Source organism: Mesorhizobium sp. M0522, from assembly GCF_040321085.1.
Lineage (GTDB): Bacteria > Pseudomonadota > Alphaproteobacteria > Rhizobiales > Rhizobiaceae > Mesorhizobium.
Genome location: NZ_JAMYQW010000019.1, coordinates 1 through 56436 on the forward strand (window position 1 = coordinate 1; position 56436 = coordinate 56436).

Consider the following 56436-nt stretch of genomic DNA (forward strand, 5'->3'; position numbering starts at 1 on the left):
CGAAGCCGATGTCCGAAATACGGGTGCCAACGGTAATGGACCTCGACCTCCTGCCCAACATGGGCAGAATGACCCCGAGATGGCGCTCAACCGCAAGAACGCCCTCTTTGCAGGCTCCGACGGTGGCGCCCAGCACTGGGCCGTCATCGCGTCACTGATCGAAACCTGCAAACTCAGCGGTGTCGAGCCGCTCGGCTATCTTGCTGATGTCCTCACCAGGATCGTCAACGGCCATCCCAACAGCCAGATCGATGATCTGCTGCCATGGGCCTACATCCGGGTTCCTGAGCTCGAGGCCGTGGCCTGAGAACAGCGCTTACAGACAAACTCTGACCGGCGTCATTCGATGCAGACGCGCGGAACCGGCCCGATTTTGCGGCGTAGAGCCAGAGGCGGCGAGGCGGCCGCCCAGGTCCCAGGCCGGTTGGCTCCAAATCGCGCTAGGTCGTGTAGATCAGGTTTGTACACACCACTTAGCTATACGCGGGGGGCGATAATGCCATCGAAGAACAAATGGCGCAGGTATTGGGTATCGTTCCGTCGGAGCACCCAATCTCGCCCGCAACGCGGTTCGCAGCCATCTCGACCGATTGGTGGACTCCTGACTGCGGGATCTAAGGAGCTTTTCCTAGCCTATAGCTAAATGGAAAGACGCCCATCCCCTCGATTGAGCCAACCCAGACCCAACCTACTGGACTCCAGAGCGAAAAGAGCGCGTGCGGCTCGTGCGACTTGTGGGGAAAAGGAAATGGCGCCTCGGCATGACTGACTCCGACTGCCTGAGCGCCGGCTTTCAGTGCGCGCAAGGGGAGCGTTCCGGTGGCCAATGCTGCTGTTGGAACGGAGCAGGTGGGTTGTTCTAGCAACACGGTTGAGTGTCCGGGTGCCAACAATGAACAAATGCGCAGGAACACTCGATCCGCGCCTTCTGCAGGCCTGCCTACAACCTGTGCAAGTGCACAGGTAGCGAAGGTGCGCGCATTCAAGCACGTTTGAGCGTCGGCGCAATTTCCATGCCGACCACCAACGGAGATATCTGCGATGACCAGCAACATGCGGCTAATGAAAGCGAGCGAGATTCCCGCCTTCGTCGACAAGGTGATCGAGGCTGGCTGCGATATCTGTGCGATCGGTCACTTAGGCTATTCACTGGGCGATGTTGACGGGAAGGTACCCTGGCGCAAGGTAAAAAGAATCGTGGAAGAGTTTGGCGATCGTGATCACCTGCTACCGGAGATCGTTGCCTATCTTCGCTCGATAGGTCGGTACATAGAACTCACGTCGTCGACAAACGACGGCCGGAGACCGCACAAAACAGGCACTCGAAATTGGAACGCATAAAGGACGGGTCGGATACGATTGTCGAATCCGGCTCCTTCACCGACATGACGAGCTCGACTTCCGGACGGGTATTGACGCCAATGAGCTGTGGATTCCCAACAGGGCAATAACCTGGTCTTCTCGTACTGGGCACCACGGACAAGGGTCGGTCAGCCCCCCAGTGGCATTGCGATGTGCTGTCGTTTCTGACTCTGGCACCATAGTTCAACCCGATAACCGCAGTTTACTGAGAGAATCCACAACTTCGTAGCTGCGGCAGGAGAGAACCAAGCAACAGCTAGAAAACCGCCGCCGAGTTCCATAATATATCTTATGCAACTTGAAGTTGTAACAGCTAAGTTACAATGTCCTGATCTGGCAAAATAGGAATGTCGCTCCTGCTTGTGCCTTGCCACTCTCTCGCCTCGAGAGCGGGGAGATTGTATCTTGGGACTGAAATCGCATTGAGGTCTTGTCGGGGGTTATAGAGCGGCGGATGACGCGCGTTGCCGCCGCAAGCGTGGCTCGCGCGAGCAAGCGTAGGTCATCTCGTCAAAATCGAAGTGGAGGTCGATACGCTGACCCAGTTGGAGGAGGCACTTGGCTTCGCCCCCGAGGCTGTCCTGCTCGACAACATGCTCGATGAGTTGCGCCACGCGGTGGCGATGGTTGCCGGGCGGGCGATCACCGAAGCATCGGGCCCGATTACGCTCGATATGGCTGCGCAGATTGCTGCGACGGGCGTCGATCTGATCTCCATCGGCTGGCTGACCCATAGCGCGCCGATCCTGGATATCGCACTTGATTATCGGGACTCATAATCGACTGATGGACGGCACCGGGCGGATAAGTTTTCCGGTCACCGTCAAGCGGCCAGCAGAGAAGCCGTAAAGGCCAGAAACCAGGGAACAGGATGGAAATGGACGCAACGATTTCGACGAAGACGATGCCGCCGGGTCAAGCACATGACTTGGCGCGAAATTCGCAAGAAAGGCTTTCGTGGCCAGATCGGCGTCGTCTCTGAATGGGCGCGGCGCAGACGCCTTGCTGAAAGGACCGATCAAAGCGCCCTTGCCCGCACGCCTTCGGCACGAAGCATCGCCAGGCTCATGACGCTGGCGCGTAACGACCTGTCCAAATCGGACGCTGTACTGATCGCGGCAATCGACCTCGTCACGCGCGAACGCTGATCGACGACTTTCAGCAGATGATCCGATCAAAAGTGGTCGCAAAACTGGACACTTGGCTGGACGGCGCGAAGGCAAGCCTCGTCGGCTCCTTTGCAAACGGGGTCGAAAAGGACATCGCCGCAGTCCGCAACGCCATTATCTCTCCGTGGTCGAATGGCCAGACCGAAGGCCAGATCACCAAGCTCAAACTCATCAAGCGGCAAATGTACGGCCGCCAAGATTGATCTGCTCCAGGCGCGCCTCGTCGGTGCAACTTAGGCTGTGGCCGCAGCGAGAGTGAAGCCGAACGAGGACCCCGTTTAAGGGGTGATTTTCGTCCAAACGGTTCGAATGGGCGGTCGTCCGCCAGCAACTTCTCCTTGCTAAGTAATCCGGCATCCTCGAAGGCCTCGCGCCAGTTCGAGGCGCATTCATATCCCCCTCCGCAGCAGCACGCGCAAGCATCGTCACAAGCCCCGAGCCGCTTCGCGTTCGGCGCTGTACAATTTCCGACAATGTCGGATACGCAACGTAGCAGAGTCAGATCTACCAGACTGCGTATAAATGGTTTTCTCATTTGGCACGGTACATGCACGATCATCCGCAAACATTGACCGACCAAAGAAGACGTCGCATGATCACCTCACCAAAACATACCGCCGCCGCGGAACAAATCACTTCGCCCCGAACCTTGCTTATCGTCCATCCCGTCACCACAACCGGAGCCATCCGCTTCGTCTTCGACGGCGGCACCGCGCAGGACTCTGCTGGCAAGGAGGGACTGGCCAATTTGATGACCGGCCTGTTCGACGAGGGCGCCGGCGATCTCGACAGCGATGCCTTCCAGGTGACGGTTGACCATGCCGGGGCCGAGATGAGCTTCGACGCGCAGCGCGACGGCATTTATGGCTAGATGCGCATGCTGTCCGAACGGAAGGACGCCGCCTTCGATCTGCTCAGGCTCGCGGCTAACAGCCCCCGCTTCGACCAGGAGCCGGTCGACCGTATCCGCGCCAACATTCTCGCCAGCATCATCGCCAATGAGCGCGACCCCCACGCGATCGCCGAGCTTGCATGGCGGCGCAGAATCTACGGCACGCATCCTTATTCGAGGCCGGCCGAGGGGCACCAAGGAGAGACTCGCCGGCATAACGCCGGCCGATCTAGGCACCCTCCACAAGGCCGCTTTCGCCCGTGACGGGCTGCACGTCGCGGTCGTCGGCGACATTGATGCCAAAGGCCTGAGTGAAAGGCTCCACGAGGTGGTCGGCGATTTGCCTCAGAAGCAGGCGATCGCCCCGGTGGCCGATGTCGCCCCGAGCTCGGCCGGCGTAATTGGTCGCCTACGACCCGCCGCAGACTTCGCTGCAGCTGGTTTTTCCCGGCATCGGACGCAGCGACCCGGAATTCTAAGCCGCACAGCTGATAAGCAAAATACTCAGAGGCTTGCCATTTACCTCGCGTCTGTTCCAGGAAGTGCGCGAAAAGCGCGGCCTTGCTTACGGTATCCATTCCAGCCTGAAAGACCACCAGCATTCCAATGCGCTTGTCGTGACCACGGCGACGCGCGCCGACAGGGCGGCCGAGACGCTCGGGCTGATACGCCACGTGATCAGGGAGTTGGCGGAAACAGGGCCGACAGAGGCCGAGCTAAAAGCGAGCAAGAAATATCTGATCGGCACCTATGCTACCAACAATCTGGATTCCTCCAGTTCGATTGCAGCCACGCTTGTCGGGTCTTGGCATCGGCTACACCAGTGCCGCGCCGCCCTCATCGATCGACCAAGTCGAGGCAGCGGCGAAGAAGCTGCTTTCGGCCGAACCCGCCATTATGGTGGTCGGCCCGCACGTGGACGCCAAAGGATGGGCCCGGGCTCCAATTTCGCCATTCTTCTCCCCTTGTGAGGCTTTTACTGGGAGAGATCGAGCCCAAAGGGAGATTCCGATGTCTGAAGCGAGTCAGGAAAAGTTGGACGCATTCTTGGGGAAAATGGTCGGCGATCTCGGTGCGATCGCTACGGGCGCGGGAGTCTTGCTGGGCGACAGACTCGGCCTGTTCAAGGCATTGCGCGAAGGCGGCAAGATGACGGCCGCCGAACTTTCGACACGCACCGGTACCCAGGAGCGCCTTGTAAGGGAATGGCTTTCCGGGCAGGCGGCGGCGGGCTACGTCGACTACGATGAAGCCAACGACCAGTTCTATCTCAACGCCGAGCAGGAGCTGGTGTTCGCCGATGAAAATAGCCCGGCCTTCATGGCTGGCGCATTCGAGTTCCTATCCGCGCTGTGGCTCGATGAAGAAAAGGTGAGGCAAGCGTTCCAGTCCGGCAAGGGGGTTGCATGGCACGATCATAGCGCGTGTCTGTTTCGCGGCACGGAGCGGTTCTTCCGTCCAGGCTATAATGCCAATCTGATCGACTCCTGGCTGCCGGCCCTGGAGGGCGTAGTCGAGAAGCTCGAACGCGGCGTGGAGGTCGCGGATGTCGGATGCGGTCATGGCGCATCGACGGTGCTCATGGCACGTGCTTTCCCCAATTCGCGCTTCGTCGGCTTCGATTATCACGCCCCTTCGATCGAGCGCGCCCGCAAGGCCGCCGAGGAAGCCGGCGTCGGCGCCAACACGCGCTTCGAGGTCGCGGCCGCCAAGACCTATCCCGGCACCTATGACCTCGTCGCTTTTTTCGATTGCCTTCACGACATGGGCGACCCGGCGGGCGCCGCCACCCATGTCCACGGGTCGCTCAAGCCGGATGGCACGTGGATGATCGTCGAGCCGTTCGCGCATAATCATCTAGCGGCGAACCTCAATCCCGTCGGACGCGTTTACTATGCCGCTTCCACGTTCGTGTGCACGCCCGCATCCCTGTCGCAGGAAGTCGGGCTCGGGCTTGGCGCCCAGGCCGGCGAGGCGAGGCTACGCAAGGTGGTGACCGGCGGCGGCTTCAAGCGATTCCGTCGCGCCACGGAGACGCCGTTCAACATGGTGCTGGAGGCCCGTCCCTAGCGCGGCCGTCGCTAGAAATTGCAGCTCATCGCTTTATGGTGAAGATCTCGTCAAAATCCGAACTCACAGTTACCGACAAATTTTCAGAGGCGTCACTCCCCCTGACATCAGATTGGAGTTGTTAGAAGCCAACAGTAGTTGAAGGCACACGCAGCCAAGCTCGTCGCCTAGACTAGTTCGGTGCTCTCAGAGAAGCCAACCGTACTCCGCTCAAACGCGCAGTCTCTCCACCTGAACTTGGGCGACTTCGGCGGCGTCGGCGACAAACGCGAAAAGCGCCAGGAGCGGCACTGCGACCAATGGCGCTTTCATAAACCTCGAAGGCGCTTTCAATCCTGGCGATGCGTTCCGTCAGTGTCATCTGAATAGACTGATGCTAATCACAGCTTCACGCAGCCTTGCGACGCAACGCCGTTTGGTGTCCCAACCATTGGTGAATTTCGGCGGCGATGCGCTCGGTATGTGCGGTGACTTCGGGAATTCCCATCAATTCGCCGACGCTGCCGCGCGCCAACGGTCCGCTGACGAAGATATTGTCGGTCGGGCGCCCGGATGCACCGACTGCACGGCCTTGGCTGTCGGTCTCCAAGCCGAGACCAATCGAGTCAAGCCGGACCAAGCCCAACTGTCCGAGCGCGGCAATCGCCGTGTTGGTCCTGAAGAGATCGGCATGTGCCGGACCTGTCGTCACGATCACTCTATCGAAAGCCTCGACAACGAAGCTGCGTTCGCCACGCAGCCGCTGGGCAATGCGAATGCGCCCGTCGACCACCTCGGCGTCGGCAATCGATGCCGCGCGATAGGCAAGCTTGCCCTCGGCGACGCGTCGATCGAGCACGTCCGCAACTTGCGGCGCGAGGCGGAAGCGATGCACGTCCCAGAGCGCACGAAGATTGCGCGCCACACGTCGCTGCTCGGCCAGCGGCAAGGCCTGCCAGATGGTTTGTCCCTGACGTCGGACGGCATCGAGCACCGGATGCCAGTCTTCGCCCCGACGCTTGGCATCACGGATCGTTACCCGAATGCGCCTGAATAGTGCCGTTGCGCTGCGTGAAGGAAGGGTCGTGAAATCACCAATTGGATCGGCCAGCATCGCGGCTTGGCTGCGCGAGCGATAGCCGTGGCGTGACAGCGCGACGATGTGGCCACGATGCCCCTTGCGGTCGAGCGTTGCAATCACGTCCGCCGACGTCAGTCCGGTGCCAACGACCAGGACACGGTCGTCGCGGCCGATCGCTTCCAGCCTCTCGAGATCATAGGGATTGGCCACCAGCCCGGCTGTGCCAGCCACGGACTTCAGGGGCATCGGCAAGGCCGGCGGCGGATGCGTCGTCGCAATCACCACGGCGTCGGCAGCGAGCGTCCCGCCATCAGCGAGGATCAGACGGTAGCCCTCGCCGGTGCGCTCGACCGATGCGACGGCGGACCTGACATGGCGGATCGTTTTGCTGAGCAGAAAGGGCTGGAGATGGGATTCGACATAGCCGCCGAAAACACGGCGCTGCGGGTAGATCGCGCCGTTGGCGGCAATAGCCTCGACATCCCCCACAATAGCGCTGCTCTGCTGCAGCCAGTCGGCGAAGTGGCTATCCTGGCCGGAGATCAGCGTCATCCTCGAGGCCGGCACATTGATGCGGTGTGAAGGATCGGTCGTCGAATAGGCCAGACCATAGCCGAGCCTTTCGCGCGGCTCGACGACCACGATATCGGATGCACTGGCCGGCAGCAGCCGCGCCAGATGAAACGCAGTCGCCGCACCTGAAAAGCCGCCGCCGACAATCGCTATGATCGGTTCGCTGGCGCTCAAGACTGGCTCGCGCGCAGCGACGACGGGCGATGGTCGCCGGCCACCGTTTCGCCGAAGGGGCCCATGTTAACCGCCGTCGGCCGCGTCGAGATTTCGTGATCGAGCGGCAACAGCGGCAGCACCAGTTCGCCGAAGCGATAGGCTTCCTCCAGATGCGGATAGCCGGACAGGATGAAGGTATCGATGCCGATGCGCCGGTATTCGTCGATGCGCTCCGCCACCGTCGCCGCATCGCCGACCAGAGCGGTGCCGGCGCCGCCGCGCACCAGGCCGACACCGGCCCACAGATTCGGACTGATTTCGAGTTTGTCGCGACGGCCGCCATGCAGCCGGCTCATGCGCGACTGGCCGACGGAATCCATGCGCGCGAAAACCTTCTGCGCCTCGGCGATCGTCTTGTCGTCCAGGCGGCTGATCAGGCGGTCGGCATCGGCCCAGGCTTCGTCATTGGTTTCGCGAACGATAACATGCAGCCTGATGCCGAAACTCACCTGGCGTCCGGCCTTCTCGGCAAGGCCGCGCACATGGTCGACCTTGGCGGCGACGTCAGCCGGCGGTTCGCCCCAGGTGAGGTATTTGTCGATCTGCTCGGCGGCGACCGCATTGGCCGCCTCCGACGAGCCACCGAAATACAGCGGCGGATGCGGGGTCTGCACAGGCGGGAACAGCAGCCTTCCGTCCTCGATGCGGAAGTGCTTGCCTTCGAAGGCAATGGTCTCGCCGCTGAGCACGGCCTTGTAGATATCGAGAAACTCCCGCGTCACCTCATAGCGCTCGTCATGGCTGAGGAAGATGCCGTCGCCCTTGTTCTCGACCGGGTCACCGCCGGTGACCACGTTGATAAGCAGGCGCCCGCCGGAAATGCGGTCGAGCGTCGAGGTCATCCGCGCGGCAAGCGTCGGCGATTGCAGGCCCGGCCGCACCGCAACGAGGAAGCGGAGCCGCTGCGTCAACGGCGCCAGCGCCGACGCCACGACCCAGCTGTCCTCGCAGCTTCGGCCGGTCGGCAGCAGCGCGCCGTAATAGCCGATGGCGTCGGCGGCCTTGGCGACCTGGGTCAGATAGGGCAGGTCGACCGCCCTGCCCCCCTCGGAGGTGCCGAGATAGCGGCTGTCGCCATGGGTCGGGAGAAACCACAGGACCTTGATCCTGTCGGGGATGGCAGTGCTCATGAACAGTCCTTTGTGACTTTACGGCGTTCTCGCTCAGCTCCAGGCGTGGAGCGGCGGATTGACGTCGTTCAGGTAATAGTTGCCGAGGATCGCGTATTTCCAGCGCACCGGATCGTGCAGCGTGTGGGTTCGGGCGTTGCGCCAGTGCCGGTCGAGATTGTGCTCGGCCAGTGTGGATCGCGTGCCGGCGAGTTCGAACAGTTTGTTGGTGGCGTTGATGGCGATCTCGGTGGTGAGGATCTTGGATTCGGCAACCGCGATCTGCGCTTCCGCGACGGTCTTATCGTTCGGATCGGCCACGGCGCGGTCGACCGCCAGCCCTGCCTTGTCCAGAACGGCCTGCGCCGCATTGGCCCGCAGGCGAAGGTCACCGACGGCCTGGATAGTGTAGGGATCCTGCCAGGCATGATCGACGCCGCTGTCGATCCACGCGCGCGACTTGGTGCGCACGAAGCTGACGGTTTCGTCGATCGCCGCGTTGGCGATGCCGAGATCGACAGCAGCCTGGATGATCTGGAAGATGGCGCCGTCGGCCGTCGCCCGGTCATAGCCCTTGTAGCCGGGGACGAGATGCGTCTTCGGCACTTTCACATTGTCGAGCAGGACTGTGCCGGACAGCGTCGTCTTCTGGCCGAAGCTCGACCAGTCGTCGATGACCGTCAGTCCGGGCGCGCCGCGATCGGCGATGGCATACCAGGCCCGGCCCTCGTCATCGAGCGCCACGATCGGCACCAGATGGGCGAGCAGCGCGCCGCTTGAATAGAATTTCTGGCCATTGACCACGACGTGGTCGCCAGCGTCGACGAATTTGGTCTCAAAATCGGCCGCCCGCTTGGAGCCGAATTCCGAGAACGCGTTGCCGAACCGCGTGCCGGACAGAACTTCGGCGAAGAGCAACTGCTTCTGGGCCTCGTCAGAGACGGTGCGGATGGCGGCGACGACGCCGAGATGGTTCTGCGGAATCTGGCCGAGCGACGGATCGGCCGCCGAGATGATGGTGATCACCTTCGACAGCGTCACATAGGAGAGTTCCGGTCCGCCATAGGCCTTCGGCACGTTGATCGACCACAGGCCGCTCTGCGAAAACGCATCGAGCTCTTCCTTCGGCCAGATGCGCTCGCGGTCCCGCCTGGAGGCGTCCTTGGCGAAGTCTGCGGCCAGTTTTTCCGCCACAGCGATCGCCTCGGCATCGGTCTTGATGACATGCGCTCTGGCCGACGGACGCTCGACCGGAGGGACGGCGCTGCGAGTATCGGACGGCTGCTTCGATTGGATGGTCATGCTGCGGTCTCCTGGGGAAAATGTTGCGATGGAAGCGGCGTGCCGCCGAGATAGTAGGTCTTGATGTCGTCGCGCTGGCGCAGGTCGGCGGCCGACCCTTCCAGCACGCTCTTTCCGTTTTCGAGCACGGTGGCGCGGTCGGCATATTTCAGCGCCACTGCCGAATTCTGCTCGGCGACAAGGATCGAAAGATCTTCGTCCCGATTGAGCCGCTTCAAGGCGTTGAAGATCTCCTCGACAATCAGCGGCGCCAGCCCCATCGAAGGCTCGTCCAACACGAAGAGTTTCGGCCGCGACATCAGACCGCGGCCGATCGCCGTCATCTGCTGCTCGCCGCCGGAGGTGAGGCCGGACCGGGTTCGCCGCTTCTCGGTGAGCCTGGGGAAAAGCGCATAGACGCGGTCGAGGTTGGCCTTGACGCCGGTGCGGGAGGACGAACGCCCGAGCGCGCCGGTCAGAAGGTTCTCCTCGACCGTCAGCGAGCGGAAGCAGTGTCGGCCCTCGAGGACCTGGACCAGACCCTTGCGGACGAGGTGAGAGGGGCTTGCCCTGGAGACATCCTCGCCGTCGAAAGTGATCCGGCCAGCGGTAACAGTGCCGCGCTCGGCCGGGAGGAGATTGGATACGGCGCGTAGCAGCGTCGTCTTGCCGGCACCGTTGGAGCCGAGCAGTGCGACGATCTCGCCTTTGCCGACCGACAGGTCGACGCCGTGCAGGGCGGCAATGGCGCCGTTATAGACGGCTTCGACGCGACTGACCGACAGGATCGGGCTTTCCGGGCTGGACATTGTTGACTCCGCTGGGAGGATGGATGGCGCGGCCGGCCAGATTGTCGGCCGCGCCATGCCGAACTCAGTTGCTGACCACCGCTTCGGCATCCTCGGCCGTGCGGATCTTGATGCCCTTTTCCTTGGCATAGGCCTCGGACGACTTCTCGATGATCGGGCGCAGCAGCTTCCAGTCGGGCGCGATCCAGTCGGAGACGACGTTCCACTTCTTGCCGTCCCACTGCTGGAAGGTCACGTAGCCGTCACCTTCGTGATTGTCCCAGGAGACGTTGATCGAGTGGAACAGGTCCTTGGCGCCCAGCGCCTCGACGCGTGCCGGATCGAGCTTGAGATGCTCGAAGCCCCAGCGGACTTCGTCGCCGGTGAGCGTGCGGTTGCCGAACTTGGTCTGCGCGATGCGTACCGCCTCGACATTGAGGATGCCGTTGACGATGCCGAGATTGTGGTAGACCGAGCCGATACGGCTCTTTTCCTCGAGATTGCCTTTGCCGGCTCCGTAGACCGTTTTGACGATCTCCTGGACCACCGGATACTGCTCGCCTGACGCCTGGGTGGTGATGGCCGTATAGCCCTTGGCGGCATCGCCCGCGGGGATCACATCCTCTTCCGAATTCGACCAGACATTGCCGACGATGTGATCGGCCGGGAAGCCGGTCTTCTGCGCGGTCTTGAGCGCAACCGGGTTCATCACGCCCCAGCCGCGCAGCACCACATAGTCCGGATGCTCGCGACGGATCGTCAGCCACTGCGCCTGCTGCTCGTTGCCTGGATGCGGAACCTCGATCTGCGACAGCTCGAAGCCGTATTTCTGCGACAGCAGCTCATAGATCGGAATCGTCTCCTTGCCATAGGGCGAGCCGTGATAGAGCACGACGATCTTCTTGCCCTTGAGCTTGTCGAGGCCACCTTCCTTGGAGGCGATATAGTTCACGATGCCCGAGGTCTCGCTGTAGGGATTGAGCAGCAGCGGGAAGACGTAAGGGAACACGCGTCCGTCCGTGGTGTCGGTGCGGCCGTGGTTGATGGTGATCAGCGGCACCTTGTCATCGGTGATGCGGTCGATCATGGCATAGGCGATGCCGACCGAAAGCGGGTTCCAGGCGGCGATGCCGGGATTGCTCTTCAATCGTTCATAGACCTCGACGCCCTTCTCGACCTCATACTGCGTCTCGCCCTCGCTCCAGGTCAGCTTGACGCCGTTGACGCCGCCGTCGCGGATGTTGATCAGGTTGAGATAGTCGATGAAGCCGCCGAAGAAGCCGGTGCCGCCGGCGGCATAAGGGCCGACGCGGTAGCTCTGCAGGGGAAAATACTGCTCGTCGGCGTGGACCGCCGTCGCGCCGAGGACGAAGGCCGTGGCGATCGCCGCTTTCTTGAGGTGACTGAAGAAGGTCATGGATTGCGTCTCCTGAGGTTTGTGGTCCGTGAGAGGATGTCGAGCGGCGCTCAGCTGGACCTTGAGCCGATCCGTCGTTTCAGGCGGTCGAAGAGGGCCGACAGCCCGTTCGGTTCCGCGATGAGGAAGATGATGATGAGCGCGCCGAGCACGATGCGCTGGCTCATGTCGAGAACACCCGAATCGAACAGTCCGCCAAACAGGAAGGCGCCAAGCCGCGACAGGATGAGCGGAAAGATGACGATGAACGCCGCTCCCAGAAAGGCGCCGCGTATCGAGGCCAGCCCGCCGATGATGATGATGAACAGGATCTGGAACGAGCGGTCGAGATTGAAGCCGGCCGGCTCGACCGTGCGCAGATAGGTGAAGGCCCACAGCACCCCGGCGACGCCGATGATGAAGGACGAGATGGCGAACGCGAGCAGCTTGGTCTTCAGCACAGGGACGCCGATCACCCGCGCGGCGGTCTCGTTGTCGCGCACGGCGATGAAATTGCGGCCGGTCGCGCTGTTGACCAGGCGCCAGACGAGCGCCGTGAGCACGATGACCGTGGTCACCGAGAGCAGGTAGCGGCCCGTCGCCCTGTCGAGCGAGAAGCCCGCAACGGCAAGGTGCGGCGCCGAGATCACCCCGGAAGGGTTGTCGTTGGAGAACCAGCCGAACTTGGTCAGCGCCCACTGCACGAAGAACTGGGCGGCGAGCGTCGAGACGGCGAGATAGAAGCCGCGCAGGCGCAGGCTCGGCAATCCGAACACGACGCCGATGCCGGCGGCCGAAATCCCGGCCAGGATCATGGTTGCAGCCAGCGGCAGTCCTTCGACCCGAAGGTTGAAATTGTAGGCGGCGAAAGCGCCGACCGCCATGAAGGCGGAGGAGCCCAGCGAAAGCTGGCCGCAATAGCCGGTCAAAAGGTTGAGGCCGACCGCCGCCAGGCTGAGCGCCAGGAACGGCAGCAGGATCGCCTCGACGAGATAGCTCGACGCATAGGCGGGGATCAGGCCATAGGCCACGGCAATCAGGGCGGCCGGCAGAGCTAACTTCTGCCAGTCGATGGGACGCCTTGCGGCATCGAGCGCTTGCACGGCCATCGGTCAGACCCTTTCGACAGTCTTCTGGCCAAACAGGCCGGAGGGGCGCACCAGCAGGACGACCAGCGCCAGCGCATAGGCGAACCAGCCTTCGATGCCGCCACCGACAAAGGGTCCGAGGTAGACCTCGGCGAGCTTCTCGCTGGCGCCGATGATGAGGCCGCCGACGATGGCGCCGAGGATGGAATCGAAGCCGCCAAGCACCAGTACCGGCAGCGCCTTCAGCACGATCAGCGACAGCGAGAACTGGACGCCGAGGCGCGCGCCCCACAAAAGTCCCGCGACCAGTGCCACGAACCCCGCGGCCGTCCACACCGTCCCCCAGATCCGGGGCAGCCGCAGCCCGACGGCGAGTGCCGCGAACTGGTCGTCTGCGACGGCGCGAAACGCCAGGCCGATGCGGGTCCAATAGAAGAATGCGCTCAAGCCGGCGACCATCGCCGCGGCAATGCCTGCAGCAAGAAGATCGAACGACGATATCAGGATACCGCCGACCTCGAACGGCGTGTCGTCGATGCCGAGGTCGAGCCCGTGCACCTGCGTGCCCCACACCAACTGGGCAGCGCCTTCAATGATGTAAGACAGGCCAAGCGTGGCCATGAACAGCGTCATCGGCGAGCGATTGACCAGCGGCCTCAGCACAGTTCGCTCGATGGTGAAGCCCAGCGCAACCATGACCGCGAGGGTAATGAGCAGCGAAAGCGCAAACGGGATGCCGCGTTCGACAAGGCTGACAAAGGTGAGTGCGGCGAACAGCACCATCGACCCTTGCGCGAAGTTCAGCACGCCCGACGTCTTGTAGATCAGCACGAAACCGATGGCGACGAGCGAATACATGACACCTGAGAGCAAGCCACCGACCAGCACCTCGATGACGAAGAGGAAATCATAGTAGCTCATCAGATGCCCTCGCCATCTTCGCCTTCGGCGGTGCCGATATAGGCCCGGATCACCGCCGGATTGGCCCTGACCTCGGCCGGTGTCCCGTCGGCGATCTTGCGGCCGTAGTCGAGCACGGCGACGCGGTCGGAGAGTCCCATGACCACGCCGATGTCGTGTTCGATGAGGATGATGGTGACGTCGTGCCGGTCGCGCGCTGCGCGCACGAAACCGGCCATCTCGGCCTTCTCGGTCGCCGTCATGCCGGCCATCGGCTCGTCGAGCAGCAGGATCTTCGGCTCGGCGACGAGGGCGCGCGCCAGTTCGACCCGCTTCTGCAGGCCGTAGGGCAGCGTTGCGACCAGGCGATCGGCGACGGCCTCGAGATGCAGGAAGGCGATTGTCTGGTCGACCTTTTCAGCGATCGCGGCATCTTCGCGCCGGGCGCGCGGCAGACCGGCAATATGTTCGACGAAGCTGGCGCGCCGGGTGTGGACGCGGCCCGACGCGATGTTGTCGCGCACTGAAAGCCCACCGAACAGTGCCAAGTTCTGGAAGGTGCGCGCGACGCCGAGCCGTGCCAGACGGCTTGCCGACACCCGGGAAAAGGACTGGCCATCGATCGCGATCTTGCCCTGATCGGCGTGATAGAGGCCGCTGATGATATTGATCAGCGAGGATTTGCCGGCGCCATTGGGACCGATCACAGCGCGAATCTCGCGGCTTTTGACCTCGAGGTCGACATCCCGCAGTGCCGTGACGCCACCAAAGGAAATGCTGATCCCGCCCAGCGCCAGGATCGCATCAGCCTTTGCCGACAGGCGCGCCGGGCGCGTGTCCTCGACGGGACCAGCACCAGCAAGAATGCCGGAAATTTCGGGCGCGCGCTCGTATGCGGCGGCTCCCAGCGAAGCACCAATCATGAAACGTCCCTGATTTTGAAGGCGTGCGGGCGGCGGCCTAGAGGCCGCGCGTGTCCTATTCCGCGGCGACGAGCTCCCTGTCGCGCGCCGCTTCCAGTTCGCGCACCAGAGGGATGACGCGCTTGCCGAAGAACTCCACCTCTTCCTGGAAATGCAGGAAGCCGAGCAGTATCAGATCCGCGCCGGCATCCTTCAGCTTGAGGATGCGTTCGGCAATCTGTTCCGGCGTGCCGATGAGATTGCTGCGGAAGCCGTCATTGTATTGGACAAGATCCTCGAACGAGGATTTCGCCCAGTTACCCTCGCCTTCCGGCGACGCCTTGCCGGCATTCTTGACCTGATCGGCGAAACCCTGCACCGCCTCCGGATTGGCCTTGGCGATGATCTCGTCGAGCACGGTGCGCGCTTCTGCCTCGGTTTCGCGAGCGATGGCAAAGGCGTTGACGCCGATCTTGACCTTGTGGCCATTGGCCTTCGCCTTGGTCTTGATGTCGTCAACCTGCTTCTTGATCTCTTCCGGCGTGTTGCCGTTGGTGAAATACCAGTCGGAAACCCGCGCAGCCATGTCGCGCGCCGCGCGTGATGAGCCGCCCTGGAAGATCTCCGGCTGCGGATCGATCGGCTTCGGCTTCATCGAGTAGTTGGTAAAGCGATAGAAGTCGCCCTTCAGAGTGAAATTGTCCTCGGTCCAGATGCCGCGCAGCGCACGGATGAATTCCTCCGAACGGCGATAGCGCTCGTCATGGTCGAGCCACAGCTCGCCGATGGCGGTGAACTCACCGCGGAACCAGCCGCTCACGACATTGACGGCGACACGGCCATTGGTCAGGTGGTTGATGGTGGCTATCTGCTTGGCCGCCAGCGCTGGATTCCATGGGCCGGGCAGGATCGCCGCGATGACTTTCAGCGTTGTGGTCGCCGCAAGCAAGGCATGGCTGAACGATACCGATTCGTGCTGGTTGTCGGCGCCATAGCCGGCCGTGAAGCGTATTTGGCTCAGCGCGTAGTCGAAGCCGTTGGCCTCGGCGATCTGGGCGAGCTTGCGGTTATAGTCGATGTCCCAGCCGGTCCGCTGCTCGATGTTGGAGATGACCAGGCCGCCCGAGACGTTCGGGACCCAGTAGGCGAATTTCACGTTGTCGGAATTCGAGGTCATTTCGTTCGTTTCCCCTTTTGATTGGCTTCAACCGACGCGCGTGGCGACGGCAGTGTTTGCATCACTGGAATTAAGCAAGGAAATCGCTTCGGTAGCGGCCCGTGAGATGCGCTCGATAATCGCCGCGCCGACGATCTTGGCATCGACGAAATCGTCGGGCGCGCCGTAGACGCCGGTCGGGACCGTGACGGCCCCGAAAAAACCGAACAATGGCCGGAGCTGATGTTCGAGAACCAGGCCATGGTATGGACTTCCGCCGGTTGCCGCGAGAAGCACGGTCTTGCCCGTCAGTGCACGATGATCGACGAGGTCGAACAGGTGCTTGAGAGCGCCGGTGTAGGACGCCCGATAGACCGGCGTTCCGACCACGAGCAGGTCGGCCTTCTCGACACGCTGGATGATCGCTTCGCCAGACGCGCCGAGCGCACGACGAGACAGCCCGGCGAAAAGCGAAGGCGCCGCCTCGGTGATTTCGATCAGGCCGGTGTCTGCCGGGACGCGCAAGGCGACTGCCTTGACCAGCGCGTTGACCACCGCGGTAGTGCGCGATGGTGTGCTTACGCCGCCGGATATTCCGAGAACCGATAGCCTTCCCAACTCGTCAATCTCCCGGACCCCGCATGCGCATCGGGTCATTTCCAAACCGGGGCAGACGATATTCGACAAAATCTATAGAGATAAGGAATTATCTTCCGATTTTCCCGGACCGGTGAGAAAATCGGCGTGCTGACGCGTCATTAGCATTAGCTATAACATCCGATTGACGGCAAACCGCGAGGGCAGACCGGCCAGGCTTGATCGTGGCGATCGGCGCTCCGTTGCCCGGTGCGGCCCGCGCCGCAGATTGTCACCACCGGCACGTCGCGCTTTTGGTCGTTGATCGGCGTCGCCGCCGTGATAGCTGCCGTTGAATCGGGCCCCGAACTGCCGCTCGGCGCCGAAACGCCCGCTCACATCGAGATGCCCGCCGCCCTGGGGGCTCGACCGTGTCAGATCGACCTCGGCCCGCGCGCTGGGGATGATATTGGTCGTACCCCCCGAGACTGCTGTTCGGCGCGATGCCATAAAGGAGCGCCACCGGTCCTTTGAGAACCTCGATCGCTCGATATAATCGGTGAACAAGCGATAGGTCGGCGCGACCCCGAACACACCATCGAACGCGACCTCGCCAAAATTTCCTTCATTGATCGGAAAGCCGCGAATGTAGAAGGAATCCAATATCCCGCCGGTTGAATGGGTGCTCCGTACCAAGGATCATTGATCATCACGTCGTCCACCCTGCGTGCGCCCTGATCCTCGATCGTTTGCGCCGTGTAGCTGCCTAGGTTGAACGGCGTATCCATGATGTCGCGATTGCCGAGCAGGCCCAGGCGCCCGCCTCGCGCGACTTGTCCGCCCGGATACGCTTCCGGCAGATTGTCGATCGTTGCGGTCAGGGGCAGGCCGCCCAGCCCCACCACCACGATGCGCTCGAGCACCGTGCCATGGAATGTTCGTTTCATTGTTGACAGGTTAGTCATGCAAGACCTCCTGACCATCCTCACCCAGCTCTCGTCAGGCAAGGCAAAACGTTCTTGGTCCTTGGCGTGAGGGGACTTGGATGAGGAAATCTGTTGGGCTGTTCGCTGCGCTGGCCGTGATGGGTCAGGACGCCGCTGCGCAGGAGTCGACGGCTGATCGTCTGATGAAACTAGACCGGGAAGACGGTTATGCCGGACTTTTCTGAAACGCCGGTGGCTGGCGCCCGAGGTCAGAACATATCGGTTTTCGCTCGCCTTCCCTCTCGGCTCACTCACTTGTGCGGCATACAATAGACGCCCTCGGATTCCATGAGTACCGCGCCGCCCTTCAACTCGCTCATTGCGCCGACCCAGGCTTCCGAATAAGTGCGGCTGGCATCCACGGCCGTCAGCCAAAGAACGCGATTGTCAGCCAGTTCGACTTTAACTTCCTGCTGCAAAGGGCTTGCCTGCACGGTCTGTTGATAGTGCCGTTTGATCCTGACATTGCTGGCCGGGAACTCAGCTTCGTTGCTGCCATAGTTCAGCACAAACCTAGTATGGTCCTCGGCCACTGTGCAACTGCCGTCACGCTCACACACGATTTTGGCGGCGGTCTTGCAGTCCCATTTCAGTGAAGCGGGCCACATCGGATTGTCCGCGCTCGATCGCGGCTTCTCGCTCTGGCTAGCCACCGCCAAGCCTGCCCATGGGCCCATTATCGCAGTCGACAGGAGCAGCGCCTTCAACACTTATTACCCTTCCCTGATCCAGTACCGTATTGCTGTCTCGAAGCTATCGCTGGCGTCGGGGTGAATGAACCGGACAGACACGCCTTGTGATCCTCATGGCGACTCATCCTGCGTGATCGCCTGGCTTATGGCATGTTGAGATTGAACCAGCTTTTCTGGCGCATGCCGTTCGCGTCGTCATATTCGATGAACCAGGGCTTTCCGCGCACCGGCCGAGAGATGGTGTAGTAGGTGGGGCCATTACCAAGGGAATGCCCTCTATCGTTGCCCGTGATCTGGATTTTTGCCGTCACCAACCTACCGTTGATTTCGATCTGGGCCTGTCGAGATCCGTTGTCATGGTCTTGGCCGAGACGACTATTCGTGAAAGTGACGGGCAGCGTGAGCCTGCCGGAGCTGATACGACAGATGTTCCGTTCTTGCATCATTCCTGGCCGATCGGAGTCGTAGCTGCCAGCTGCTTGCCAGCCAGCTGGACAATCCTCATACTTCTCGAATCTCGCGGCGCTGGAGTTGGCTTGTGGACAGGTCGGCCAGTTAAAACCCGGCGCTTTCATCGCCGCAATCAACTTGTAGGTTGGCGGGTGGCAAGAAGGAGTGCCCTGCCAGTCACCGGACAGGCAGAGGAGGACCTGACAGCCCCATTCCGATGCCTGTGATTGGGATGGAAGAGCCGCGGCGCCCGCGACGGCGGCGGCACCCACCAAGAGATATTTCAGTACGATCATAGCCTTTTCCTCGCTGCGGTTTCTGATACTTTACTATGGATCATCCGCGCGAAAAAGGACAGATCGAGAAGGCAGGTTGTGCGACTACATCGATTTATGAAACGAGACGACGCGGGCCTGGTCAACAACCCGTTGCGCGCCAACATTGCTCTGGCGCTCGAGCGGGAGAGAGCCAGACGTGGCCTATCCCACATGCACATGGCCGAGCTGTTTCGGACCGCCGAGGGCGAAAAACTGGCGTATCGAACCTACATCCAGACCGTGCGACAGAAAAACAATGTCACCCTGACCACGTTGCAAATCATGGCAAGCGGCTTGCATGTGTCAGTTGCAGACCTGCTCGCGGGCGGAAAAAAACTTACCCAATGGGCGCATCAGTTGGACGAAAATGCGATCCGCAAGCGTCTGGCGCACATCATCGACATTGAGCGAAAACGACGCACTTTGCTCCGCTATGAGATGGCCGAGCTCATCGGCGTGGCGGAGGCGACATTCATGAAATTGGAACGCGCAAGCGGCAATATCAGCGTCGACACGATTGCCGCGATCGCCAAGGCGTTGAAACTTGATCCAGCGACCTTCCTCTTTTCCGATAAGGTCCCGCCGTCAGCTGATCCACCTGTTTCTGACGCACCCGGAGGCGTAGGTTCTCATTTCAGAGTGCCGTGAACTTCCAGCGTCATCATCCGTCTAAGCTGCGCTAGACAGAATGCCTGGCAGGTTTTCGCCGTAATAGCGCATACCGGTGCAATTCAGGTGAAAATGGAGCAGAGCTGACAATTAGGCGCGCCACGTGTGTACCTTTTTTCGCCCGCGCCTGAGGAACGACTGCCATGACGTGGCGGCAGTCGAATGCACCGGAATCCTGATCTCTACGGTTGTGCCGGCACCGGGAGCGCTGTTGATGATGAGCCTTCCTTTCAGCGTCGAGACCATCTGGGAACATGCGGTCAGTCCAAGGCCAGTATGATTTCCAGCTCGCGTTGAAAAGAAAGGTGTAGTTGCCTTCACAACGATTGCAGGCGACATGCCTGCGCCGTTGTCCGCCACATCTAGTACGAGGTAATTGCGCAGGAGGAAGGGACGTCGCTTGACTGTCGCGGAGATGAGAATTGGGGCGTCTCTGGTGCCGGATAGAGCGGCAAGAGCGTTTTCTATCAGCTCATTAACGACCAACCGTAACGGCGTCGCCGGAACAGGTTGCAGACGTGCTTTAGGATCGACCAAAACTTGCACCAAACTGCTGCGATCGTGCGCGAGATCCTCGAGGAGTGGGCCGAGCGCCACGGTGCTGGAATCCTGTGGCGCATAGGCGATCTGAAGGACACTGTTGGTGATCGATTCCAGTTCAGTAGCAGCACTGCGCGCAGCCTCAAGCATTTCGCCGCTCGGTTGCTTGTCTGGTTGTGCGTGCTCAAGGAACAGCCTCAAGGCTGTAACCCGCGATCGGGTCATATGCGCAAAGAGCGAAGCGAACGAGCGCATATGCTGGTCACGGCGATTGGCCAAAGCATAGCGCTGATGGATAACGAGATAAAAGGTGGCACCCAGGCCAAGTGCGATGGCAAAGGTGAACCAGTTGCGCGAGGCCGCAATGTCGATGCTGGCGGTCTGCTGCAAGGTGGCACTGTGATCAACGGTAGAGCTGGAAATCTCGTAAATTGACTGTTCCAGCTTGGCCATGTCGGCAATGGCTTGGGTGTAGTTTGTACGCGCTGACACAAGAGGGGCAATTTTCTGTTCGAGGGTTAGGCCAATTCGGCCCAGGAGTTCGGCATCGTGGTCGGGAAAAAAGCGGTTCAGATAGGGCAGGTTTTCCAACTGCGCGACGTTGACGTTCACCAACGCCATTTGTCGATCGATGTCCGCATCAAGCTTGCCCGTCTCGTCGGCAATGCGAAGATAGCCATAGACTCGTATAAGGCGCTCGCGAATCTGTGCCGCGCGCCACTGAATCTCGAAAGTCTGATTGAGGATGGCATCCGTCTCCTGACGGTAGCGGTTCGATTGCATGAATGTCCACGCACTCAGCCCAAGCGCTGCAGCCATACCGAGATACGGCAGAACAGTGAGCAAACGGCCGTTTAAGAACTTCATTGCGTGGCGCGCAGGATGACTGGGAAAAACACCCAGATCGAGTTTCTTGCGGGAACATATGAAGCAGGCAATTGGTCGAAGGGCCAAACAATGAAGATGGGGCCTTTCTCTACCATGCTGATCGGGCGGAAATCCTGGCCCGGCGGGCAATGCGAGCCGGCCTTGTCACTCTCGTTGCAACGACGTTCGATCGCCAGGATCGGATTATAAGACCGGATTTCGTCCATATGAATGTCGGAAACGAAGTTGTCATAGGCGACAACTTTGACCTCCTGCACGGCGGTGACTCCGGCCTTGGCAAGCACATTTGCAAGCAGCGGCCCACGATATTCGATTTTCTCGTTGTCGCTCGTCCAAGGCGTACGCGTGTCATAGGTCTGTTGTGGAAAGTCTGCCCGCAGCTGCTTTACTGAAAAAACGGCGACAGTCTTGCCGCTGGCGTCTTGAACCGACACTTCGTTGGGATCGAGCGGAATTTCCTCGGCGGCGCTGGCGAGCGGAAGGGCCACGGCAAATATAACGGCGAGAGCATTACGCAACATCTTCCACATCCTCGTATTCGCGGGGTCCATCGTTCTTGGCGAAGAGCACGCAAGGTCCTCGGGAGCCCCGCGGATCGTAGGCAAATCCCTTTTCTGCCAGTGCAAGCGTGATGTTTCGGATGCCGTCAAGGCCATAGAGATGGTCGTGCAGCTCAAGAAAGATGCGCTCGACCCCGGGCAGCTCGGCATCCTGCAGAAGTTCTTTCTCAGCACCTTCAATGTCCATGACGAGGGCGTTTATTCGATGATCGGTGATGAAACGATCGACGTCGGCCGAGACGATCGAAAGTTCGCGCTCGTAGGGTCCTTGGTCTTTGTCCGTGGAAGACATCCAAAGGTCGCGGCGAACGTAGAAGGTGAAGGACCGCGGCGGGCCGGCTGTGAGGATACCCTGGGAATATGTGACATTGTCGAGATCGTTCGCCGCTATCACGCGTTTCGCTAGCTCCGCCGTTGCGGGATTTGCTTCAAAAGCCCATACCTGAACGCCGGGGATTTTCGCGATCAGTGCGGTGATGATGCCGATACCCGACCCTAGCTCCAGTACGCGATCGCGCGCCTTGACCGCCCTGAAGATCCACTTCGCCTCCTTAGCCTCATAGCTCTGGCTTTGAAGCGCTCGCCAGATAACCGGCGAAACATCCTGTGGTGCGACAGGAACCTTGATTCCATGGACGATCATGGGCGCCATTGGCTCACAGCCCCCGCGGGAGCCGATGGCCTTGCCGCATGAGCTTGGCGCGAGCCTGCTTGTAGTATTTCTCGGCCGAGCCGGGCTCAATGGCAAGGCGATCGGCCATGAGAGAAAAGATCTCCGTGCGTTTCACGCCGGGTGCACGGTGCGCCATCATGTCGATGGCCTCCTGCTCGCGCGGTGTAAGGGCTGAAAATCGGTAATCGGGTTTGGTCATGACAACCCGCGAAAGGCGCAAGGAGAACCCCTTGGTGGAAATATCGTCCAGCACGTCGCTGAACACGCCGGGCGCAAGACCGGTCTTGCCGAGATAAGCGGCAGCGCCAATTTGCCGAAAGCCATCTGCCTCGCAACGGTTATCGGAACCGGTGATGACAATATGAATTGCACTGGGTGAAGCCTCGATGATCTTGTCAACGACTGCGACGCGATCCCCCTGTGAGGTGGGATCAAAGCCAGGCAAGCCAGGATCGATGACGACCAGATCAAAATAATTGTTTTGAAGCTCGGCAGTGGCGATCGTCAGCGTCTCAGCACCCAGGACGACGCATTTTTCGAAGCTCGCTTGCACTTCGTTCATCAGTGCCAGACGCATTAGTGTCTGGTCTTCGACCACCAGGGCACGAAACATCGGAAGCCAGTTCCTCTACGCAGGCGCCCCCCGCCCCTATCTCGCAGAATTCGTCGCTTCAAAAAAGGGATGGTGTCGCCCCTTTTTCCTCATTTCGAGAGGTACCAGTATGTAACCGAAGAACGCCAGGGCGATGACGATGCCTCTTCAACAGGTCTGCAGCGATGGAAAGATGGCAGCGGCTGAAGGCGTCGCGAAACTGATTGCGGAACATCGTCAAAGCGTCGCCACGCTTGAACTTATCGGCAAGCGATGGATGGGGGCCGAAGGGCCGGACGCGATCGTGCTGGGTGAGAGACTGGACGCGGCCATGGCGGAGGAGGCCGCTGTGCGAAGGCGTGCTGCCACTGCTCCAGTAGCCACTATCGCGGAAATGAAAATGAAGGCTGCTTACTTCCAACGGCTGACGGCTCATGGCTGGTGCGAGATTGATGTCGACGATTGGCGCGCGTTGCTCGGTTCCTTCACGAAACTGCAGCCCTAAGAAAAGATCGTCGAAATCCATGAGACCACGGTATTCCAGGCCGCATAGAGTCCTGCCGGCACCAATATGATCGCGATGAATGCAGCGGCTCCACCAATAGCACCGTCACCGCGTCCTTCGACGGGATAATAATATCTGTGCGCTTCATCGTCATGCTTCATTGTTGTCTCTTCGATACTTGGCTCAGCAGCAGTTGCACAGGATGCTCAAACGTCGTGCCCCACAAACCTGCACGTCTCATCTTAGCGTTGATTTCCGCGACGAGGTAGTTCTCATTGACGGCTTTGCCCTTTGCTGTCGTTGCGGCAAACGCGTATCCGGTCGCTATCAGGGCGGTGCCGACGTCGATTGTTTCGCCATTGAGCTGCGCACCGCATACGACAAAAACCGCCTTGTCGAAGGCGTAGCCGATTGGCTGGCATGTAACCGCCGCGCTATCGAACAGCGCAGCAAGGTGCGCCAGCGAGGTATTTCCGCAATCGATTTTGTTCCCATTTGGCTCTTCGGCTGATGTACCTCGAAGGCATGACTGGACGCCATAGAGGCGGAAAAGGTGATCTCCGTCACGCCAGGTATCTCCGGTCAGCAGTTGAGCCGATTTCGACACCGCGAAGGGCGTTGGCACGGCAGACTCGGATGCATCCTGGGCCTGTGCCGATGCCCACAAACCAAATGCGGCCAGTATTGCGAAGCTCGCGCGCTTCATTCCTGGAACTGTCCACCGAGGTCGGCGGAATGCTCGAGATCGGGGCGCAGCGACTTGCCGTCCTTGTTACGTCCGATCGCCGCCATGTCGAAAAAAACCATTTCGTCATCGTCGTAGGCGACGTTGTACGGGTCGTTTGCGTTGCCCGCACCCACGAGCGAGAAGCACGACACAGCGTCGGGTTCACCCTTCCTGCTTTGCAGCACAAGTGTTTTGCAAAGCACGACAGACGCACGATCGTTGTAGATTACCTCTTCATAGTCCTGCGCGGCCTTCGTGCAGTCCCATTGCTGCGTCTTGTACGCAATCTTCGGTTTGGGGCAGGCCGCAAGGCCGCGCAGCCGGTACGTCACGCCGTTGATGACGCGCTCGGTCGCCGACGGCACCTTGACCGGCGAGATGAGGGTCGCCGCATCGCGCTGAAAGAGCGCGCCTTTTGCATCGTAGCGTTCATAGACGAACACCTTCTCGCCCGGCTTCGCAAACTGGAGCAGGTAGTGCTCCGAGGGTTGCGCGAAGGCGCTCGGGGCGTCGGCGCCGGCAGCATAAGCCACGGTGCCCTGGAGCAGCAAGACCGCACAAAGGGCAGTCTGTTTCATCGAAATCCGTCCTTGCGATTACATACAGTGTTGACACTTTACTAGGGCTGCGTGTAGCCATAGTAAAGTGTTAAATTTTGGCGACACTATGAACGCTCGATTCGCTCTCCTGCTCACCCTGTGTGGCGCCACGATGCCGTTCAATGCGCACGGCCAGGACCTGGCATCAGACCGCGTAGCAATCGCCTTTGCAACACCGGCGCAAGCCCTTTCCGCGGTCGGGGCGCAAAGGCCGGGGGAGTGCAAGACCGTAAATCGTGCCGAGGTCTCCCAACTTGTGCGTTCAATCGCGCAAGAGGAAGGGTTCGACGCCGATCTGGCTGAGGCAATTGCATGGGCCGAAAGCGATCTCGGCGCCAGCCAGGGTCCCTCGAAGGCCGGAGCCCTGGGGATCATGCAGCTGATGCCGGGCACGGCGGCCGATCTCGGCGTAAGCGACCGTTGCGATACCGAGGCAAATGTCCGGGCTGGCCTCCGCTATCTGAAGTCACTCTATGACGAGTTCCAAGATCCGCTGCTGATGCTGGCGGCTTACAACGCCGGGCCCAACAGCGTCTACAAGGCGCAGGGCATTCCGGTGAATCCGGAGACGGCGGAATACATCGCGAAAATACTGAACCGCTGGAAGTTCGGCGTTGTCGTGAAGAAGTCCGCCCTGACCAAATCCGAAATGCTCGCGGCCGCTCCGCCAGCAAGCGAGGACGCTTGGCAGGATGGTCATGTCATGGATTTCGGCAACTGAAAGGAGCCAAGGGTGGAATACAGAAAAGCGGGCAAATTTGCCCTGAAACTGGCCTTGGCCTCAGCGGTCGGAATAGCTCTCGCGCCAGCCACTGCGTACGCCCAGTCGGCGGCGCCAGTCGAAAATGTGCTGGAGTGGTTCGTCGGAGTTCTGCAGGGCAACATAGCGCGCTCATTCGCCATCATTGCCGTCTGTTTTCTCGGCTTCCTCGCCATGACGGGCCGGCTGGCGTGGATGATGGCTTTCTCCATCATCATCGGCATCGCTTTGATCTTCGGCGCCGCCCAGCTTGTGGATGCGGTTCGCGCGACCGCCGGAGGCAGCTGAGGCATGGACGACGAGGAGGTCTATGTCGAGCCGGTCAGCCTGCCACTGACACGTCCCCCAATGAAATGGGGCGTGCGCTATGAGGTTTTTGCGCTGAACGGCATTCTGGCGGTGATCGGTTTTATCGCCACGAGCAGCTTCATGCTCGGCCTTGGCTTGTTTGGCGTGGTGCATCTGGTTAGCGCATATCTGTGCCAGCGCGACCCCTACATGTTTCATATTTTCGAGCGGTGCGTCTCCAAACGCGGAGCGGTGGCGAACCTTACTTTTTGGGGCGCCAGGAGCTATTCGCCATGAGCCTCGATGCCGACCTGAAATTTGGCCGTGAGCGCCGCCGTGAAAAGCCCGCGGCGATGCACATCCCCTACCTTCGCCATGTCGATGACAATTTAGTTGTGACGAAGAGCGGCTTTCTTGTCGGCGTCATCCAACTCAGTGGCCTGCCGTTCCAGACGATGGACCAGGTCGAGTTGAATAGCCGCATGTTCAACCGCAACACCACATTCCGCAACTTGTCGACCTCTCGATTTGCCGTCTACAGCACGATCATCCGCCGCCACGTGACGCCGGAGATCGAAGGCGACTTTGACAATCCTTTCGTGGCCGAGCTCGACGCCCGCTACATGGATGAGCTTGGGTCGAAAAACCTATTCGTCAACGAGGCGTATCTGACGGTCATACGCCGCCCGATGGTCGGCCGCGTCGGCTGGGTGGACAAGGCGCTCAATGCGTTCCGCATCAGCACCGCAGGCGAAGAAACCCGCGAAGAGGCGATGGCCGAACTGCATGACGTTCTCGACGGCGTCATCAAGGATTTTGCCGCTTACGGGGCGCGTCTTCTCGGCGTCGTGAAGCGCCGCGACAGCTTCTTTTCCGAGCCGGCGGAATTTCTGGCGAAGATCCTGGCCGGCGGCCTCGACGTGGAAATGCCTTTGCCGCGCATGAGCCTTGGTGATGTGCTGGCGACGCGGCAGCTGTTCTTCGGCAAGTCCGCGCTGGAACTTCGCGGGCCGGACGCCGGCAAACTCGGCGCCATGGTGTCGATCAAGGAATACCCACCGTTCACCGCTCCGGGCTCATTGGACGGTCTCTTGCGCCTGCCACATGAGTTTGTCCTGACGCAGAGTTTCGCGATCGAAGACCGTGTAACCGCAATGCGCAGGATCAACACCATCGCCAACCAGGTTGAGGGTTCCGACGAGGCGGGCACGACGGTCGAGGACTCCGTCCACGACGGCGCCGACAAGCTGGCCGGCGGCGAAGTCGTCTTCGGACAACACCACATGAGCGTCATGGCATTGGCGCCGGACATGACTGGCCTCAACCGTGCGCTATCTGACATCACGGCCGAGCTTTCGCGCATGTCGATCGTGCCGGTACGCGAGACGCTGAACACCGAACTCGCGTTCTGGGCGCAGTTGCCGGGAAATTTCAGCTACATCGCGCGACGTGCGTTGATCTCGTCGCTTAACTTCGCCGGCCTTTTCTCCGGACACAATTTCCCGTCCGGCCAACGTGAGGGGCTGCATTGGAAACGGCCCATTGCTTTGCTCGAAACGACCAGCCAGACGGCCTACTATTTCAATTTCCACGTTCACGATGTCGGGCACTTCACGGTGTTTGGCCCGACCGGCTCGGGCAAGACCGTGGTGCTGTCGTTCCTGATGGCGCAGGCCATGCGCATCATGCCGCGGCCACGATGCGTTTATTTCGACTACATGTGCGGCGCTGAAATTTTCGTTCGAGCGCTCGGCGGTCGCTACGAGGTGATGGAACCTTCCCAGCCGACCGGGTTTGCGCCATTGCAGCTTGAGGACACCCCAGAAAACCGTTCTTTCCTGGAAGACTTGCTGATCTATATTCTGACGCCGGAAGGCGGCGCGCTGGACGTGGCGGAGATGCGCGTCATCAACGCCGCCGTCGACATGATCTACAAGATCCCGCGCGAACAGCGGACCTTCGACCTTCTGCCGGAAGTGCTGCGCGGCTCGCTCATGCCCGGCATGAACGATCTGGCCGCGCGAATACAGCCCTGGCTCGACCCGAAGGACAAGGGCTGGCTTTTCAACAATCGCGTCGATCTGGTCGATTTCTCGAAACCCGTCGTCGGGTTCGACATGACCAAGATCCTTGGTGACCGAAAGCTGCGCTCTGCGGCGTTGCTCTACATCTTCCATCGTCTTGAGGACGTCATCGACGGCTCGCCGATCATGCTCTTCCTCGATGAAGGTTGGAAGCTGCTGGACGATGAGGTTTTCGCCGCTTTCATCAACGAGACGCTGAAGACCATTCGTCGCCGCAACGCCGTGGTCGGCTTCGGCACGCAGACGGCGGAAGACGTCGTCAATTCCTCAATCTCGTCGTCGCTGATCGAGCAAACGAAGACCAACATTTTCTTCCCCAACCCGAAGGCGAACAAGGACTCCTACATCGAGCGCTTCTCGTTGACGGCCAAGGAATTCGAGTTCGTGCGCCGAACCGCCAAGGAAACACGCACCTTCCTCGTCAAGCACGACAGCGACTCGATCATCGCCAAACTCGATTTGTCGGCGATGCCCGATCTCATCAAGGTCCTGTCCTCGAACGAAGCCAACAGCAAGGAATGCGCACGGCTCCGGGAGACCTTCGGCGACGAGCCGGAGATGTGGCTGCCATACTTCTGCGGATGGGAGAACGAGCATGACGAAGCGGCTTAGCAGCGCTTGTCTGGCCGTGGCTCTCGCGACGGCGGAAAGCATGAGCGTGGCTATCGCTCAGATCGCGGTGATCGACGGGCCGAACCTCGACAAGCGGCAAGAGGACGAGCAGCACAGCAAGAAGTCGGATGAGGCCAAGAAGGACGAAACCGACAGGAAGAAAAGCGTCGTCTGCACCTATTCGAACAAATACCGCTCACAGATGTTTCGCCGATCGCCGGCTGAAGCGTTGCAGCGCGACGCGGGCAACGTGAAGATGATCCGCTATTATGCGCAAAAGTACGGCGTGCCCGAAGGCCTGGCGCTGTCCGTCGCCTATCAGGAATCACGCTTTGACACATGCGCGGGGAGCCACACCGGCGTCAAAGGCGTCATGCAGCTGACCAAGGGCACCGGTAAATCCATGGGACTGGACCGCGACGTGAACGAGGAGAATGTCGAAGGCGGTGTCAAATATCTCGGAATGGGCGTGAAGCAATGCGGGGCGACGAATTACAGCTGTCTCGCTTCCTTCTACAACGGATCGAACGCAGGCGAGCAAAACCAATGGGCCGGCGGGGTCGGCCGCTGGAACAGCTACTTCAACGAACATGTTTCGAGCGGCAGGGCTCCGGCCGCCGCGCCGCCGCCATTCTCGATCGTAACGGCCGATGGCGCAGGCGGCATGGCTCAGGACGCGGCCATGGGCATGGTCAGGAAGGCGGCTGGCGGCCTCGATGCAAGCTCATCGCAGATCGGCGCCAACGGCGCGGCAATCGATGCGCTGTCGGGCAATGTTGGCCAGGTGACCGAATACAAGGACGCCTGGGAGCTGAACTCGTCGGCTCGTGGAATCAACGCCGATGTCACCAACCAGTACCTTGCCCAGGCGGGGGATTTCACGGCGTTGCTGGCCCAACTTCTATCATTGCAGAACGTTCAGGCATCGCAGGCGTCGAAGCTGGTGCAACAGCCAAAGAGCGGCTCTCCAAACCCGTTCTCTTGCAATCCCGCGGAACTGGAATGGTTGAAGATCGATCGCGGCCGGTGGCTACCATGCGCGGTTGAGAATGCAGGGACAAGCTCAGCCGACAGCCGCTCGATGATCATCACCACTGACCCTGCTGGCGCTGCCAGCGTCATCGATTCTCTGCAGCAATAGGAGGCTGACATGACGAAATTCGCGATTGCGGCCAGTCTAGCGCTTTGGGCAAGCACGGCCCATGCACAGATTGCCGTCATTGATGGCGCCAATCTCGATGTAGCCCGCAAGAATGCGGACAACACCAACTCCATCATGGACTCCAACAAGGATATCCTGAAAAAGAGCGAGGAGATCCTGCAGGCTCTCAGCGGCAGCCGTGACGGTTCGCTCGGGATCGGACAGATGGGCCTCGGCGGCAACATGTCGATCGCCCAGGCGCCGTCCTTCGGATCGATCCTGAACGGCGGGGCTCTTTCGTTTGGTGGCCTGTCGCCCGACATTCAGAAAATCGCCGGCGCGATCATCAACGGGCTGCAGCTAGTCAAGCAACTCCAGCAGATTGCCGGCAAGGAGACGAGCGCCGTCAACACCGCCTACGGCGGCAGCGTCAATGTGGCTTCGCTGCTAAGCGCATTGACCTCGCAGGCTTCGCAGGGCGTTACCCAGCGCCAACAGTCTCTGCAGTCAGCGAGCGGGCAGATCGGGCAGTCGCAGGACGTCAAGGGTTCGGTGGACCAGAACACACGAATGCAGCTGGAAAACGCGCGCGCCGTCAACGAACTGATCGGCGTCCAGAACGGCGCGGTCGCTGCCCTTAATGAGAAGCTGAAGGGAGATCTTCTTCGCCAGAGCCAGGTGCAGAAGATGATGACACCGCGCACCGTCAATCCGTTCGCGGAATTCGGCAAGAGCGGAGGCTGAGCGCTTGTCGCGGCGAGTCCTGCGCATATGCGTTGTGATTGGGCTCGGCGCAGGGCTTTTTGGATGCGCAAATCGCGAACTGAAAGCGCCGTGCGGGGCTTTGTCGTATACCCACGCCGACGAATGCGGCGCGCTGAAGCCGGTCAATTCAACGCCGTTCGCCAGCATCATTGACGAGGATCCATGAACGGTCTCGCCGCAAGCATCCTCGGTGGCATTGACAACATCGGCGAGGACTTCGTTCGCACCGTCTATATGCAGTTGGGCAATGCGATGGGCAACGTCTTCACCCTCATGCTGACCCTCTATATCGCGTGGTGGGGCTATTCGATCCTGAGCGGGCGAGAGTCGATTTCGCCAATCGAAGCGGCCTATCGCCTGGGCCGCGCCGTCATCATCTATCTGCTGCTGACCGGATGGGGCACGTTTTCCGCGACGATATACCAGCTTGTTCAAAGCATTCCAGATGAGGTCGGTAAGGTAATCGTCGGCGCCGTGTCGCGGGCCACCGGCAATCAGCTTAGCGACCAGGCAGCAATTCCAGCGCTGATCGACAACCTCTACCAAGGGGCGCAGGACGTAGCCAATCAGGTCTACAGCGGATCCTTCTATGACATTTTTGGCGCGCTCTTGTCGCTGCTCGTCCTGCTGTCTGCCATCATCTTCGCAGCACTCGCCATTGCGGCGATCATCGCCGCCAAGGTGATGTTGTTCATTACGCTGGCCTTGGCGCCGATATGGATCATTCTTTGGCTTTACCGCTGGTCCTCGCGCATGAGCGAAGGCTTCCTTTCGCTGACCACCTTTCTGATGATCCAGCAAATCCTGATTTACGGCTTTCTCGGCTTCTACTTCTCGCTCGTCAACGCGGCGCTGAACACCGCCACGTCCGGCGGAGCGACCATGGACAGCAAAATGTCGCTGGTGCTGCCCTTGGTGCTGGTGACGATCATCGGGATCTACGTTCTCATGCAGATACCGTCGATTGCTTCGATCCTGAATGGCGGCGGATATCTCAGCACCGTGGGCGCATACAACCCGTATAGAAACTTCGGCAGAAACGCTGTGCGCTATTCCGGCGCGCGATGGGCCGCCGGCCGCGCCGCTCGGGGGGCCCGGCAGCTCGCGGCAAACAGTTTTCGATCTTCGCGAGCAGCTAGGGCGGATGCCGCAACCCGGTCCGCCATCCAGCAAGGTGCGCGCGATAACTCCAGGCCTCTGGCCTAGAACACAAGAACGATCACCGATCGCGGCCTGGATCAGGATGTGTCGCGCAAACGAGGCAATGGTAAATTGTCAAATCCAGTAGAAGCAGCTGCTGACCGCAGCAGCGAACTCGTCGACAAGCGCTATTACAGGGCGGGCGCGACTTGGGAAGACGACACGCACAGGTCAATGCGTCGATCGCGTACATTGGCCTGGATCGTCAGCGGCATTTCGGGACTGGTTGCGGTGCTGTCGCTGCTGGCGCTCGTGCTGATCCTGCCACTCCGGCAGTTCGAACCGTACGTTGTAGAGGTCGACAAATCGACGGGCTACCTCGAGATCATGCGCGCGCTGAAGCCTGGAGATTTATCGCAGAACGAAGCCGTCACGGCGGCCAATCTGGTGCGCTACATCAGGGCCCGCGAAACCTACGACTCCCGTGAACTGAAACAGAATTACGACCTGGCACAGCTCTATTCCACCGATGCCGCGTCCAAGGATTTGACGTGGCTTTATACGCCTGCAAACCCGCAATCGCTGGACAAGATTTTTGGCCGCAATGTCACTGTCTCGGTCGAGATCAAATCGGTTTCCCTGCTCAATCGCAACACAGCCTCGGTGCGCTTTGCCACGACGACGCGGCGGGACAATTCGTCGACCGCCGACAATTGGGTGGCGGTGATAAAGTTCCGCTACACCTCAACGCCGCTCAAGAACGAATGGCGTTTCGACAACCCGCTTGGATTTCAGGTCACGGATTATCGCCGCGACCAGGAATCGGCACCGGCCGCTGGGAGCCTGCAATGAGATGGCGCGTAAGCCTCGCCCTGTCGGCCGCCCTTCTGCTCGGCACAATGCACGGCGCGGCCGCACGCGACGGCCGCATCCGATATGTCACCTTCAACAACGACGACGTGACGTCGGTGCGCGCCGCTCTTGGGATTTCCACGATGGTCGAGCTCAGTCCGACCGAAGTCATCGAAACCGTGTCGGCTGGCGACACGAAAGGCTGGTCGATCATCCCCAAACGCGGATCGCGATTTCTGTTCGTTAAGCCGCTGGAGCGCGATGCCTGGACCAACGTCAACGTGGTCACCAACCGGCGCGTCTATTCCCTGCTGCTGCAGGCGACTGACAATAGCCGTGACCGGGCATCCTTCCAGGTCCGGTTCAAATACCCGGACGAGGATATCAACGCGCGCCTGCTCTCACAGGCCAAGGAGAGCGCCGCCGATCCGGATTTGAAGGATCTGAACTATGCCGATCTCAACTACGACTATGCCTACAAGGGTGACGACAGCTTGAAGCCGCGCACCGTATTCGACGACGGCACGAAGGTGTTTCTGGAGTTCAAGGGTGACATTCCGGCGATTTTCGTTGTCGACGACAAGCGTCAGGAGTCGCTGGTCAACGTTCGCACGCAAGGCAAATACACCGTCATCGACAAGGTCGCACGGCAATTCAGCTTGCGAGCCGATGGCAAGACGCTCTGCCTCTACAACCGGGCGCGACCCAACGCAATCGGTCCGGTCGAGCAGGTCTACGGTCCAACGAAACTGACGGGCGGTTCCACCCTGTTCGGATCCAGCGGAGGACGGTAATGACCCAGATCGACTATAACCAGCTGGATGGCAGCCCGACGGTCGCGCGCCGCGGTGCGGGCGTGGGTACCAGGATCGCCCTGGTCGGCCTCGGCGTGGTGCTCATAGGCGCGCTGATATGGCTGAACTGGCCTCGAGAGCCGGTATCGCGCGATGTTCGCAGCGATGGCGAGGAAAACTTCAACCCGCCCGAGTTCCGCCCGCCGGCGTTGAACGAACCGCCGCAACCTGCCGACGGCACGATCGACCAGATCGTAGTGCCGCCACCGGCCGCCGACCAGAACGGCACGCAACAAGCCGATAATGTCGATCAGACCGTGCAGGAGGGCGCGGATCTTGATGCGCAGCGGCGCGCGCTGGAGGCGCAAATGGCGGCCGATGAAGCTCGCCGCAAGGCCGAGGCGGAAGAAGCCCGCCGCAAGGCCGCGGCAGAGGATGAGGCTCGCCGTAAGGCAGAGGCCGCCGAGCATGAAAAAGCGGTGTGGGAACGCCTGCGGTCGAACCAGATGGTGACGAATGATCAAACCGGCTCGACGGATGCCGGCGCCCAGGCGGCACAGGTCGAAATCGCGCCCGACGGTCAGATCGTCCCGGTCCCCGGCGCCGACAGTGATCCCAACAAGGCATTCCTGGCGCAGTCTGAGGCAAGTTCTTCCGGCATCGTCAAAGCCAGGGCGTTCCGACGTACCGACGCGTTGATCCCCGAAGGAACGATCATTCGCGGCTATTTGGAAACCGCGATCAACACCGATCTTCCCGGCGCCGTGCGCGCTGTCGTGCGTGAGGATGTCTTCTCGCTCGACGGCAGGCGGATCCTCATTCCGAAGGGCTCGCGCCTGACCGGGGAATACCGCTCCGGGCTGGCGCGCGGTCAAAAGCGTGTTTTCATCGTCTGGAGCCGGGTCATTCGCTCGGACGGCATTTCCGTCGATATCAAGTCGCCTGGGGCAGACGCGCTCGGCCGCGGCGGCATGGGCGGCCGTGTCGATACGCACTGGGTTGAACGCTACGGCAACGCCATCATGCTTTCCGTCGTTGGCGGTGTCTCTGAATATCTGTCCTCGCTTGGAGATAGCAGCCAGAATGGACAACAGCGCCAGGTGTCGACGGTCGATCCCGTGACCGGCGAGACCACGACCGTAACTTATGGCGGCAATGGCTCGCAGCGCGACGCGCGTAGCATCGCCTTCGACAAATCATCGACCGCCCTGCAGCAACTCGCGCAAGAGGCGTTTCGTGATACGCAGAACATTGGCCCGACGGTCTACGTCGACCAGGGCACATCGATCGTCGTGCTGGTGCGGCGAGATCTCGATTTCTCAGATTTGTACGCCGATCCCGTTCAGGAAGAAGTTGCACGCCTGAAGGCAGGCGGGCGGCCGAAGACGGCGATCGATCCGACGCCTCTCTACGGCACGCCGAAGGATCATTTCTATCCCGGCTATGGGAGCCCGGTGAAATGAACGCCGTGCATCCCCTCCCCGACCCTTGGGCGAGAGCCCCGGTCCTGCGCGCTCATCTGGAACCGATATGGCCCTATTTGAACGAAGATGCGGTTTCCGAGATTGCAATCAACAGGCCGGGTGAATTGTTCATCGAACGCCTCGGTGCAAAGGAAATGGAGCATGTCGTCAAGCGCGAGGTCACGCCCGCCTGGATTAGGCATATCTCGACCGGCGTCGCCTCGGCGACCAATCAGGTCATCAACGAAGAAAAGCCGGTCCTGTCGGCCGCTCTACCCTCAGGCGAGCGCATCCAATGCATCCTGCCGCCGGCGGCTCCCGAAGGCGGGGCGATTTCGATCCGCAAGCAGGTCATCATGGATATGAGCCTTGCTGCCTACAACGATCTCGGCGCCTTCGAGAACACGGCGATGGGCAGCGGCCTGTCGCTGTCAACCGAAGAAAAGCGACTTGTGGAGATGTTGCACGACACGTCGCCGATGGACTTCCTGCAATATGCAGTGCGCAACCGCGTCTCCATCGTCGTTTCTGGCGGCACGTCGACCGGCAAGACGACGTTCTTGAATGCGCTCTTGAAGGAGATCCCGCCTCATGAACGGATCATCACGATCGAAGATACCCGCGAACTGCGGCTGCCGGCTCCCAACAACGTCACCCTGATAGCTTCGAAGGGCGACCAGGGCCTTGCCAAGGTCTCCGCGCAACAGCTGCTCGAGGCCTCGCTTCGCATGCGACCCGACCGTCTGTTGTTGGGCGAATTGCGCGGCGCCGAAACCTTCGCGTTCCTCCAGGCGATCAACACCGGCCACCCGGGTTCGCTCACCACCGTTCATGCCAATTCCGCCCGATCCGCCTACGAGCGGCTGGCGCTGATGGTCATGCAGGGCAGCTCGGGCCTCTCACGGAGCGAAATCCTCGACTACCTGCGCGAGGTCATTCCGGTGGTCGTCCAGATGGTCCGCACCGAAGGCGGACGGCGCGGCATCAGCGAGATCAAGTTCACCAAGGCGGAGACGATCTAGCGGGGTCTATCCATGCAGAAAATCGCAACAGCAATTTTCATGGTGCTCATGGCGATGGCCCTGGGCGCCCTGGCCTTCACGGTCGCCTATGCCGCGACAGATTGGTTCAGGACTGGCTCCCACGTCCTGTTCGACCAGTTGAACGCCAATCCCTTGCCGGTCGTTCGTCTGGCCTGGGCGGATACGATAGCGAGGAATTTTGGCCGGGTACAATACGCCGTTGCCGCGGGAGCATTAGGGTTTCTCTTGCCACTGGTCAGCTTGTTTCTCATGCGTCCGAGAAAGCGCAATGATTCTCGCTTCATGACGATGAGCGACGTATCGAAAACCGGCCTGACGAAAGTTGGCGGCGTCTTCATCGGTCGAGCCGGCGGCAGGCTTGCCGAAATTCTGTCGCCCGGCCGCGATCAGCGCTCCGGCAAGATCCGCTTGACGCAGCGCAAGCTGATCGGAGGCAAGAAATTGTGGATTGATGGCGATGACGTCGGCGGCTTCGTCATAGGGCCGCCGCGCTCCGGTAAAGGCACGTCTCTCATCATCCCGAACGCCTTGACCTGGCCGCATTCGCTCGTGGCTCTCGACCTGCGGGGCGAGACCTATGCGGCGACTGCTGGTTACCGTTCGACGATGAGCCGCGTGGTGCGTTTCGCGCCGGCTGATCCGGACGGCAATACCGCATCCTACAATCCGATGGACTTCATCTCGCTGGATTCGGCGCAGCGCGACATCGACCTTCGCAATATCGCTGCGGCGCTGTTTCCGCGCCCCCCGTCCAACGCAGACCCCTATTGGGTTAACGACGCCCGCCTCCTTTTCACCGGCATCGCGTCCTTCGTCATGGAATCGCCTGCGATTCCGAATGAGAAGAAGACCTTCGCCACAATCCTCGAGATCCTGAACGGCGTCGAGCAGCCGCTCCTGGAATTCATCGGCTCACTGCGCGAGGAACGCCGCCGCGAATGCTCGCATTTCACGCTGCAAACCTTGCTGCCGTATTTTGAGATGTCAGAGCGGCAGTTTTCCGGCATCTATGCTGGCGTACGCACCGGCATGGCGCCCTTTCTCAACGAGTGCCTGATGCGAGCTACGTCGCGCAGCACGTTCGATATTCGCAAGCTCAAGGGCGACCGGATTTCTCTCTATCTCGACGTGCGACGCGAGCAGATTACGTCGCTTGGACCTCTGTTCAACGTCCTGATTACGCAGATGATGAACTTCATGTCGGAAAGTCTGCCTCAGCCGGGCGAGCATCCGGTGCTTGTGCTGCTCGACGAGTTCCAGAACCTCGGCAAGCTCGAGAACGTGACCGAAATGGCGAGCGTGCTTGGCGGTAACGGCGTTTCGATGTGGTTTTTCGTGCAGTCGCTGAAGGCCGTAGACGAGATCTATCGCCAGGAGGGGCGCAAGACGCTCATCAACGCTGCTCGCGTGCAGATCTTTTTCGGTGCGCAGGACGCTGACGATCTGCGCTATGTTTCCGAGCAGCTCGGCGAAACGTCGGACGTGCAAAAGGACGTGACGCGCACCAAGGCAACGTTGTTCGACACCTATTACACGCGCTCGGTCCACCGCAAGGAAGTGCGGCGGCCCCTCATGCGGCCGGACGAAATCCGTACGCTCGACAAGAACAAGGTCATCATATTGCCGCGTGGGGAACTGCCAATCCTCGGCACGCGCAATTTCTATTTCGCCGACGGCCAGCTCGCTAAACGTGCGTTCATGCCCCTGCCCGCCTCTATCGACGCCTCGCGCACGAAAAGCCCTGCGTTGGACTCTTCTGCGGCGGTTCGATCTCCTGCGCTCCCGACGATTGTGCCGACAGCACCTGCGTACCGCTCAGGCCTCTTGCAGACGCGCCTGCGGCGCGGCGCGACATTCGCCGCAAAAGCCGGCCGTATGGCTCCGCCGCGGGGCCGGCGCGCAATCGTGAAAGAACGGCTGAAAGCAACCGACGCTGGAGGTGTGCCCGCAAATGCGCCCATAGATTTTTCCGCGTTGGCGGCTAAAGCGGTCACGACAAGGATAGCACCCGATAAAGAAGCGGCGGTGGCGGCGATCCTGAACAATGTGCGCTCTCTCCGGGCCCACGCATCCGACAAAGAAGCTTTCGACCGAAATTTGAGCGTCGTCGAAGACACCTTGCCCGATGTAGTCGACGGGTAGGAACTGCTGCGCCCTGCTCGTGTCAGATAGAAGAGCGGCAACGTCATGCCTCAGGCCTTCCGTATCAGCCGCCAGTTGCCGGGCGGTGCCGCTTGAGCACTCCAGTCAATCGCAGCGTAGAATCTTTGCTTCGCGCGCGACCGCGACGAAAGCCCTGCGGGCGGCGGGTGGATGAAGCTCACCTCGTATAACCTTCAGACAGGCGTCCATAGCTGCCCTGTGCTTCTCCGTCTGACGACCAGCAAGATCCCGCAGCAGGATGGAGGCCGCATCATTAACATCGAACACGGTGCGTTCTGTATAGCGGCCAATCTGAATCACAACTGGCCTCTCAAATCTTACCAAGCCGGTCATCTACCCTCACCCTTGAAGCTCTATCAACAACAGCCTGCGATCACCGGCGGAAGAAAAATCGCGTCGGTTGATCCCGCTTGCGGGTTGCCCCGGTCGGCCGCTCAATCGAAAGTTTAGTAAGAGGTGGGTTTCCACCCATGTTCAATTCGAGCAGACGTTGGTCCAATTCCTTGTCCGCCGCTGTGAGGCGATGGTTAAGGCGCAGATAGTCCATCCAGGTCGGCGTGCGGAAGGTTTCTGTCCAAAGCGAGGAATCCTGAAGATCGCGCTGGAGGTTCCAGTGCCTGGCGCCGACACGGCTTTGCACTCGCCGTCGTTCCTGCATCTGATCGAGGAAAGCTTCGACGTTTGCCTCCGGTATTGAGTACTCGATCTTGATGACGATCGGGCCGCTTCTCGGCTTCAGGTCGAGAGCGAGTTGCGGTGTCTCGAAGCCAAAAGGATCCTGATCGGAGTCTTGCCATTGACGGATCGGCAACAGGAACCCGGTGGCCGCGACCATCAGTAGCGCAGCAGCTGAAATCTCCAGGGCTGAGGCAAGTGAATAGTTCTCAGCCACCGTACCCCACAGCCAACTGCCGGCCGCGATACCACCCGACGAAAGGGCATAATAGATCGAGAGCGTGCGACCAACGACCCACCTTGGGCTTGCCAATTGAACGCTTACGTCGAGCCCCGTCCAGGTGACAACCCATCCCGCGCCGCCGAGCGCCAGCGCAATAGCCGCCACTGCCACTGAAGACGTGAGAGCAAGAGATAAACAACACGCCGCGCAAGCAATGCATGCCAGTATTGTCAGTCGCTCCTGGGAGAGCGACCGTCTCAAAACATTGTTGCAGATGCCGACGCACAAGGCGCCGGTCCCGAAGCCAGCCATCAGGATGCCATAAACGATCGGTCCTCCGCCTAATTGATCGCGGGCAACGACAGGCAGGAGCGCGAGTATGGAGATGCTGGTCAGGCCAAAAAGCGCGCCACGCGCGATTGCCGCCTTGATCTCCGCCGATAGCGCCGTGAAGCGCGCTCCGTCATGAATGGCCGTGGTCAATGGCTCGCGCGGGAGGGGGGACGAGCGAACATCCCATTTGCGGCGCCCTATGGTCCACAGCAGCGCTAGATAGGTCAGCGTCGCAACAGCGAAAGCTGTCAAAGGTCCAAAGGAGGCAACGACAATGCCACCAAGCGCCGGACCGACGCTTCGAACAGCGTTATATCCAACCGAGATGAGCGTAACCGCGGCTGGAACTTCGCGTTTTCGTAAGATGTCGCCGACCGACGCGTGCCAAGCGGGATCGGTGAAAGCGGCGCCCGCTCCGGCCAAACAGCTGAATGCAAGAACCATCCATGGATTGAAAATTCCCAAGCCTGCAAGAACCGTCAGCATCGCCGAGGACAGCGCTATCACGGACCAGCCAGCGAACATCAGGTTGCGGCGGCTGAAATTATCAGCCAGGGCTCCGGCGATGATCGACAGGATGAATGTAGGCAACGTCGTCGAAGCCTGCACCAAGGCGACCATCACGTCGGAAGTCGAAATGGTCGCCATCAGCCAACTGATGGCGACAGTTTGAATTAGCCAGCCAAAGCTGGACACCTGCGTAGCAAGCCAGATCGATCGGAAAGTTGCATTCTCGAGCGGCGCAAATGTCGCCGACGAAGCTGGAGTCGCATCTGCGGGCGCCACCCTGCTCATTGGGTTGAGCCCTCCCCTCGGTCTATCGGTCGCGTTTAGAGGTGCCCTCCCGGCGCAGGTGCCCGTGGAGGAATAGCAGCATGAGCGCATTTGCTAGGGATAGCGCAAGACAATTCTACACCGCCGGCGCTCTGGCCGAAGCGATTACTTGGTCTGGAAGAAAAGGCGGATGCAGCCTGACCGCAAATCGGGCATCGCACCGAGTTAGGAATTGCCGCCTTCGGGAAGGAGACCTTCATTCCGCGCGGGAAACGATGCCCATGGAAAGCCTGGGACGACGGCGCCGATTTCTATCAGAGAGCTGGCCCGCAGCGGATTCAACGAAGCCGGGCCACACCTACCTAGCCGCCTTGATGCACGGCGATAAGCTTTTGACGGCCTGAAGCGACGTTGTGGTCGCCGTTGCGGTGCTTTTCCACGCGCCTCGTCAGGCGCCGGGATTGCTCCGTCGTGATGGCAGGCGGGGGTTTGCAGGTTGCGGTCGACGGGTTCGTTTCGGGGCGTCTGCCCCCATCGTTATGTCGCGAGTTGGGGGATGCGATCGAGGACGATGCGCAGGATGCGCTGGTCGGGGCACGATGTCGGCAGGTGCAGACGGATTTGCGATTTCATCTCGACCACCCGCGCAGCGATTTTGATGAGGCGCAATCGCAGCGTGTCGAATTGGGCGACGGCAAAGCTCGAGCGCCTCGGCATCGCGGCCCGCAAGCCCCACATCAACCAGTAAGCACCGGCATGCAGGAATAGCCGGAACTGGTTGGCCGTCGCTCTGGTGCAGGATGTGCGGTCGGCGGCAAGATGCGTCTTCCACGACTTGATGTGGTTCTCGGCCGCGCCGCGCCGGCAGTAGACATCCTCGTAGAGCGCCTTGGCCTTCCCACCGGCAAGGTTGGTGACGACGAAGCGGATATCGCCACCTTGGGCGCCGACCTCGACCCGCGCGATGATGCGCTCGACGCGGCTCCAACTAGCGGCGCCGTCAACGAACTCCTTGAACCTGCGGACCTTGCCTGTCTTGGCCGACGCTTCGAAGCGCGCCGTCGTGCTGGCCTCCAGATCCGCGACATGCTTGCGCAGGGTCGTGGTGGGCGCGAGGCCAAAGATGAAGTCGACACCGTTGGCGCGGCACCAGTCGATGACCTGCGGGTTGCAATAATGGCTATCGCCGCGGAGCAGGATTCGAATGTTCGGCCAGTTGATCCGGATCGCCCGCACCAGACGGCGCAGGTGGGGGCGGATCTCAGCCCCACTCGGCCGCTTGGCCGGTCGCAGGATCGCGCTGACGAACCGTCCCGCACCATCGAACACGACGATCGGCTGGAAGCCGTACTCGTCATGGTGGGCATTGAACAGGCGAAGCTGTTGGCCTCCGTGCACAGCGTCGAAGGTGTCGTCAATGTCGCGTACGATCCGCTTCGGCACCTGCCGGAACGAGGCGCAAATAGAGATCGATCATCGCCCGCCCCATCGCCATCAGCTCCCGCACGCCGGGCAGGTTCTCCAGCCGGCACAGCGTCGATTGCGACGCCAGATCCCGAGCCGACGGCAGCGCATCCTGGGCCATCTTGAAGACCGGATCGCGGCGCAGCCGGTTGGCGTCGTTGCCGTCCTCGTAGCCGGCGGCGATCATCTTCATGCGAAAGCCGATCATGTCCGCCAGGCTGTGGACCACCTGGTCCGGGCAGCGCGGATCGTCGATGCAACGCGCCAGACGCTCGGCCACCCGCAACCGCTTTTCCACCTCGGCCAAGGCCAGAACGCCGCTGTTGGACGACAGCATGCCGCCGTCGAAACGGGCGACGACGGACTTGCCGCCGACTGATGACAAACCGCTCAGCGGCAGCGCAAGATCGTTCATGGTGGGTGTGGTCTCCGGGAAATGGTTCGGATCGGCTTAAGCAACCAAATCTACGTCATTTCAACGGCTTGCGCCACATCCACCAACCCCCATGAATTTTTCAGGCTAGGATCCGGACCCATCAAGGGATTCCACTGACGGTGGTTTTATGAGTCACGGTCTCCAAAGGGAGGCCACAGATGAATCGCGATTATTTCTGGCTGACGGAGGGAGCAGGTTTCGCGGCCGCAGGCGCTGCTGCCAACCGACACGCGCGGCAAGCCAAGAGTCGATGACCGCCGAGCGATTGGCGGCATCGTCCATGTCCTCAAGTCCGGCGGCCGCTGGGTCGATGCCCCGCAAGTCTACGGGCCGAGAAAGACGCTCTACAATCGCTTTGTCCGATGGGCTGCCAAAGGCGTTTGGGTCGACATCTTCCACGCCCTGGCCTCGGCTGGCGGTCCTCCGGCTGAGGTCCTGATCGACTCTTCGGCCGTGAAGGCGCATCGCTGCGCTTCTGGCGGCAAAGGGGGGAGCAAAATCAGGCGATCGGCCGGTCGCGCGGTGGGCGAACCACGAAGATCCACGCCCTGACCGATGGCCTGTGCCGCCCGATCGCTTTCCTCTTGACCGGTGGCCAGGTCGCCGATTGCAGCGCCGGAGATTTGCTTCTGGAGCAGATGCCCAAGAGCCCGATCCTGCACGCCGACAAGGACTATGATACCAATGCCATTCGCCACAGGTCTAGGCTAAAGGGGCGATGCCGAACATTCCGCCGAAGCCAACCGGCGCTGGAAGAACTGCTTCTCCCCGTTCCTCTACCGTGATCGCAACGCCATCGAGCGCATGTTCGGACGGCTCAAGGATTTCCGCCGCATCGCCACCAGATACGATCGATCGGCCACGAACTTCCTCGCTGCCGTCTGCCTAGCCGCTACGGTCAGTTACTGGCTGTGACAGTTGTCCTCGACAAACAGAAGCGAACTTGCGCCCTGAAGCAGCGTGATCGCTTCAGAAACGGTGCGAAGGAGTATGTCACTCGCCGGCTCGATGTCGTGGATGAGGCCGGCGGCCTCACCAATCATGATCGCGGCTATTGTGGGATCGCCGCTTGCCCACGCTTCCCGGTAGGCAGCGGACTGCGCGTCAATGTCGGCAAGGAGATGGGCCTCATTGCCGTGCCAGGCTTCCGTAAAAGCATTCTTCCGAACGCGCAGTGAAAACCGCGATGGCCAATCCAGGCGGCGCGCTAGGTCCATCACCGAGGTTCGAACCGTGTCGTCTCCGGTCGCGGCAAGGGCAGCCTGGTGCAGATTTGGATGAACGAGAGCCTCCAACGAGGCCCAGAAACGTGATCCCATCACGACGCCATCAGCGCCAAGCATCAGCGCCGCTGCAAGCCCACGACCATCGGCGATGCCGCCGGCCGCGCAGATGAGCGTGTCCGGCGCCCGTCGCCGTACCAAGTTCGCGACCTCCGGAACAAATGTGAATGTCGCTCGCTTTTCACCGTGACCGCCGGCTTCCGCGCCTTGGGCGACGACAATGTCGGCTCCGGCATCAAGAGCGCGGCGCGCGTCGTCGAGGCTCTGGACCTGGCAGATCAAGGGGACCCCGGCGGCCCGTATTGCCGGCGAAAAAGGCGCCGGGTCGCCAAAGGATAGGAAAATCGCACTTGGTCGCCGCTCCAGGGCCTTATCGAGTAGGCGCGGGTTCCTGGCGAGTGACCAAGTTATGAAGCCGCAGCCGACAGGTCGGTTGCCAGATCGCTCGAACTCGCGCGTCAGCCAATCAGCGTCGCCATAGCCGCCGCCGATAAGCCCAAGCCCTCCGGCTGAACTGACCGCACCTGCGAGTTCCCCGCCCGATGCGAATGCCATCGGCGCGCTGATGATCGGATGCTGCAGTTTAAGCCGATCAGTGAGACGGGTTACGATGCGCATCATCACTCCAATAGATTGCCTTGAGTATCGCAGGTTCGGTTGATCCTATCGAGCCCCGCTCAGCGCCCGCGACTAACGGCAACCAGAGCCGCCAGCGCAGTCGACCGACGGTTATGAGTCCGGACCCTAACCCATCAGCAAACTTACGACCGGGCTTTGAGCCCGTCACCGATCGATCCAATGGCGCTGCGGTTACCTGGACCGACCTGAAACCAGCCTGTCCCAGCCTTAGCTTCAGTCCATCCAGCAATGCGGCACGAAGCAGATTTCAAGATCATGCGCGGCGTGAGATCTGCGTGGCCATCATCCTGAACCTCGTAGGCGCCAAATGGGCCTCGGCACATGAGGTCACTAACACTCTCGGTCTCTTTAGCCGCAGGCGGCAGTGAGCTCGGCTCAGCGCTCGTAATCGTTATCATTTGAGCGCTGGGTCTTGCGGTCCTGCTCTTCCGACTGCCGTGCCTTCTGTTTGTTGGCGTCCTTCTGCTTGGCTGCCACCTTCTCCTGCTCGGTGCCGGTGCGCGGCTGCTCCGGCTCGCGGGGATCGTCCCGAGTTGGAAGGTCTCGCCCTCGCGGCTCGCGCTCGGGGATCGGCTCGTCACCACCACGACGCTGCTGCTGCCGCTCGAATTGCAGCCGCGCGAGACGGTCGTGCATCTTGTCGTTCACCTCTTCACGATACTGTTCGAACTGTCCTTGATGCGCCGGCGGCAGCGTCTCGCGCATGTTGTCCAGAGCCTGATTGACGCGGGCCATCTGACGCCGCATTTCCAAGGGGGTCTGCGCCATGTCCAAATCTCCTATCAGTGCATTCAATTCTCTCATACCGGGATGGGACAGGAAAGACTTTTGCCCCGATTGATCAGCTCCGCGACCCGCGGCAGGACCTGGTTGCCCCTCACCTGTCCGATCGCGACGGAACCGCAGAAAATTGTTGCCGATCGATTCCGCTGCCGTGAGAGCCTGACCGACTATGCCCGCGGTCCGCATCGTCGTCACAGTCTTTTGCCATGCGGCAGCGATTGCATCGCCGTTAACGACAAGGGATTGCCCATCGATACGGCGTTGCCGCTTGGCCTCCACTCGCTCGATCGTCCTGGTGCTGACCTGGTAGCGCGGATCGCTCTGCGCGCGGCTATAGGCTCCGGCATGCTCCTTCGTGAATGGCCGCGTCATCGCATGATCCATGCGCCGCGTTGCCACCATCGCAATGCCGTTCTCGCGTGCTTTTTCCGCAAAGGTCTCGCGCCAGGCTGCGAGATCAGGCTTGTAGAATTTCAGGCGTTCGCCGTCGGCTGACCGTGCCTGCACCATCGCATGGATATGGACGTGCTTGGTGTCCTTGTGATGCGCGAGGACGAACTTGTATCCTGACGCGCGCTCCTCGAGCACGCCGCGCGCCGCGGCCATGACGGCGTTGGCATCGGTGCCGGCCCTTGCCGAAAAAAGCAGGTGATAGGCATTGCGGCGTTCACGCCCCGAAAACTGCGGGCGCCATTGTTCATAGACCGAAGCGGCCGCCTTGGTGGAATTCTTCACCCCGGGTACAGGCTCGCCATTTGCGTGGCGAACCTGGCTGTGGGTGCGGATGAACTTCTGCAGGAAATATTTCGCTTTGGGTTCACGGCTGACGGCCGCCGTTACCTCCGCCTTGGCGACCACCCCCGCCGCGCCCATGGCTTCAGACAACCGCGCCTCGATCCTGTCGAGCGCCTTGCTGCGCGAATTCTCCCGACCGCCGGCAAGCACCTTGGCGAGCGGTCCTGCCCGCTGATCGGTGTGCGCGTAGACCTGCACCGTCTGTCCGTCCTGAGCATAGATGAACGGTTTTGCGCCGAAGGCCTTGGTCAGCGCCTCGCTCAAGGCGGCATCGGTGACCTGGCCGGCGAGCTCGAAACGAACCTCGATAAAATTGGTGTTTTCCAAGGGCGGTTCGAACGTCTCGCAAAACGTTTCCAGGAACGCCTTTCGCGCGCCGCCTGTCGCAAGAACCTGTCCATCTTCGTCGAAGATCTCGATGTCGTGTTTCTCGCCTTTTTCGTCCTCGCGCTTGCCGATGTAATTGAGCAGCCGCGCGGCGGCTTCCCTGGTCGACGGAGGATTGGGCATGACCTTGAACACGGCAGGCTGCGCACCCGCCGCATAGCCTGCCCTCGCCGCCACGGCGCGCGCCCGATAGCCCGCCCGCGCCGCTCGTCCTGTAGCGCTCGCGCGATCGGTACCACGGCCGCCGCCGCCGCGCCGCTTCCAGTCTTCCTCCTCCTCTTCCGGCCGGAAACCGGCGAGCGTGGCGCCATAGACCATGATCGGGGCGCTAGCGGCCCTGGGCAAACTCGCAGCAGCAGTGGACTTCGGTGCCCTGCTCGACATGGAGCTCCCCGCCACTCCTGTCCCTCCCGGCGACGAACGAGGGGCGTTCCTGCCGCCACCTCCCATCGAGCCTGCTTGTCCTTGCCCGAGGCGTCCGCCGCCGCCGGCCCGCTCATGACTGTTCACCGCCTGGAATTCACCGGCCTCGCGTCGGGCGCTCGTCAGAGACTCGTCGTTGTCCAGGTCCTCGCGCTTCGCTCCCGACTCGCCCCGCAGATAGCGTTCGATTTCGGCCGCGTAGCCGGCGAGACGACCGCTCATGGCCTTGCCGCTCTCGCCTTGCGGGAGCCCCCAGTCATCGCCTTCAGTTCTTCGCGGAACTGCCGCACGAGGTCGCCCACGGCGATCAGCGCCTGCTCAAGATTCTCGTCAGAAGGAATGCGGCCGTCGTTCATGGCACGCACGGCTTGATTGAAATTGACGCCGACGCGCCGCAGCTGATCAGTCATCTCCACGATCGCCGGCCGCAACGCCTCTGACGCGATAGGCAGATGCCCGGCCTCTGCCCGCACAAGACGCCGCACGACTTCGCTGACGGTCACGCCGTCCCGCTCCGCAATGGCTTTGAGGCTGGCCAGCTCGTCAGCCGAAAACCGGATGTGCGTCACCTCGCCATAGCGTCGTGACGCACTCTTCACCGCGGCTTTCTGGGCGTCTGCATCCATCTCTCAAGCCCGCTTGCGGGCGCTAAGGCCCGCCAGGGCCGCGCCGCCTATTTTGTGTGTATCACAAAATAGGCTATCCTGCCAGCAAGAAGCAGAAAGATTGAGGGCGTGTCTTCTCACCAGCGCAGTTGTCGACGGCACAGCCCGACTCAAGCGTCGCAATGTCTCCATCGTGATTTGTTGTGATGTGGCGTTGAAGACTTGTTTCCATGTTAACATGGAAACATCAGGGCGGTCTGCACTCCGGTCAGCCCGGCAGATCATTCCTCGCATGAAGATGGCAACCGCCGCGTTAGTGACTGCACCCTGAACGAGCCCTTATCGGTGCGCGCCTGGGTTGCCAAACCAGTCTTCCCCGTTGACTATGTCACCATGTTTTGACCGTGATATCGTTCCCTGTGTCCATGATGACTTGTGTCCTTGTTAACATGGACACAGGGAGCCCACGCCGGAAGGAGGCCGCCATGATCATCTCCGCTGCGATCCCCAAGGGCGGCACTGGCAAATCGACGATGCTGCGCGCGCTCGCATCCGTCGCGCTGCATCGGGGCTATTCGGTCACTCTTGTCGACGGCGACCGGCGGCAGAACATGAACCGCTGGTTCCAGATGCTGGGTGAGGCTGGCAATCGTCCTGACAGGCTGCAACTGGTGAGCGCGATGACCCCGCAGGAAGTCCTTGACGCCGCAGCCATTCACAACGGTGAGCGCTCCGTCGTATTGATCGATACGGAAGGCACCACAAATGACAACCTCATGGCCGGGCTCTACGCCGCCGACATTGTTGTCGTGCCGGTCTATTTTGCCCTCGACGATGTGACCGCCGCCATCCAGATCACTGACCACTACATCCCGCTGGCGGTCGAGAGCCGGGGTAGACCGCTGCCTGCGATATTCGTGCTGACCAAGCAGACCATCATCGATGGCAGGGCGCGAGCCCTGACCGAACTGCGCGCCATCATCCAGGCCAACGGCACGCCGATTGCAGAACACGTCCTGCACAATCGTGTTGCCTACCGCGATCTTCAGACCGGGCAGACCCTTTACAGCCATGGGGTGCCTGATGCGAAGGCGATTGCCGAGAGCGAAGGGGTCTTCGACGACCTTCTGCAAACCTTCATCGAAGCCACAAGGAACGCGGCATGAGTGAAGAAACCGCACCGAAACCCGGTCACGACAAGAAAGCCCGCATGATGAAGGCGATTTCCACGCAGCCGCCGGCACTGCCGAGCATGTTCATTTCATCGCCGAAGATCGAGGCGCAGAAGCTGGAGCCGAATGTCGGATCGGCGATGTCGCAGACGCCCGAGCCGGCATCGGGTGCAAGCCCTGACTTTCGCAAGCTGCTGCGGCAGGGTCAGAAAAAGGATCCGATAGCCGGCAAGAAGATTCGCGACGAGGAGATGATCCGCTGCGGGTATTATTTGACGGCCGTGGAGCAGCGCCATTTCAAGCTGCTGGCGATCAGCAACGGCCACAGCATGACCGAACTGCTGCGAAAGGCTGTGCAGGATTATATCCGCATTCATAAGCACAAACTGCCGAAGGAATGACCGACGGTATGGAGCCGCTATCGCCTGTTGCGACAGGTGATGTTCGTGGCTCTTGCTATGTGCGAAAAAAAGGGCCCGCGACGATACTTCGTCGCGGGCCCTGAGATGTTTGCCTACTTGGATTGCTTGAGGTGTTTCAGCAGTTGACCAAGGAAGTCGTCCCGGTCCGGAAGCGCACTGGCTGCCGCTTTGTCGCCGACCAGCTTTGCCGCCAGTTTGGGCGACAACGGCATGAAGTCGTAGCCGTGTGAGATGGCTGCATGGCGAAGATCGTCAAGCGCTTCGAACGCGCGATCGCGGGTGCCAAGCCAAAGACGGGGCTCGTCGGTTTCCTGGTGCGGGAACGCTTGCAGGAAGTAGGTCCGAAGCGGTGGGTCGTAGCCGATGACAGCGTCTGGATCGGAGTGGCCCTTTCCGGTGACGGTGCCAGTGACAGTGATGGTGTAGCGGCTCATTGCAACCTCCTTTTGCCGGTGGGGAGCCGGCCCCTTGCGGGGCCGGCCACCGATGCCTCACTGGGGGTTGTTCCAGAGGATGACCTTCTTGTTCTCCTCGCCGCCCGGGGCGGGTGCGAGGTTGCCGAAGATGACGCCGATCTCAGGCGCTTCCAGCTTGACGGAGAGGTATTCCTCGCCCGAACGCTGGGAGGTGCGGTGCCAGCCGGCTCCGATCTCGAAGCCAGTGCGCTTGTTGACGATCCGGTAGTCGGGCGCGTCCTCGCGCGACTTGTTGGTGTTCGGGATCAGGGTGATCGGGGCGTTGACCCGGAGCGTGGCAAAGACGCCTTCCATCGAGCCGTCGGCCTTGGTGGTGAGGTTTGCGATCGTGGTGGCCATGGTAGTTCTCCTTCGCTTGCATCGGGACCATTCCCGATGGCGCCAAAGGAGAGGGCCGTCCTGCTGCGGTCATCTCGGCGAAAATTCTGGAAAATTCTATTTGCCGAAAAATTGCGGGCAGGCCCTTCGCCTGCCCGCAGACAAAAACAGAAATCGAATTTTCCTGAATATTCGCCGAGTGTACCCCCAACGGGGGTTGACCGCACAAAGCAGGCGGTCGTCTACAAAGGCGACATGAAACGGGAATGGCCCCGATGCAACCGAAGGAGAAGAACTCAGGCCACCATCGCTAGATCGCCGACGCAACGCTGCCGGATCGCAGGAACATGCTGCAGCCTCTCGGGTCATGTCGTCGGCATCGCCAACACATCGACCAGCAGCCCGGCGCGTGACCGCCTTGCATGTTCGGTATGGCGGCATAGCGGTTTCGAGATCGGAGCCGGCTGGCAGCGAACTTCACGCCCCTCGGGGACGATACCGCGCAGTCAGGTTGGATGACCCGGCAAGCCAGGATATTGTTCGGCACGCTTGCACCCGCTTCAGAGGCGAGAAGCGTCAAGATGATCATCCGTACAACGCCCCGCGGCTCTGCGCGTGGACCGGTTTCGAAAGGGGCCGGCTCCGTCCGCTCATACAAGTGGTTAGGCGGCGAGGAGCCGGATCACATATCGGATTGAACCCGCAGGGCCTGTCGGCAGGACCGCATCCATCATCCTGGCAACGTTAGACGCTCATCCGGCGTCATGCGGGCTTCGGCTTGGCGGCGAATGTCCGGATCAGCATGGCGGAGCATCGCGCACCAGTCTTCCACATTGTACGTGGTCGCCATCCGGCCCCTGGCCAGATCGTAAATGACGCACGGCTTGTTCGCGATGGCGAGCCGAAGCACGTTGACGGCCGTGCCCGGTGATGCGCCGTCCCAGACCATCATCCCAAAGTCGGCGCGCCGCACCATCTCCCGGTCCTTGGCGGCGTGGAACCAGTGCTCGTGAGCTCCTTCAGGAGAAGGAACATGGTAGGCGGCCCAGTCGCCCAGATTGTTGCGGGGTTCCTTGCCGGCATGGAAGACCCCGACGTGCTCGTACTTGTAGCCGGCGAGCAGGCCCTGCGCCTCGGCATCGGCTCCAGGCGCGTCGCCAACCAGCACGCCGTGCTCGGCAGCAACGATTGCGCCGATGCGAGCGATGGCAGGTTCCGGCAGCTCGAATATCTCGCGTGATCCACCTATGAATATCATCGACATGGTGACTTTCCCTTCTCTCCCGCGTCCCCCGCCCCGCGCCGGCCGCCCTCTCCCCTGGCCCTGCGCGAGGGATCGTCACCCGAAGGCCGAGACGGCAAAGCTGGCTCGGGAAGCGGCGGGACGCCGCGACGAGAGCCCGGCCGGCCGCAGGCCGGCGCGCCCGGATCCTGCAGCTGCCGGAGGCGCTACGCGCATCTGGCTAGTTGCGCTTCGCGCTTGGAGCTAGTGGTCTTTGTCGGCCAGCCAGAGGCTCACGTCCTGGATCGAGCGCATGGCCGCGAAAGAGAACGTCAATCCAGACGGCTGACGCGGCGGCCCTCGCTGCGCGCTTCGATAAAGGCGCCTGCGATTTTCATCATGAATGCCTTGCTGAAACGACCGAGGGGCTTACCGTCGGCTTCGATGTACCAGGAGCGTTCGGCAATATCGTAGTTGTATTCGTCAACCACGATCCAGCAGCGTTTGAGATCGGTCAGACCGGCGCGGCGGCACTCGATAGTGGAGATTTCCAAACCGACCCGATCGCTGGTTGGTGGTTGGGTGGTTATCGCCAGGAGCGCGAGATGGGTCAGGCCATCTCTTGCGCCGCGGACAGCGATGACCACGCAGGTGGGCCGGCTCTTGCGGCCTTCCGTTTCGCCGCGCTCGTGTTGCCATGCCCAAAGATACGGGTAGGAGATCACCTGACCAGGCAGGAATCTACCGCTCATCATCGTATCCTTCCCCGCGCGCCAATCGGTCGATCTCGGCGGCGAAGAGTTCCGTGTGTTCCTCCGGCATCTCGGAGACACGGTATGCGCGGCGGGGATCGCCGCCGATGCGCATCCGTTCGTAGTGCTCGTAACTCATCAGCACGAACCGGGGTTTCCGGTGCTTGGTAAGAATAACGGGTTCGCGGCTGGCAACGTCGGTGACGTCGCCAACCTGCTTGTTGAGATCCCCCGTCGTGAACTGGCGCATGGCTGGACTCCTTATCGATCTCCATATTATCTAGATTTTCTAGATTTGCAAGAAAACGGCGCTCACGCGCCGTCCTCCGCGAACCGCCACACGGGGATGCCGAGCCGACGCGCCTTGTCGGCAAGGTTCTCGGTGATGCCGGAACCGGGAAAGACGATCAGGCCGTAGGGCACCACCGAGAGAAGCTGGTCGTTGCGGCGGAACGGAGCCGCCTTGGCGTGTCGGGTCCAGTCCGGCTTGAAGGCGATCTGGGTGACCTTGCGGTTCTCGGCCCAGCAGGCGGCGATGCGTTCGGCGCCACGCGGGCTGCCGCCGTGGAGCAGGACCATGTCGGGATGCTTCTCGCGGGCCTTGTCGAGCGCGTTCCAGATCCGGTCGTGATCGTTGCAGTCGAGACCACCGGCGAAGGCAATCTTGGTGCCGGCAGGAACGAGCACCTCGGTTTCGGCGTGGCGGCGGGCGGCGAGGAAGTCTCTGGAGTCGATCACCGAAGCGGTCATCGCCTGGTGGGAGACCTTGGAGCCGGTGCGCGGCCGCCAGGCCGATCCGGTTTGTGCCTCGTAGAGGTCGGCAGCCTCATCGCGCATGATTTCGAGCACGTTGCGGCGCTCGATATAGGTGATGCCCTCGGCGGTCAGCCGTTCCAGCTCGACCGACTTCACCTCGGAACCGTCCTGCTCCTGTTGGCTCGAACGCTGCGCCTCCTCGTTGCGGTCGAGGCTGCGGGCGACGCGCTCGGCGGCGCGGTGGAAGACGTTTGCGAAGGACCAGAGCAGGTCGTCGAGATCGGGTTCGAGCCTGGTGTCGCCGAGCATGCCGGCGAAGGTCTCGACGATGCCGGCGAGGCCAGCCCGGATCGCCTCGTCGTCGGGCAGCGGGCGGGGATCAGGTTCGTCCTGCTGCGGGCGATGGCCGTACATCTGTAGTTCGAGGATGACGCGGTCGGTCGGCGAGGAGGCGTGGTAGGGCTCGCAGGCGTCGTCGAGAGGAAGCTCGTAGGTCATGGCGTGTCTCCGTCGGTTGTGGCCGCGCCCATCGCGGCCTGACAGCGCATCCCGGCCGCGCCCCGGACGCGGCCGCACCGAAGGCCGGAGCGCAAGCGGAGGACGGCGCCGCCGTTGCGGCCGTGACCGGGGGGTGGCAGGGGTCGCCTCTCAGGCAGGCCGCGGGCGCGGCCTCTCTGGTGGAGCGCCGCCATGTCTGCAGGCTGTCCGGCGACGCCGCGCCGGCCCGCGTGCCGGCCCGACGCGTTCATCCGAGCGGCAGGAAGAGACGGGCATCCTCCGGGACGAGCTGGTCGCTGAGCCATGCCGCGAGATGGGCCGGGCCGAGATGACGCAGGTCGTCGTTGAAATCGCCGAGCTGCGGCCGCAACACCAGGGCGAGGATCCCGGCCTCGCCGGCTCGCTGGCTGAGACGCTCGATGCCGTGCCGGCCGGCGGCGTCGGCATCGGCCGCGATGTAGAGGCGACGGCAGCCGGGCGGAAACGTCAGGCCGGCGAGGTGATTGGCCGAAGTGGCGGCGGCAACCGGCAGCGCCGGCATCACCACCTTAAGCGACGCCATCGTCTCGAACCCCTCGCCGGCGGCCATGACCGGGACCGGGGCCCCGGGATCAAGGCCGAGCCAGATGGCGTTGCCCAAGAGATGACCCAGTGAGCGGCGTGGATCGGCGAGTTGCGCCTTGCCCTGACCCGAGGGATCAAGCCAGGTGCGTTGCAGGCCGGTGATCTTCCCGTCGAAGCTGGTGACAGCGGCAATCAGCGCAGGAAGGGTCCGCGTCTCGCCGGTCACGAGATCCCGGTAGTAGCAGCCGGGATGGAAGCGCAGGGCGCGCTCACGCGGGGAGAGCAGAATGCCGCGGCCGGCGAGGTATCGTTCGGCCGGCGTGCCGGCGATCGGCTGCGACATGGCGAACAGGCGACGCGCGGCGTCGGGGGAACCGCGTGACGCGGCAGGCTGGCGCTGCGCGCCAAGGGGCTGGGGCGCAGGCTGGCGCGATGGCAGCGGCATGGAGAGGAAGCGACGTGCTTCGTCCGCGACCTCGCGGAAGTCGACCAGACCACAGCTCAGCTCGATGACGTCGAGCAGGTCGCCATGTTCCCCCGACGACTCGTCGACCCACTTTCCGGCTGCCTTGCCGCCCACCGCTTTGAGCCGCACATGCATGGAGCGGCCGCGCGTGTTGCGGACATCGCCGACCATCCAGTAGTTGCCGGAGCGATGGCCGTTGGAGAGATATTCGCGGCACACCGCCTCGGCATGTTCGCCAAGGCGGCGTGCCAGCTCGGAGGCCGAGACGGTCATGATCGTCTCCCCTCACGCCGCTGCCGCGCGGTCGGTGACGCCGACCAGTGTGTGGCGGTCGAGCAACGCGGCGAGGATGGACGGCCCTTTCTCGCTCGTCGGGATGAACAGTCGGAGCTTCCAGGAGATGATTTCGGAGATCAGCCCCAGCGCCTTCAGCCGGGGGACCATGGCATCGGTGAAGCCGATCAATTCGACACGGTAGTCGTTCATGACGCGGCTGCGGCGCAGAATCAGGCCACCGGCGAGTTGCAGTCCGACTCTGCCTTCCACGAGCTCGGTCCAGGCATCTCCCGGCGCGAGCTTGGGGACATCGTCGAGACCGAGATTGCGGAACATGGTCGCGACAAGCGTCGGCGCGATGTGACGGCCGATGATGCGTTCGCCGGCATCGGTCTGGATCCGGTAAACCTGACAATCATGGTCCGGCAGCCGCCGCCAGATCGGCAGCAGCAAACCCGTCACGATGTGAAAGGTGCTGGTGGTAAACTCCGGGACGGCAGCGACTTCTGCCTGCCACAGGTCGCAGAACAGTTCTCGGTCGGCGGGCTGCCAGTGGGTTTCGGCAAGGGCATCGAGACCGAAGCGCAGTTCGTCCGTCGGCCGCAGCAGGCGCACTCGGTGTTCGACGGTTCCGTCGTCGAGCATCAGGCTGGCCGTCGGCAGCTGTATCGCCGCTCGGTTCGACCGCGCGTTCACCAACAAAACCGATTGCGGTTCCGCCCGGACGATGGCCAGCGCGTCGACGAGGCTGAGCGGCCGCATACGGTCCTTGCGCGCGACGATGAGCACATGCGACTGCGCGCCGGAAACCGGGTGCGCGTAGACGGTGCGGCGATCGGTGACGACGATGCTCTCCGCCGTGATGGTCTCCAGTCCCCTGTCGTAGTTGCCGGCGGCAATGGCGCCTTCTATTTTTGCCGCCATCAGTTGTTCGAACACTTCGAACAGCAGATTCTGGGTTTCGATGCGCAGCGCCAGCAGGCGGTTGAGCCAGGTCGTGATCGGCGGCAGGTCGTCACGCAGCCCGCCCTCGTCAGTCGTCAGCGACAGCCCGGTCACGGTCTCGAAGGTCGTGAGCGAGCAGCCTTCGATCCTCCCCTGATGCAGCAGCATGTGAAATTGGCGAAGTGCGGCCCGCGCGTAGGGGCTTTCGAGATTGTCCTCGGCACGGAACAGCCCTGCCCCGCCGGTCTGGCGCTGCCCGCGCGTGATCGCGCCCAGCGTGTCGAGCCGTCGTGCGATCGTCGACAGGAAGCGTTTGCCGGCTTTCACGTTCGCGGCCATGGGCCGGAACAGCGGCGGTTGCTTCTGATTTGTGCGGTGGGTCCGCCCGAGACCCTGGATGGCGTTGTCGGCGCGCCAGCCGGCCTCGAGCAGATAGTGCTTGCGCAGCCTCTGGTTCTTCACCCCAAGATCGGCATGATATGAGCGGCCAGTGCCGCCGGCGTCGGAGAAGATCAGAACGCTCTTGTCGTCATCCATAAAACTCTGGGTTTCGGCGAGGTTGGCCGAGCCCGGACGGTTTTCCACGGCCAGCCGGTCGATGCCATCGCGGCCGGCCTTCCTGACGATGCGGCGGGACCGGCCTGTCACCTCGGCCACGGTGTCGGTGCCGAAGTGATGGATGATCTGGTCCAGCGCGCTGCCGACCGGCGGCAGCGATGCGAGTTTTTCGACCATTTCGTCGCGCCGGCGAACCGCCTCGCGGCATTGAACCGGATTGCCATCTTCGTCGTGGACAGGCCGCGAATAGACGTTCCCCTCCGCGTCCGAATATTGCTCGAACAACTGGGTGGGGAAGGAGTGCATCAAGTACCCGCCGACATACTCGCGCGGCGTGACGTCGATATGCAGATCCGACCATTCCCCGGTGGGGATTTCGGCAAGGCGTCGCTCCATCAGCGCCTCCCCGGTCGAGACGATCTGTACGACCGCCGAATGACCGTCGGCGAGGTCCTGTTCGATCGCGCCGATCAGCGTCGGCGTCATCATCGAGGTGATGAGATGGCTAAAGAAACGCTGCTTCGTGCTCTCGAAGGCCGAGCGCGCGCCTGCCTTGGCGTTGCGGTTCAGCGTGCCGGACTCACTGGTGATGTTGGTCGCCTCGAGCGCGGCGGTGAGGTTGTTGTGAATGACCTGGAACGCATCGGCATAGGCGTTGTAGATGCGGATCTGTTCGTCGCTTAGCTCATGCTCGAGCAGGTCGTATTCGACGCCGTCATAAGAGAGCGAACGCGCCGCATAGAGGCCAAGCGATTTGAGATCGCGGGCGAGCACTTCCATCGCCGCGACACCACCATCCTCGATCGCCGCGACGAATTCGGCGCGGTTGGCGAAGGGAAAATCCTCGCTGCCCCAGATGCCGAGACGCTGCGCATAGGCGAGGTTCTCGACCGCGGTCGCACCGGTCGCGGAGACGTAGACGACGCGCGCGTCGGGAAGGGCGTGCTGCAGCCGCAGTCCCGCCTTGCCTTGTTGCGAGGGCGCGACGTCGCCACGCTCGCTTTTGCCGCCAGCGGCATTGGCCATGGCGTGGGCCTCGTCGAAGACGATGACGCCATCGAAAGATTTTTTGGCCCCCGACGGGTTTTCTCCAATCCCTGTCTGGCTTTCTCTAATCCCCGTCGGGCCTTCGTCCCTCCTCGCCTCTTGTCCGACCCAGTCGAGGATCTGAGCGATCCGGGATTTCTTGCCCTCCCGTTCCTGCGAGCGCAGGGTTGCGTAGGTCGTGAACAGGATGCCCTCGGCAAGGCGGATCCGTGTGCCCTGCCGATAACGTGACAGCGGCTGGACAAGAAGTTTTTCCTGGCCGAGTGATGCCCAATCGCGCTGGGCGTCTTCAAGCAATTTGTC

Annotated in this window: 56 protein-coding genes and 4 pseudogenes (1 of these 60 only partly in view); 26 read left to right on the forward strand and 34 right to left on the reverse strand. The window is 61.5% G+C overall.

Translation table 11 applies throughout. From position 1 onward, the window contains the following. From NKI58_RS19900 to NKI58_RS19940, 8 genes and pseudogenes are all read left to right on the forward strand, one after another. Window positions 1-307 (forward strand): transposase domain-containing protein (locus tag NKI58_RS19900; RefSeq protein WP_352853614.1); only part of this gene is annotated, 307 nt, incomplete at its 5' end. 734 nt (window positions 308-1041) lie between these two features. Beyond that, a complete protein-coding gene (locus NKI58_RS19905; protein ID WP_023722911.1) occupies window positions 1042-1341 on the forward strand; it encodes a Y4lK-related protein in 300 nt (99 codons plus the stop codon). 506 nt (window positions 1342-1847) lie between these two features. After that, a pseudogene (locus NKI58_RS19910) lies at window positions 1848-2141 on the forward strand (nicotinate-nucleotide diphosphorylase); the annotation flags it as partial. A 150-nt stretch (window positions 2142-2291) separates the two neighbouring features. After that, window positions 2292-2768 (forward strand): annotated as a pseudogene (locus NKI58_RS35575) (transposase); the annotation flags it as partial. Between the two features lie 355 nt (window positions 2769-3123). Next, complete coding sequence (locus NKI58_RS19925; protein WP_352496371.1) at window positions 3124-3402, forward strand: hypothetical protein; 279 nt, start codon at window positions 3124-3126, stop codon at window positions 3400-3402. Continuing rightward, on the forward strand, window positions 3403-3687 hold the full coding sequence (locus NKI58_RS19930; protein WP_352594219.1) for a hypothetical protein: 285 nt from the start codon (window positions 3403-3405) through the stop codon (window positions 3685-3687). Window positions 3688-3965: 278 nt separating this feature from the next. Further along, window positions 3966-4394, forward strand: coding sequence for an insulinase family protein (locus NKI58_RS19935; RefSeq protein ID WP_352452599.1), 429 nt, complete (start codon window positions 3966-3968; stop codon window positions 4392-4394). Between the two features lie 40 nt (window positions 4395-4434). Next, a complete protein-coding gene (locus NKI58_RS19940; RefSeq protein WP_352684528.1) occupies window positions 4435-5493 on the forward strand; it encodes a class I SAM-dependent methyltransferase in 1059 nt (352 codons plus the stop codon). 388 nt (window positions 5494-5881) lie between these two features. Here the strand turns inward: NKI58_RS19940 and NKI58_RS19945 are convergent, their stop codons facing one another. The 11 genes from NKI58_RS19945 to NKI58_RS35580 all read right to left on the reverse strand — a co-directional run bounded on the left by NKI58_RS19945 (window position 5882) and on the right by NKI58_RS35580 (window position 17201). Further along, window positions 5882-7300, reverse strand: coding sequence for an FAD/NAD(P)-binding protein (locus NKI58_RS19945; RefSeq protein ID WP_352853617.1), 1419 nt, complete (start codon window positions 7298-7300; stop codon window positions 5882-5884). Further along, window positions 7297-8472, reverse strand: coding sequence for an FMNH2-dependent alkanesulfonate monooxygenase (gene ssuD / locus NKI58_RS19950; protein ID WP_023722900.1), 1176 nt, complete (start codon window positions 8470-8472; stop codon window positions 7297-7299). The genes NKI58_RS19945 and ssuD overlap by 4 nt, the downstream gene beginning before the upstream one ends. Before the next feature lie 33 nt (window positions 8473-8505). Next, on the reverse strand, window positions 8506-9753 hold the full coding sequence (locus NKI58_RS19955) for an SfnB family sulfur acquisition oxidoreductase (protein ID WP_352457045.1): 1248 nt from the start codon (window positions 9751-9753) through the stop codon (window positions 8506-8508). Continuing rightward, a complete protein-coding gene (locus tag NKI58_RS19960) occupies window positions 9750-10541 on the reverse strand; it encodes an ABC transporter ATP-binding protein (protein WP_352853618.1) in 792 nt (263 codons plus the stop codon). The genes NKI58_RS19955 and NKI58_RS19960 overlap by 4 nt, the downstream gene beginning before the upstream one ends. 64 nt (window positions 10542-10605) lie before the next feature. Further along, window positions 10606-11937 carry an ABC transporter substrate-binding protein gene (locus tag NKI58_RS19965; protein WP_023722897.1) on the reverse strand — a complete coding sequence of 444 codons (1332 nt, stop codon included), beginning with the start codon at window positions 11935-11937 and terminating at the stop codon, window positions 10606-10608. A 50-nt stretch (window positions 11938-11987) separates the two neighbouring features. After that, window positions 11988-13025, reverse strand: a complete 1038-nt coding sequence (locus NKI58_RS19970) for a branched-chain amino acid ABC transporter permease (protein WP_352853619.1) — start codon at window positions 13023-13025, stop codon at window positions 11988-11990. A gap of 3 nt (window positions 13026-13028) precedes the next feature. Then, window positions 13029-13925, reverse strand: a complete 897-nt coding sequence (locus NKI58_RS19975) for a branched-chain amino acid ABC transporter permease (RefSeq protein ID WP_023722895.1) — start codon at window positions 13923-13925, stop codon at window positions 13029-13031. Then, a complete protein-coding gene (locus NKI58_RS19980; protein WP_352531517.1) occupies window positions 13925-14827 on the reverse strand; it encodes an ABC transporter ATP-binding protein in 903 nt (300 codons plus the stop codon). Before NKI58_RS19980 ends, NKI58_RS19975 begins: the two co-directional genes overlap by 1 nt. A 55-nt stretch (window positions 14828-14882) precedes the next feature. Continuing rightward, entirely contained in the window at window positions 14883-15983 is a 1101-nt protein-coding gene (sfnG, locus tag NKI58_RS19985; protein ID WP_352853621.1) for a dimethylsulfone monooxygenase SfnG, read from the reverse strand. 27 nt (window positions 15984-16010) lie between these two features. After that, window positions 16011-16580 (reverse strand): FMN reductase, encoded by a 570-nt coding sequence (gene msuE, locus NKI58_RS19990; protein WP_352853625.1) that lies wholly within the window; start codon window positions 16578-16580, stop codon window positions 16011-16013. Between the two features lie 150 nt (window positions 16581-16730). Next, a complete protein-coding gene (locus NKI58_RS35580; protein ID WP_502898831.1) occupies window positions 16731-17201 on the reverse strand; it encodes a hypothetical protein in 471 nt (156 codons plus the stop codon). A 382-nt stretch (window positions 17202-17583) separates the two neighbouring features. Here NKI58_RS35580 and NKI58_RS20000 point away from each other — a divergent pair, with 382 nt between their 5' ends. Continuing rightward, entirely contained in the window at window positions 17584-17709 is a 126-nt protein-coding gene (locus NKI58_RS20000) for a hypothetical protein (protein WP_023722890.1), read from the forward strand. Window positions 17710-17775: 66 nt separating this feature from the next. On the opposite strand, the gene NKI58_RS20005 is transcribed toward NKI58_RS20000, so the two are convergent. Together NKI58_RS20005 and NKI58_RS20010 are read right to left on the reverse strand one after the other, a co-directional pair. After that, window positions 17776-18234, reverse strand: coding sequence for a hypothetical protein (locus NKI58_RS20005; protein WP_031195338.1), 459 nt, complete (start codon window positions 18232-18234; stop codon window positions 17776-17778). Window positions 18235-18359: 125 nt separating this feature from the next. Continuing rightward, window positions 18360-18962 (reverse strand): hypothetical protein, encoded by a 603-nt coding sequence (locus NKI58_RS20010; protein ID WP_352853627.1) that lies wholly within the window; start codon window positions 18960-18962, stop codon window positions 18360-18362. A gap of 96 nt (window positions 18963-19058) precedes the next feature. On the opposite strand from NKI58_RS20010, the gene NKI58_RS20015 reads away from it, so the two are divergent. After that, a complete protein-coding gene (locus NKI58_RS20015; RefSeq protein WP_352453451.1) occupies window positions 19059-19631 on the forward strand; it encodes a helix-turn-helix domain-containing protein in 573 nt (190 codons plus the stop codon). 111 nt (window positions 19632-19742) lie between these two features. On the opposite strand, the gene NKI58_RS20020 is transcribed toward NKI58_RS20015, so the two are convergent. The 4 genes from NKI58_RS20020 to NKI58_RS20035 are packed head-to-tail and all read right to left on the reverse strand — an operon-like array spanning window position 19743 to window position 22926. Further along, window positions 19743-21059: a sensor histidine kinase gene (locus NKI58_RS20020; RefSeq protein ID WP_352453450.1), complete on the reverse strand. Its 1317-nt coding sequence runs from the start codon at window positions 21057-21059 to the stop codon at window positions 19743-19745. Further along, entirely contained in the window at window positions 21056-21601 is a 546-nt protein-coding gene (locus tag NKI58_RS20025; RefSeq protein WP_352817822.1) for a putative pterin-binding protein, read from the reverse strand. The genes NKI58_RS20020 and NKI58_RS20025 overlap by 4 nt, the downstream gene beginning before the upstream one ends. Next, on the reverse strand, window positions 21591-22292 hold the full coding sequence (locus NKI58_RS20030) for an FkbM family methyltransferase (protein ID WP_352853628.1): 702 nt from the start codon (window positions 22290-22292) through the stop codon (window positions 21591-21593). The genes NKI58_RS20025 and NKI58_RS20030 overlap by 11 nt, the downstream gene beginning before the upstream one ends. Before the next feature lie 4 nt (window positions 22293-22296). Then, entirely contained in the window at window positions 22297-22926 is a 630-nt protein-coding gene (locus tag NKI58_RS20035) for a response regulator (RefSeq protein ID WP_352453447.1), read from the reverse strand. 133 nt (window positions 22927-23059) lie between these two features. On the opposite strand from NKI58_RS20035, the gene NKI58_RS20040 reads away from it, so the two are divergent. Beyond that, entirely contained in the window at window positions 23060-23410 is a 351-nt protein-coding gene (locus NKI58_RS20040) for a hypothetical protein (RefSeq protein ID WP_352496339.1), read from the forward strand. Here NKI58_RS20040 and NKI58_RS20045 read toward each other — a convergent pair. From NKI58_RS20045 to NKI58_RS20055, 3 genes are read right to left on the reverse strand one after another with little or no spacing between them, the layout of a single operon-like run. After that, entirely contained in the window at window positions 23407-23571 is a 165-nt protein-coding gene (locus NKI58_RS20045; RefSeq protein WP_352453445.1) for a hypothetical protein, read from the reverse strand. The two genes, NKI58_RS20040 and NKI58_RS20045, sit on opposite strands and share 4 nt — an antisense overlap. Continuing rightward, window positions 23568-24116, reverse strand: coding sequence for a thermonuclease family protein (locus NKI58_RS20050; protein ID WP_352853630.1), 549 nt, complete (start codon window positions 24114-24116; stop codon window positions 23568-23570). The genes NKI58_RS20045 and NKI58_RS20050 overlap by 4 nt, the downstream gene beginning before the upstream one ends. Next, complete coding sequence (locus tag NKI58_RS20055; RefSeq protein ID WP_352853631.1) at window positions 24113-24715, reverse strand: hypothetical protein; 603 nt, start codon at window positions 24713-24715, stop codon at window positions 24113-24115. Before NKI58_RS20055 ends, NKI58_RS20050 begins: the two co-directional genes overlap by 4 nt. A 67-nt stretch (window positions 24716-24782) precedes the next feature. Here NKI58_RS20055 and NKI58_RS20060 point away from each other — a divergent pair, with 67 nt between their 5' ends. The 12 genes from NKI58_RS20060 (at window position 24783) to NKI58_RS20115 (ending at window position 37820) form a co-directional block, all read left to right on the forward strand. Next, window positions 24783-25457 (forward strand): lytic transglycosylase domain-containing protein, encoded by a 675-nt coding sequence (locus NKI58_RS20060; RefSeq protein ID WP_352853632.1) that lies wholly within the window; start codon window positions 24783-24785, stop codon window positions 25455-25457. Between the two features lie 12 nt (window positions 25458-25469). After that, on the forward strand, window positions 25470-25784 hold the full coding sequence (locus NKI58_RS20065; protein ID WP_023720448.1) for a TrbC/VirB2 family type IV secretion system protein: 315 nt from the start codon (window positions 25470-25472) through the stop codon (window positions 25782-25784). A gap of 3 nt (window positions 25785-25787) precedes the next feature. Further along, window positions 25788-26081, forward strand: coding sequence for a VirB3 family type IV secretion system protein (locus NKI58_RS20070; protein WP_352853634.1), 294 nt, complete (start codon window positions 25788-25790; stop codon window positions 26079-26081). Beyond that, window positions 26078-28480 carry a VirB4 family type IV secretion/conjugal transfer ATPase gene (locus tag NKI58_RS20075; protein ID WP_352853635.1) on the forward strand — a complete coding sequence of 801 codons (2403 nt, stop codon included), beginning with the start codon at window positions 26078-26080 and terminating at the stop codon, window positions 28478-28480. Before NKI58_RS20070 ends, NKI58_RS20075 begins: the two co-directional genes overlap by 4 nt. 229 nt (window positions 28481-28709) lie before the next feature. Next, entirely contained in the window at window positions 28710-29621 is a 912-nt protein-coding gene (locus NKI58_RS20080; protein ID WP_352853637.1) for a transglycosylase SLT domain-containing protein, read from the forward strand. A gap of 9 nt (window positions 29622-29630) precedes the next feature. Beyond that, window positions 29631-30365, forward strand: coding sequence for a type IV secretion system protein (locus tag NKI58_RS20085; protein WP_352853639.1), 735 nt, complete (start codon window positions 29631-29633; stop codon window positions 30363-30365). A 183-nt stretch (window positions 30366-30548) separates the two neighbouring features. Continuing rightward, a complete protein-coding gene (locus NKI58_RS20090; protein ID WP_352853641.1) occupies window positions 30549-31592 on the forward strand; it encodes a TrbL/VirB6 family protein in 1044 nt (347 codons plus the stop codon). Window positions 31593-31658: 66 nt separating this feature from the next. Further along, window positions 31659-32378 carry a VirB8 family type IV secretion system protein gene (locus NKI58_RS20095; protein ID WP_352853642.1) on the forward strand — a complete coding sequence of 240 codons (720 nt, stop codon included), beginning with the start codon at window positions 31659-31661 and terminating at the stop codon, window positions 32376-32378. After that, window positions 32375-33172, forward strand: coding sequence for a TrbG/VirB9 family P-type conjugative transfer protein (locus NKI58_RS20100; RefSeq protein WP_352853643.1), 798 nt, complete (start codon window positions 32375-32377; stop codon window positions 33170-33172). Before NKI58_RS20095 ends, NKI58_RS20100 begins: the two co-directional genes overlap by 4 nt. Next, window positions 33172-34635: a type IV secretion system protein VirB10 gene (virB10, locus tag NKI58_RS20105; protein WP_352853644.1), complete on the forward strand. Its 1464-nt coding sequence runs from the start codon at window positions 33172-33174 to the stop codon at window positions 34633-34635. Before NKI58_RS20100 ends, virB10 begins: the two co-directional genes overlap by 1 nt. Beyond that, on the forward strand, window positions 34632-35657 hold the full coding sequence (gene virB11, locus NKI58_RS20110; protein ID WP_352853646.1) for a P-type DNA transfer ATPase VirB11: 1026 nt from the start codon (window positions 34632-34634) through the stop codon (window positions 35655-35657). Before virB10 ends, virB11 begins: the two co-directional genes overlap by 4 nt. A 429-nt stretch (window positions 35658-36086) precedes the next feature. After that, window positions 36087-37820, forward strand: a complete 1734-nt coding sequence (locus NKI58_RS20115; RefSeq protein WP_352853647.1) for a type IV secretory system conjugative DNA transfer family protein — start codon at window positions 36087-36089, stop codon at window positions 37818-37820. A gap of 105 nt (window positions 37821-37925) precedes the next feature. Here NKI58_RS20115 and NKI58_RS20120 read toward each other — a convergent pair whose 3' ends face one another. The 3 genes and pseudogenes from NKI58_RS20120 to NKI58_RS20130 all read right to left on the reverse strand — a co-directional run bounded on the left by NKI58_RS20120 (window position 37926) and on the right by NKI58_RS20130 (window position 41725). Continuing rightward, complete coding sequence (locus NKI58_RS20120; protein WP_352453430.1) at window positions 37926-38174, reverse strand: DUF982 domain-containing protein; 249 nt, start codon at window positions 38172-38174, stop codon at window positions 37926-37928. A gap of 40 nt (window positions 38175-38214) precedes the next feature. Then, entirely contained in the window at window positions 38215-39867 is a 1653-nt protein-coding gene (locus NKI58_RS20125) for an MFS transporter (protein WP_031195547.1), read from the reverse strand. Between the two features lie 516 nt (window positions 39868-40383). Next, window positions 40384-41725 (reverse strand): annotated as a pseudogene (locus NKI58_RS20130) (IS1380 family transposase). Between the two features lie 179 nt (window positions 41726-41904). Here NKI58_RS20130 and NKI58_RS20135 point away from each other — a divergent pair. Further along, window positions 41905-42661 (forward strand): annotated as a pseudogene (locus NKI58_RS20135) (IS5 family transposase). On the opposite strand, the gene NKI58_RS20140 reads toward NKI58_RS20135, so the two are convergent. The 3 genes from NKI58_RS20140 to NKI58_RS20150 form a co-directional block, all read right to left on the reverse strand. Beyond that, complete coding sequence (locus NKI58_RS20140; RefSeq protein WP_036246111.1) at window positions 42649-43647, reverse strand: NAD(P)H-dependent flavin oxidoreductase; 999 nt, start codon at window positions 43645-43647, stop codon at window positions 42649-42651. The pseudogene NKI58_RS20135 and the gene NKI58_RS20140 overlap by 13 nt on opposite strands. A gap of 396 nt (window positions 43648-44043) precedes the next feature. Then, window positions 44044-46278, reverse strand: a complete 2235-nt coding sequence (locus tag NKI58_RS20145) for a relaxase/mobilization nuclease domain-containing protein (RefSeq protein ID WP_352853649.1) — start codon at window positions 46276-46278, stop codon at window positions 44044-44046. Beyond that, the gene (locus tag NKI58_RS20150; RefSeq protein WP_352623344.1) at window positions 46275-46625 is read right to left on the reverse strand and encodes a plasmid mobilization protein; all 351 of its coding nucleotides are present in this window, start codon (window positions 46623-46625) and stop codon (window positions 46275-46277) included. The genes NKI58_RS20145 and NKI58_RS20150 overlap by 4 nt, the downstream gene beginning before the upstream one ends. 521 nt (window positions 46626-47146) lie before the next feature. On the opposite strand from NKI58_RS20150, the gene NKI58_RS20155 reads away from it, so the two are divergent. Then, window positions 47147-47827, forward strand: a complete 681-nt coding sequence (locus tag NKI58_RS20155; protein ID WP_352818909.1) for a nucleotide-binding protein — start codon at window positions 47147-47149, stop codon at window positions 47825-47827. Further along, window positions 47824-48234: a hypothetical protein gene (locus NKI58_RS20160; protein ID WP_352853650.1), complete on the forward strand. Its 411-nt coding sequence runs from the start codon at window positions 47824-47826 to the stop codon at window positions 48232-48234. The genes NKI58_RS20155 and NKI58_RS20160 overlap by 4 nt, the downstream gene beginning before the upstream one ends. A 113-nt stretch (window positions 48235-48347) precedes the next feature. On the opposite strand, the gene NKI58_RS20165 is transcribed toward NKI58_RS20160, so the two are convergent. The 8 genes from NKI58_RS20165 to NKI58_RS20200 all read right to left on the reverse strand — a co-directional run. Beyond that, the gene (locus NKI58_RS20165) at window positions 48348-48689 is read right to left on the reverse strand and encodes a hypothetical protein (RefSeq protein ID WP_352853652.1); all 342 of its coding nucleotides are present in this window, start codon (window positions 48687-48689) and stop codon (window positions 48348-48350) included. 57 nt (window positions 48690-48746) lie between these two features. Then, on the reverse strand, window positions 48747-49070 hold the full coding sequence (locus tag NKI58_RS20170; RefSeq protein ID WP_023803002.1) for a DUF736 domain-containing protein: 324 nt from the start codon (window positions 49068-49070) through the stop codon (window positions 48747-48749). Between the two features lie 709 nt (window positions 49071-49779). Continuing rightward, window positions 49780-50313, reverse strand: a complete 534-nt coding sequence (locus NKI58_RS20175) for a hypothetical protein (RefSeq protein WP_352595511.1) — start codon at window positions 50311-50313, stop codon at window positions 49780-49782. A gap of 290 nt (window positions 50314-50603) precedes the next feature. Beyond that, the gene (locus NKI58_RS20180) at window positions 50604-51023 is read right to left on the reverse strand and encodes a hypothetical protein (protein WP_352595508.1); all 420 of its coding nucleotides are present in this window, start codon (window positions 51021-51023) and stop codon (window positions 50604-50606) included. Then, window positions 51013-51273 carry a type II toxin-antitoxin system prevent-host-death family antitoxin gene (locus tag NKI58_RS20185; protein ID WP_352483438.1) on the reverse strand — a complete coding sequence of 87 codons (261 nt, stop codon included), beginning with the start codon at window positions 51271-51273 and terminating at the stop codon, window positions 51013-51015. The genes NKI58_RS20180 and NKI58_RS20185 overlap by 11 nt, the downstream gene beginning before the upstream one ends. Window positions 51274-51335: 62 nt before the next feature. Further along, complete coding sequence (locus NKI58_RS20190; RefSeq protein WP_352842725.1) at window positions 51336-52277, reverse strand: DUF2493 domain-containing protein; 942 nt, start codon at window positions 52275-52277, stop codon at window positions 51336-51338. Between the two features lie 247 nt (window positions 52278-52524). Beyond that, window positions 52525-53580, reverse strand: coding sequence for a DUF7146 domain-containing protein (locus tag NKI58_RS20195; protein WP_352842726.1), 1056 nt, complete (start codon window positions 53578-53580; stop codon window positions 52525-52527). 12 nt (window positions 53581-53592) lie between these two features. After that, window positions 53593-56436: the 3' portion of a strawberry notch-like NTP hydrolase domain-containing protein gene (locus NKI58_RS20200; RefSeq protein WP_352853654.1), read on the reverse strand. Its footprint extends 1695 nt past the window's final position; 2844 of the gene's 4539 nt are visible here — the last part of the coding sequence; its start codon lies beyond the right edge, outside the window — the gene reads right to left on this strand; its stop codon occupies window positions 53593-53595.

What these genes read in the sequence shown, in the direction of transcription:
- NKI58_RS19975 (WP_023722895.1), bottom strand. Translation starts at nt 13,925, where the DNA reads ATGAGCTACTATGATTTCCTCTTCGTCATCGAGGTGCTGGTCGGTGGC.
- NKI58_RS20010 (WP_352853627.1), bottom strand. Translation starts at nt 18,962, where the DNA reads ATGATCGTACTGAAATATCTCTTGGTGGGTGCCGCCGCCGTCGCGGGC.
- NKI58_RS20155 (WP_352818909.1), top strand. Translation starts at nt 47,147, where the DNA reads ATGATCATCTCCGCTGCGATCCCCAAGGGCGGCACTGGCAAATCGACG.
- NKI58_RS19965 (WP_023722897.1), bottom strand. Translation starts at nt 11,937, where the DNA reads ATGACCTTCTTCAGTCACCTCAAGAAAGCGGCGATCGCCACGGCCTTC.
- NKI58_RS20165 (WP_352853652.1), bottom strand. Translation starts at nt 48,689, where the DNA reads ATGAGCCGCTACACCATCACTGTCACTGGCACCGTCACCGGAAAGGGC.
- NKI58_RS19960 (WP_352853618.1), bottom strand. Translation starts at nt 10,541, where the DNA reads ATGTCCAGCCCGGAAAGCCCGATCCTGTCGGTCAGTCGCGTCGAAGCC.
- NKI58_RS19980 (WP_352531517.1), bottom strand. Translation starts at nt 14,827, where the DNA reads ATGATTGGTGCTTCGCTGGGAGCCGCCGCATACGAGCGCGCGCCCGAA.
- NKI58_RS20140 (WP_036246111.1), bottom strand. Translation starts at nt 43,647, where the DNA reads ATGCGCATCGTAACCCGTCTCACTGATCGGCTTAAACTGCAGCATCCG.
- NKI58_RS20160 (WP_352853650.1), top strand. Translation starts at nt 47,824, where the DNA reads ATGAGTGAAGAAACCGCACCGAAACCCGGTCACGACAAGAAAGCCCGC.
- NKI58_RS20190 (WP_352842725.1), bottom strand. Translation starts at nt 52,277, where the DNA reads ATGACCTACGAGCTTCCTCTCGACGACGCCTGCGAGCCCTACCACGCC.
- NKI58_RS20185 (WP_352483438.1), bottom strand. Translation starts at nt 51,273, where the DNA reads ATGCGCCAGTTCACGACGGGGGATCTCAACAAGCAGGTTGGCGACGTC.
- NKI58_RS20180 (WP_352595508.1), bottom strand. Translation starts at nt 51,023, where the DNA reads ATGAGCGGTAGATTCCTGCCTGGTCAGGTGATCTCCTACCCGTATCTT.
- NKI58_RS20035 (WP_352453447.1), bottom strand. Translation starts at nt 22,926, where the DNA reads ATGTTTCGTGCCCTGGTGGTCGAAGACCAGACACTAATGCGTCTGGCA.
- NKI58_RS20195 (WP_352842726.1), bottom strand. Translation starts at nt 53,580, where the DNA reads ATGACCGTCTCGGCCTCCGAGCTGGCACGCCGCCTTGGCGAACATGCC.
- NKI58_RS20070 (WP_352853634.1), top strand. Translation starts at nt 25,788, where the DNA reads ATGGACGACGAGGAGGTCTATGTCGAGCCGGTCAGCCTGCCACTGACA.
- NKI58_RS20045 (WP_352453445.1), bottom strand. Translation starts at nt 23,571, where the DNA reads ATGAAGCATGACGATGAAGCGCACAGATATTATTATCCCGTCGAAGGA.
- NKI58_RS19930 (WP_352594219.1), top strand. Translation starts at nt 3,403, where the DNA reads ATGCGCATGCTGTCCGAACGGAAGGACGCCGCCTTCGATCTGCTCAGG.
- NKI58_RS19905 (WP_023722911.1), top strand. Translation starts at nt 1,042, where the DNA reads ATGACCAGCAACATGCGGCTAATGAAAGCGAGCGAGATTCCCGCCTTC.
- NKI58_RS20120 (WP_352453430.1), bottom strand. Translation starts at nt 38,174, where the DNA reads ATGACCGGCTTGGTAAGATTTGAGAGGCCAGTTGTGATTCAGATTGGC.
- NKI58_RS20025 (WP_352817822.1), bottom strand. Translation starts at nt 21,601, where the DNA reads ATGTTGCGTAATGCTCTCGCCGTTATATTTGCCGTGGCCCTTCCGCTC.
- NKI58_RS20075 (WP_352853635.1), top strand. Translation starts at nt 26,078, where the DNA reads ATGAGCCTCGATGCCGACCTGAAATTTGGCCGTGAGCGCCGCCGTGAA.
- NKI58_RS19955 (WP_352457045.1), bottom strand. Translation starts at nt 9,753, where the DNA reads ATGACCATCCAATCGAAGCAGCCGTCCGATACTCGCAGCGCCGTCCCT.
- NKI58_RS20175 (WP_352595511.1), bottom strand. Translation starts at nt 50,313, where the DNA reads ATGTCGATGATATTCATAGGTGGATCACGCGAGATATTCGAGCTGCCG.
- sfnG (WP_352853621.1), bottom strand. Translation starts at nt 15,983, where the DNA reads ATGACCTCGAATTCCGACAACGTGAAATTCGCCTACTGGGTCCCGAAC.
- NKI58_RS20040 (WP_352496339.1), top strand. Translation starts at nt 23,060, where the DNA reads ATGACGATGCCTCTTCAACAGGTCTGCAGCGATGGAAAGATGGCAGCG.
- NKI58_RS19970 (WP_352853619.1), bottom strand. Translation starts at nt 13,025, where the DNA reads ATGGCCGTGCAAGCGCTCGATGCCGCAAGGCGTCCCATCGACTGGCAG.
- NKI58_RS20145 (WP_352853649.1), bottom strand. Translation starts at nt 46,278, where the DNA reads ATGAGCGGTCGTCTCGCCGGCTACGCGGCCGAAATCGAACGCTATCTG.
- NKI58_RS20030 (WP_352853628.1), bottom strand. Translation starts at nt 22,292, where the DNA reads ATGGCGCCCATGATCGTCCATGGAATCAAGGTTCCTGTCGCACCACAG.
- NKI58_RS20050 (WP_352853630.1), bottom strand. Translation starts at nt 24,116, where the DNA reads ATGAAGCGCGCGAGCTTCGCAATACTGGCCGCATTTGGTTTGTGGGCA.
- NKI58_RS20015 (WP_352453451.1), top strand. Translation starts at nt 19,059, where the DNA reads ATGAAACGAGACGACGCGGGCCTGGTCAACAACCCGTTGCGCGCCAAC.
- NKI58_RS20055 (WP_352853631.1), bottom strand. Translation starts at nt 24,715, where the DNA reads ATGAAACAGACTGCCCTTTGTGCGGTCTTGCTGCTCCAGGGCACCGTG.
- virB11 (WP_352853646.1), top strand. Translation starts at nt 34,632, where the DNA reads ATGAACGCCGTGCATCCCCTCCCCGACCCTTGGGCGAGAGCCCCGGTC.
- NKI58_RS19925 (WP_352496371.1), top strand. Translation starts at nt 3,124, where the DNA reads ATGATCACCTCACCAAAACATACCGCCGCCGCGGAACAAATCACTTCG.
- ssuD (WP_023722900.1), bottom strand. Translation starts at nt 8,472, where the DNA reads ATGAGCACTGCCATCCCCGACAGGATCAAGGTCCTGTGGTTTCTCCCG.
- NKI58_RS20170 (WP_023803002.1), bottom strand. Translation starts at nt 49,070, where the DNA reads ATGGCCACCACGATCGCAAACCTCACCACCAAGGCCGACGGCTCGATG.
- NKI58_RS20090 (WP_352853641.1), top strand. Translation starts at nt 30,549, where the DNA reads ATGAACGGTCTCGCCGCAAGCATCCTCGGTGGCATTGACAACATCGGC.
- NKI58_RS20125 (WP_031195547.1), bottom strand. Translation starts at nt 39,867, where the DNA reads ATGAGCAGGGTGGCGCCCGCAGATGCGACTCCAGCTTCGTCGGCGACA.
- NKI58_RS20000 (WP_023722890.1), top strand. Translation starts at nt 17,584, where the DNA reads ATGAGGAAATCTGTTGGGCTGTTCGCTGCGCTGGCCGTGATGGGTCAG.
- NKI58_RS20100 (WP_352853643.1), top strand. Translation starts at nt 32,375, where the DNA reads ATGAGATGGCGCGTAAGCCTCGCCCTGTCGGCCGCCCTTCTGCTCGGC.
- NKI58_RS19940 (WP_352684528.1), top strand. Translation starts at nt 4,435, where the DNA reads ATGTCTGAAGCGAGTCAGGAAAAGTTGGACGCATTCTTGGGGAAAATG.
- virB10 (WP_352853644.1), top strand. Translation starts at nt 33,172, where the DNA reads ATGACCCAGATCGACTATAACCAGCTGGATGGCAGCCCGACGGTCGCG.
- NKI58_RS20085 (WP_352853639.1), top strand. Translation starts at nt 29,631, where the DNA reads ATGACGAAATTCGCGATTGCGGCCAGTCTAGCGCTTTGGGCAAGCACG.
- NKI58_RS20020 (WP_352453450.1), bottom strand. Translation starts at nt 21,059, where the DNA reads ATGAAGTTCTTAAACGGCCGTTTGCTCACTGTTCTGCCGTATCTCGGT.